The 57,671-nt window shown below is 52.6% G+C and carries 39 protein-coding genes (1 of these 39 running past the window's edge); 14 read left to right on the top strand and 25 right to left on the bottom strand.

Annotation, left to right across the window (positions count from 1 at the left end; all coding sequences use genetic code 11):
* From R3I13_RS17215 to R3I13_RS17190, 6 genes are all read right to left on the bottom strand, one after another.
* On the bottom strand, positions 1-27 hold the beginning of the coding sequence (locus R3I13_RS17215) for a RagB/SusD family nutrient uptake outer membrane protein (RefSeq protein ID WP_346319193.1). 1,653 nt of this gene lie to the left of the window's left edge; only the first 27 of its 1,680 coding nucleotides appear in the window; it begins with the start codon at positions 25-27; its stop codon lies off the left edge, out of view.
* Positions 28-49: 22 nt separating this feature from the next.
* On the bottom strand, positions 50-3,433 hold the full coding sequence (locus R3I13_RS17210; protein ID WP_346319192.1) for a SusC/RagA family TonB-linked outer membrane protein: 3,384 nt from the start codon (positions 3,431-3,433) through the stop codon (positions 50-52).
* Between the two features lie 294 nt (positions 3,434-3,727).
* Positions 3,728-4,774: a FecR domain-containing protein gene (locus tag R3I13_RS17205; protein WP_346319191.1), complete on the bottom strand. Its 1,047-nt coding sequence runs from the start codon at positions 4,772-4,774 to the stop codon at positions 3,728-3,730.
* Positions 4,775-4,870: 96 nt separating this feature from the next.
* Positions 4,871-5,434 carry an RNA polymerase sigma-70 factor gene (locus R3I13_RS17200; protein ID WP_346319190.1) on the bottom strand — a complete coding sequence of 188 codons (564 nt, stop codon included), beginning with the start codon at positions 5,432-5,434 and terminating at the stop codon, positions 4,871-4,873.
* Between the two features lie 157 nt (positions 5,435-5,591).
* A complete protein-coding gene (locus R3I13_RS17195) occupies positions 5,592-6,344 on the bottom strand; it encodes a LytTR family DNA-binding domain-containing protein (RefSeq protein WP_346319189.1) in 753 nt (250 codons plus the stop codon).
* A 1-nt stretch (position 6,345) separates the two neighbouring features.
* Positions 6,346-7,266 carry a histidine kinase gene (locus tag R3I13_RS17190; RefSeq protein ID WP_346319188.1) on the bottom strand — a complete coding sequence of 307 codons (921 nt, stop codon included), beginning with the start codon at positions 7,264-7,266 and terminating at the stop codon, positions 6,346-6,348.
* Between the two features lie 281 nt (positions 7,267-7,547).
* On the opposite strand from R3I13_RS17190, the gene R3I13_RS17185 reads away from it, so the two are divergent.
* Positions 7,548-8,450 (top strand): DUF6268 family outer membrane beta-barrel protein, encoded by a 903-nt coding sequence (locus R3I13_RS17185; protein ID WP_346319187.1) that lies wholly within the window; start codon positions 7,548-7,550, stop codon positions 8,448-8,450.
* A gap of 59 nt (positions 8,451-8,509) precedes the next feature.
* On the opposite strand, the gene R3I13_RS17180 is transcribed toward R3I13_RS17185, so the two are convergent.
* From R3I13_RS17180 to R3I13_RS17120, 13 genes are all read right to left on the bottom strand, one after another.
* Positions 8,510-8,893 carry a VOC family protein gene (locus tag R3I13_RS17180; protein WP_346319186.1) on the bottom strand — a complete coding sequence of 128 codons (384 nt, stop codon included), beginning with the start codon at positions 8,891-8,893 and terminating at the stop codon, positions 8,510-8,512.
* Positions 8,894-9,005: 112 nt separating this feature from the next.
* Positions 9,006-10,724, bottom strand: a complete 1,719-nt coding sequence (locus tag R3I13_RS17175) for a GMC family oxidoreductase (RefSeq protein WP_346319185.1) — start codon at positions 10,722-10,724, stop codon at positions 9,006-9,008.
* A gap of 18 nt (positions 10,725-10,742) precedes the next feature.
* On the bottom strand, positions 10,743-11,582 hold the full coding sequence (locus R3I13_RS17170; protein WP_346319184.1) for an ROK family protein: 840 nt from the start codon (positions 11,580-11,582) through the stop codon (positions 10,743-10,745).
* Between the two features lies 1 nt (position 11,583).
* A complete protein-coding gene (locus R3I13_RS17165; protein ID WP_346319183.1) occupies positions 11,584-12,318 on the bottom strand; it encodes a glucosamine-6-phosphate deaminase in 735 nt (244 codons plus the stop codon).
* Between the two features lie 21 nt (positions 12,319-12,339).
* Entirely contained in the window at positions 12,340-13,422 is a 1,083-nt protein-coding gene (locus R3I13_RS17160) for a Gfo/Idh/MocA family oxidoreductase (RefSeq protein ID WP_346319182.1), read from the bottom strand.
* A gap of 36 nt (positions 13,423-13,458) precedes the next feature.
* Complete coding sequence (locus R3I13_RS17155) at positions 13,459-14,277, bottom strand: glycoside hydrolase family 16 protein (RefSeq protein ID WP_346319181.1); 819 nt, start codon at positions 14,275-14,277, stop codon at positions 13,459-13,461.
* Positions 14,278-14,925: 648 nt separating this feature from the next.
* On the bottom strand, positions 14,926-16,032 hold the full coding sequence (locus tag R3I13_RS17150) for a DUF4998 domain-containing protein (protein WP_346319180.1): 1,107 nt from the start codon (positions 16,030-16,032) through the stop codon (positions 14,926-14,928).
* A 24-nt stretch (positions 16,033-16,056) separates the two neighbouring features.
* Positions 16,057-17,229, bottom strand: coding sequence for a DUF4959 domain-containing protein (locus tag R3I13_RS17145; protein WP_346319179.1), 1,173 nt, complete (start codon positions 17,227-17,229; stop codon positions 16,057-16,059).
* A 17-nt stretch (positions 17,230-17,246) separates the two neighbouring features.
* Positions 17,247-19,178 (bottom strand): RagB/SusD family nutrient uptake outer membrane protein, encoded by a 1,932-nt coding sequence (locus R3I13_RS17140; protein ID WP_346319178.1) that lies wholly within the window; start codon positions 19,176-19,178, stop codon positions 17,247-17,249.
* Positions 19,179-19,188: 10 nt separating this feature from the next.
* Entirely contained in the window at positions 19,189-22,575 is a 3,387-nt protein-coding gene (locus tag R3I13_RS17135; RefSeq protein WP_346319177.1) for a SusC/RagA family TonB-linked outer membrane protein, read from the bottom strand.
* Positions 22,576-22,770: 195 nt separating this feature from the next.
* Positions 22,771-23,850, bottom strand: coding sequence for a FecR domain-containing protein (locus R3I13_RS17130; RefSeq protein ID WP_346319176.1), 1,080 nt, complete (start codon positions 23,848-23,850; stop codon positions 22,771-22,773).
* Between the two features lie 126 nt (positions 23,851-23,976).
* Complete coding sequence (locus R3I13_RS17125) at positions 23,977-24,552, bottom strand: RNA polymerase sigma-70 factor (RefSeq protein WP_346319175.1); 576 nt, start codon at positions 24,550-24,552, stop codon at positions 23,977-23,979.
* Positions 24,553-24,711: 159 nt separating this feature from the next.
* Positions 24,712-26,175: a family 43 glycosylhydrolase gene (locus R3I13_RS17120; RefSeq protein WP_346319174.1), complete on the bottom strand. Its 1,464-nt coding sequence runs from the start codon at positions 26,173-26,175 to the stop codon at positions 24,712-24,714.
* Between the two features lie 306 nt (positions 26,176-26,481).
* On the opposite strand from R3I13_RS17120, the gene R3I13_RS17115 reads away from it, so the two are divergent.
* From R3I13_RS17115 to R3I13_RS17105, 3 genes are all read left to right on the top strand, one after another.
* Positions 26,482-28,968: a DUF4965 domain-containing protein gene (locus tag R3I13_RS17115; protein WP_346319173.1), complete on the top strand. Its 2,487-nt coding sequence runs from the start codon at positions 26,482-26,484 to the stop codon at positions 28,966-28,968.
* Between the two features lie 77 nt (positions 28,969-29,045).
* Positions 29,046-31,313, top strand: coding sequence for a GH92 family glycosyl hydrolase (locus tag R3I13_RS17110; RefSeq protein WP_346319172.1), 2,268 nt, complete (start codon positions 29,046-29,048; stop codon positions 31,311-31,313).
* A gap of 63 nt (positions 31,314-31,376) precedes the next feature.
* Entirely contained in the window at positions 31,377-32,177 is an 801-nt protein-coding gene (locus tag R3I13_RS17105; protein WP_346319171.1) for a response regulator, read from the top strand.
* Here the strand turns inward: R3I13_RS17105 and R3I13_RS17100 are convergent.
* Positions 32,174-35,344 carry a two-component regulator propeller domain-containing protein gene (locus tag R3I13_RS17100; protein ID WP_346319170.1) on the bottom strand — a complete coding sequence of 1,057 codons (3,171 nt, stop codon included), beginning with the start codon at positions 35,342-35,344 and terminating at the stop codon, positions 32,174-32,176. The genes R3I13_RS17105 and R3I13_RS17100 overlap by 4 nt on opposite strands.
* 109 nt (positions 35,345-35,453) lie before the next feature.
* The gene (locus R3I13_RS17095; protein WP_346319169.1) at positions 35,454-35,747 is read right to left on the bottom strand and encodes a GIY-YIG nuclease family protein; all 294 of its coding nucleotides are present in this window, start codon (positions 35,745-35,747) and stop codon (positions 35,454-35,456) included.
* Positions 35,748-36,197: 450 nt separating this feature from the next.
* Here R3I13_RS17095 and R3I13_RS17090 point away from each other — a divergent pair, with 450 nt between their 5' ends.
* From R3I13_RS17090 to R3I13_RS17075, 4 genes are read left to right on the top strand one after another with little or no spacing between them, the layout of a single operon-like run.
* Positions 36,198-37,499, top strand: a complete 1,302-nt coding sequence (locus R3I13_RS17090) for an IPT/TIG domain-containing protein (protein ID WP_346319168.1) — start codon at positions 36,198-36,200, stop codon at positions 37,497-37,499.
* Positions 37,500-37,515: 16 nt separating this feature from the next.
* Complete coding sequence (locus R3I13_RS17085; protein ID WP_346319167.1) at positions 37,516-40,584, top strand: TonB-dependent receptor; 3,069 nt, start codon at positions 37,516-37,518, stop codon at positions 40,582-40,584.
* A 29-nt stretch (positions 40,585-40,613) separates the two neighbouring features.
* The gene (locus R3I13_RS17080; RefSeq protein WP_346319166.1) at positions 40,614-42,599 is read left to right on the top strand and encodes a RagB/SusD family nutrient uptake outer membrane protein; all 1,986 of its coding nucleotides are present in this window, start codon (positions 40,614-40,616) and stop codon (positions 42,597-42,599) included.
* A 12-nt stretch (positions 42,600-42,611) separates the two neighbouring features.
* Complete coding sequence (locus tag R3I13_RS17075; RefSeq protein WP_346319165.1) at positions 42,612-43,580, top strand: DUF4973 domain-containing protein; 969 nt, start codon at positions 42,612-42,614, stop codon at positions 43,578-43,580.
* A 263-nt stretch (positions 43,581-43,843) separates the two neighbouring features.
* Here the strand turns inward: R3I13_RS17075 and R3I13_RS17070 are convergent, their stop codons facing one another.
* On the bottom strand, positions 43,844-44,374 hold the full coding sequence (locus R3I13_RS17070; RefSeq protein ID WP_346319164.1) for a DinB family protein: 531 nt from the start codon (positions 44,372-44,374) through the stop codon (positions 43,844-43,846).
* A 123-nt stretch (positions 44,375-44,497) separates the two neighbouring features.
* On the bottom strand, positions 44,498-45,304 hold the full coding sequence (locus R3I13_RS17065; RefSeq protein WP_346319163.1) for a hypothetical protein: 807 nt from the start codon (positions 45,302-45,304) through the stop codon (positions 44,498-44,500).
* Positions 45,305-45,519: 215 nt separating this feature from the next.
* Here R3I13_RS17065 and R3I13_RS17060 point away from each other — a divergent pair, with 215 nt between their 5' ends.
* The 6 genes from R3I13_RS17060 (at position 45,520) to R3I13_RS17035 (ending at position 54,364) form a co-directional block, all read left to right on the top strand.
* The gene (locus tag R3I13_RS17060; protein WP_346319162.1) at positions 45,520-46,116 is read left to right on the top strand and encodes an RNA polymerase sigma-70 factor; all 597 of its coding nucleotides are present in this window, start codon (positions 45,520-45,522) and stop codon (positions 46,114-46,116) included.
* Positions 46,117-46,194: 78 nt separating this feature from the next.
* A complete protein-coding gene (locus R3I13_RS17055; RefSeq protein ID WP_346319161.1) occupies positions 46,195-47,331 on the top strand; it encodes a FecR family protein in 1,137 nt (378 codons plus the stop codon).
* 181 nt (positions 47,332-47,512) lie between these two features.
* Positions 47,513-50,803 (top strand): SusC/RagA family TonB-linked outer membrane protein, encoded by a 3,291-nt coding sequence (locus R3I13_RS17050; RefSeq protein WP_346319160.1) that lies wholly within the window; start codon positions 47,513-47,515, stop codon positions 50,801-50,803.
* 22 nt (positions 50,804-50,825) lie between these two features.
* Positions 50,826-52,190: a RagB/SusD family nutrient uptake outer membrane protein gene (locus R3I13_RS17045; RefSeq protein ID WP_346319159.1), complete on the top strand. Its 1,365-nt coding sequence runs from the start codon at positions 50,826-50,828 to the stop codon at positions 52,188-52,190.
* 11 nt (positions 52,191-52,201) lie between these two features.
* A complete protein-coding gene (locus R3I13_RS17040; protein WP_346319158.1) occupies positions 52,202-53,317 on the top strand; it encodes a TlpA disulfide reductase family protein in 1,116 nt (371 codons plus the stop codon).
* 105 nt (positions 53,318-53,422) lie between these two features.
* Positions 53,423-54,364 (top strand): DUF5996 family protein, encoded by a 942-nt coding sequence (locus R3I13_RS17035; RefSeq protein WP_346319157.1) that lies wholly within the window; start codon positions 53,423-53,425, stop codon positions 54,362-54,364.
* Here R3I13_RS17035 and R3I13_RS17030 read toward each other — a convergent pair.
* Together R3I13_RS17030 and R3I13_RS17025 are read right to left on the bottom strand one after the other, a co-directional pair.
* Complete coding sequence (locus R3I13_RS17030; protein ID WP_346319156.1) at positions 54,361-55,614, bottom strand: thioredoxin family protein; 1,254 nt, start codon at positions 55,612-55,614, stop codon at positions 54,361-54,363. The genes R3I13_RS17035 and R3I13_RS17030 overlap by 4 nt on opposite strands.
* A gap of 61 nt (positions 55,615-55,675) precedes the next feature.
* Complete coding sequence (locus tag R3I13_RS17025) at positions 55,676-57,325, bottom strand: acyl-CoA dehydrogenase family protein (RefSeq protein ID WP_346319155.1); 1,650 nt, start codon at positions 57,323-57,325, stop codon at positions 55,676-55,678.
* Between the last annotated feature and the right edge of the window lie 346 nt (positions 57,326-57,671).

Below are 57,671 nucleotides of genomic sequence, written 5' to 3'. Positions count from 1 at the left end.
TATATATAAAGTGTGTTTCCTTGTCATGTTTTCAATTTTTAATTCAGCATTACAAACCAACCTGCAGACCAAATGACCAGCTGCGGCTCAGCGGGTACGTCTGAACACCCAGCAGCTCCGGATCGAAGGCCTTATGCAGGTCGGTGACCTCGAACAGGTTCTGGCCGGTGATATATACTCTGACGCGGCTGATCTTCGCCCTGGAAAGGAGCGACTGCGGAAGGGAATACCCGATGGTCGCCTGTTTGAGGCGCGCATAAGCGGCGTTCTGCAGGTATTTGGTCTGGGTTTGCTGGTTATACGATGCAGCGATCTTGTTCACGGGATAATAGGCATCCCTGTTCTCGGGCGTCCAGGTGTCCAGGTGATATTTCAGGGGCACGTCCCACTCGCTGGTAAAACCCCAGAAATAAGTGCCGCCGAGCATATAATCGCGTTTGCCTGTACCCTGTATGAACACCGTGGCGTCGAATCCTTTATATTCCGCGCCCAGGTTCAGCCCGAAAAGGTAACGCGGCGTGCTGTTGCCGATCACGCGCTGGTCTCCGGGATTGTAGATACTGTTGTCGCCCACGGAAATAATACCGTCGCCGTTCAGATCGGTGTAGCGGATGTCTCCGGGCAGCCATGCGCCGCCGTAAAGGTTTTTCTGGGACGGGGATTTGGCCACTTCTTCCGCAGACTGGAAAAATCCGGCGGTGGTGTACCCCCAGATATCGCCAAGGGTTAATCCTTCGTAATAAGTATTGATCAGCCCTTTGGGATTCAGATCGTAGCGGGTCACTTCAGTGGTAGCGTCTGCAAGGTTGAAAGCTACGTTGTAGCTGAAATCCTTGTTCAGCCGCTCGCTCCAGGTCAGGTTCAGCTCCCATCCTTTGGTGCGGATGTCGGCAGAGTTCGCCGTGGGCGGCGTTGCGCCCAGGATGCCGGGCCGCGCGGCGCCGGACTGGATGATGTCTTTTACGGTCCTCACGTAGTAATCAAACACGAGGCCGAGCCTGTTCTTCAGGAAGGATGCGTCCAGACCGCCGTCGATGGTACTTACTTTTTCCCAGGTAAAATCGGGAGATACGAGCCCGGCTGCGCCAACGTAAGGGCTGGTCAGGTTATCGTCAAACACATACCCCGTCTGCCCGATCGGCATCGTGGCGATGTAGGGGTAAGGCTGCTGCGTGGCCTGGTTGCCCAGCGTTCCGTAAGAAGCCCTGATCTTCAGGTCGTTTACGATATCGGAAATGCCGGCGAAGAACCTTTCCTGCGAAACGCGCCAGCCTGCTGAAACAGAGGGCGCGAACAGGTAACGGTTGCCCCGCTGGAACCGGGAAGTGCCGTCGTAGCGGCCATTCACTTCCAGCAGGTATTTATCCGCATAGATGTAGTTGAGGCGGAAGAAGGAACCGCTTACCGCCCATTCATTCTGCGCGGCGCCGAGGATCGGGCTCTTGTCGTTGTTCGGCACCAGGCTCGGCAGGGTCGGGTCTACCAGGTTACGGGCGGTTACGTTGAAGTTCCTGTTCTGCTTCAGCTCTTCGTTGTAGCCGATCATGGCTTTCAGGTAATGTTTCCCGCCGAAGGTGTTTTCGTACTGCAGGTATGAGTTCAACGCGTAATAATAGTCGCTTGCGCTGGCCTGGGTCAGGCGGCTGGGAGTGGTCCAGGGATAGGTACCCAGCAGCGCGCCGTCCACGCCGTATTCGCTGAATGCTTTATAGTGCTGGCTGGTATTTTTGAAATACCCGTTCCAGGTATAATCCGTTACCCAGCGCACGTTCTTCAGGGGCTTCAGTACAAAGCCGCCGGTGAGCCATACGTCATTGATATCGTATTTATACCGGCCGTTCTGTTTCATCACGGCGATCATATTGGTGTAGTTGCCCTGGCCGGAGAAGTTGCCGTCAGGGTGATACACGGGCATCAGCGGGGTGAGGTCGGTGGGGATGAAAGACCAGTTGGAGATATTGTCGTTCACGAACTGCGTGCCGTTGGGCGTGTTCAGCGTGGTGCGGTTCAGGCTTGCCTTGAAGTTGAGCTCCAGCCAATCCGTGGTCTTATTGGTAAGGCGGAGGCTGGCGTTGTAACGTTTGTATTGCTGGTCTGCTTCCTTCAGCAGGCCTTCCTGGTTGAGATACCCCATGCTGGCGGCATAGGTGGTCTTACCTTCGCCGCCGGAAAGGGAGATGTTGTGCTGCTGCTGCGGTTGCCACCCGGGATACAGCACGTCTATCCAGTCGGTATTGCCTACGTAGCGGTAGCGGTTGGGTCTGTCAGGGTCTACGTACACATCCGGGTTGTTGGCGGGATCGGCGGCGTATTTCGCGGCCAGGATGGAATCCTGGTCGGTGTAATTGTAACTGTTGCCGCCGGCCCTGCGGGCGGCGTCGCGGAACATATTGATGTATTGGGAGCCGTTCATGTATTCGGGCAGGCGGGTGGGCCGGGAAAGGGTGTAATTGCCGGAATAGCTGATATTGATCTTCCCGGACTTCCCGCTTTTGGTGGTGATGAGCAGTACGCCGTAAGCCGCGCGGCCGCCGTAAATGGCAGCGGAAGCCGCGTCTTTCAGCATGGTCACGCTTTCCACGTCGTCGGGGTTGATGAGGTTCGGGTCCATCACCACGCCGTCTACCAGCACGAGCGGGGCGGCGCTGCCGGTGGTGCCCAGCGGGTTGTCTCCCCTGATGTTGAAGGAAGCGCCCTGCCCGGGAGCGCCGGTGCTCAGGTTCACTCGCAGGCCGGGCATGGTGCCCTGCAGGCCCTGCGCCAGGTTCACCAGCGGGCGGCTTTCGAGGGTCTTGGCGTTTACGGTGGCCACGGCGCCGGTGAGGTTCGCGGCTTTCTGGGTACCGTAACCCACCACCACCACTTCGTTCAGCGCGGTATTGCCTTCTTCCAGCACGATGTTCATAGCGGCGGAAGTAACGCGCCTTTCTATGGATACATAGCCTATGAACTTAAACATCAGCGTGGCCGTGTCGCTTTTTACAGTGAGGGAAAACGAACCGTCTTCCTTGGTGATGGTGCCGTTGGTGGTGCCTTTTTCCCAGATGGTCACGCCGATGAGGGGCTGCTGCTGACTGTCGGTCACTTTGCCGTGGGCCACGACGGCCTGCACGGCATTGGGCTTGCTTCCCGCAGGAGCTATCACCACGAGGTTGCCGGCGATGGTCCTATAATCCAGTTTGGTGTCTTTCAGTACCAGCCGCAGCGTTTCCGTCCAGGTTTTGTCTTTCACCTCAACGTCTACCGGCGCAAGGCCCTGCAGCATTTCGTCGTTGTACACGAAATGCACCGGGATCTGCTTCTCGATGGCTTTTAACACTTTCCGGAGGGAAGTCTGTTTCATGTTCAGCGTCACCCTTTCCTGCGCGTAGCCTGATAGCGCAAAGGATTGTATGGAGCACATACAAATGATAATGGCGGTCAATTTCATCATGAACAATAGCTTGATAATTGGCACGAGAGGACGACCGGGGCTCGTACCCGGACCCAATCTGATTTTTTTCATACTTTTGATGTTAGGTTTTGAAAAATAGGCTTCCCTTTCCCTGATTTAACGGGGAAGCCTTGCATTTCCTAAGAATGGAGAATGTCGCAAGCATTCTCCTTCTTTTTTGATTTCAGTTGATTGTGATTGCTTTTTATTCCATATTGAATACGTTAACGTGAAAGTTTGTTACGCGAAATTTTTGTGTTCATTGTTAGCGGAATTGTTTAGCGAAACTTAGTATCAGCGAACATACACCGTATCATTGTCCTGGCTGTATGTCAATTTTTCTGTAGCCTGCAGTGCGTTCAATACATCTGCCAGTGATTTTTTTTCAAAAACGCCGGTAAAACTGGCGTTGTACAGGGCGTCGTTTTCCACCACCACGGTGACGTTGTACCATTTTTCCAGTTTGGAAGCCACTTTCCCGAAGTTGTCCCCGTCAAAGACCAGTTTGCCTTCTTTCCATCCCGCATCCAGCAGGGTGCCGTCCAGCGGGTCCATGCGCATTTTGCTGAGCGTCAGGATCGGTACCTGCTGCGCCTCCAGGCTGTCCGGGTTGTGCGGCGCCCGGTATACTTTGCTGATGCGGTTGCGCACGGCCAGCTTTTCACCGGGCTTCAGCTGGATCGTGTTGCCCGGCTGGTCCGTAAGTGTAATCGCCACGGAACCGCTTACCAGCGTGGTTTCTGTGTTCTGCTCATCCGGGTAGGACCTGATATTGAATACAGTGCCGAGCACTTTCACTTTCAGCCCGCCCGCCTCGATGATAAAAGGCATGTCCTCATCCTTCGCCACTTTAAAATAAGCCTCGCCGGTGAGCCGCACCGTCCGGGAAGAATGGTTGAAGTCCTCGCCATAGGTGATCTTGCTGTTGGAGTTCATCCATACTTCCGTGCCGTCTGCCAGGGTGAAATAAGACTGTGATCCTTTCGGCGTTTTCACTTCCTGGGCCGTGGCTTCGTGCTTTTGGGCGCGTAGGGCAGCCCAATACCACCAGCCTCCCGCACAGGCCAGCACGAGCAGGAAAGCCGCCACAGCCATCGCTTTACGAAACCTCCGGGGCGCAGTGGCGGGCGTTCCCGCCTCTTCCATCAGCCCGGCAATCTGCATTTTAGCGAAGTGGGTGGCGTAGGCCTGCAGGGCATCGGATTGTTCTTCTTCCTCTTGTTCCGCCGTTCCGGGTACCATCTGCCAATACAAAAGGCGCAGCCCCTCGTCCTCCGCGATCAGCTGCCGCAGCTCGGCTGCTTCAGGTTCGCTGGCGCTGCCGGATAAGATCCGGCCCATTAAGTGATAAAATCGGTCCTCCTGCATTTAACAATGGGTAATTGCTAATAAGACAAGATCCAGGGGCAAACTCCCCAATCCTTTTTACAATTTTTTTCAGGATTTTTCAGCGGAACTGCTGCGGTAGGTTTTAAACACATCCGCCAGGCGGCGCATGGCAATATTCAGGTGGCGGTCTACCGTGTTTTCGGATATCTCCATAACGGCGGCCACTTCTTTATAGCTGAATTTCTCCTCCCTTACCAGCTTGTAGGCCATCTGGCATTTGGGAGGCAACTGGGAAATGGCTTTGGCAAAGTCGTTCTTCAGCTCCCGGCTGATGCAGATATCTTCCGGGGTAAGATAGGAAACAAATGAAGCGGGGGCTATATTGTCGATGTCGCAGGTGATGTAATTCCTGCTTTTCACCAGGTAATTGATCGCGGCATTTTTGACGGCTTTGAAAAGATAAACTTTCAGGTTGTGGATGTTCAGCAGGTCCTCTTTCATGGTCCATACCTTCAGGATAGCGTCGGACACCAGTTCTTCAGCCACTTCGCCCTGCCGTACATACGTATCGGCAAAGCGCACGAGACCTTTGTAGAAGTGAAGGAACAACTGTTTGTATGCTTCTTCATTCCGGTAAACGGCAACCTGTTGCTGTAGTAATGCGATATCCATGTAAACCCGTAGTGCCTGTAATGTCAAATCTAGGCATTAGTCCGGTTAAAAAAGACACCCGGACTGGGCTTATTTTCACCAAGAGATACGCAAAATTCACATTTCCCGCGTTTCTTTACAATTTCCGGCGGCTCCAGGTACATACAAGAAATTAGTTTTATTTACTGATCAGGTTCTTATACACCACGGCATTCAGCAGGTCCTGCCGTTTGGGCTTTGCGATAGGCAGGCTGGCGCCATTGACGATCACCTGCCCTCCCGAAATTTTATGGATATGCGCTATATTGATGAGATACGACCGGTGTATCCGAAAAAAATGATTCCCGGGCAACATTTCCTCCAGTGAAGCCATGGTTTGATGAATGGTCAGCACCTTATCCGAAAAATACAGCTTCACGTAATTCTGCATTCCTTCCGCATAAAGGATATCTTCCCACTCTATCCGGAGGAAAGCGTCTCCCTGCCTGACATACATATCAGGTATGGCGCCCTCCTGGCCATCTTTCAGTACCAGTTGTGAACGGAACAAGGCCTGCGCCTTGGATGCCGCCTGGAAGAAACGCTGGAAAGCGATCGGTTTCAGCAAATAATCCACAACATGAAGCCTGAACCCTTCGATCGCGTATTCGGAATAGGCGGTTGTTATAATAGTTAAAGGAGGTTTTTTGAGCGATTCTAAGAACTCCAATCCTGTAAGGTAAGGCATATTGATATCCAGGAACATCAGGTCTATCTCGTTCTTCCTTAGTATCTCCGCAGCTTCCAGTGCGGAAGAACAGCAGGCCGTGGCCTCAAGGAAATCCAGTTTTTCAATATAATTGACGATCCCCTTTATGGCAATGGACTCATCGTCCACTACCAGGCACCTGATCCTGGATGGTGTGCGCTGTTTTGATACCAGTTCTGCCATTTTATAGCTGTATGATAAGTTTTGTCTTATAAACACGGTCAGTTTCGTCCACGGAGAGATCATATTTCCCGAAGTATAATATTTCCAGCCGCTCTTTTATATTCCTGAGACCGACGCCCCCTTTATTGCTTCTTTTTACAGGTAATGCAGATCTTGAATTTTCCACATGAAAGCAAATTGCATCATCCGTTTGTTCAAAATTGATATGGATATATCCTTTTTCAAGCTCGGATTTCGAAACGTGTTTAAATGCGTTTTCGATGAAAGAAATAAAAAGCAGCGCGGGTATCTCCTTCTTGGGATCCTTCATTTTCCAGGAAGAGGAAACCGTTATTTTGCCTTCCCAGCGTACTTCTTCCACCGCGATAAAATCTTTCAGGAATTGAATATCCTGGCCCAATGTTACATGCTGCCTGTCTCCGTTATAAAGCTGGTAGCGCAAAATGTCGGAATACTTTATGAGCAGGTCGGAGGCTAATCCCACATCGGTTTGCATTAAAACATGGATATGATTCAACACGTTGAACATAAAATGCGGGGTAACCTGGTGTTGCAGCGTACGCAACTGGTATTCGACCAGCGTCCTCTTCAGCTTTATATTCTCCTCGAAGAACCGGACTCCGCAGACGCACAGGTTTATCGCAACGCCTGATGGGATCAATATAAACAAATAATAAGCCGGCGTATTGATGTTAAAATATACCGAAGGTGGGAAAACGCCTTCCTGCTCTAAAAAGGCAAAAAGATGCAAATAACAATAACGCACCATCGCAACCAGGATGGAACAAGCCAGGAACTGGAGGATAAAGATCATAACCGTCTTTTTCCTGATGGCTTTTTGCAGCAAAGTTTCGCTGAGATAGGTGGTAATGGGAAACGCGGTAAGGAGCGACAGAACAGGATATAAGGTTGCTTCGGCCAAAGACCCCGTATCCGGTATAACCTGCAGCCACAGGGCAAAAAACAACACTGTCCAGCATGCAAGGATAGTATAATTCTCTTTTATCCGGTTATTTATTTTTATCAGCATATCCCGTCATCATTTCATAATGTTCCGTATTGTTAAAGTTAAAGGTTAAACATGACAAATGAACGGCCATTCGTCAAAGGCAACGCTATGATTCGTCAAAAAGATTTCCGCAGGATACCTCAAAAAGAAACCTTTGGCAATAAAATCTCAAATTTTCAATTAAAAATGCCAGGATGAAGAAGTTAGTATTTTTTGCAATGATGGTCTTTGGATATTCAAATATAAACGCGCAGGTGATGTTTAAAACTGAATATTTCGGGAGATCGGGCTATCGTAAAACGGAAGGCGACAGGAGCGAAAGGGTGGGAAACAGCGAGGGTTCTGCAATGGTCTACCAGGGCGGCGTTAACATTCCGTTATCAGTAAAAATGAATGAGAACAACCGCCCTACCCTGTGGGCCGTCAATGTAGGCTTCGCATATGCCAAACTCGACAATAAGAATTTTACCGAGCCCTTGGTGATTGACGAGATCATGAATATGGGTATAAGCCTTAGCCATCTGAGGCCTTTGAACGACAGGTGGTCGCTGATGGCCACTATCGGTGGCGGCATCTATATGCCAGGCACCAGGCTTTCCCAGGTAAGCTTCAAAAATGCGCTGGGAGGCGTTGGAGCTGTTTTCATTTATCACCTGAAACCCAACCTGGAACTGGGCGGCGGCCTTGCCGTCAATAATTCCTTTGGTTACCCTATGTTGTTCCCGGCCCTATACCTGAACTGGAAAACAAACGGCAAATATGCCGTGAAGGTGGAAGCAATGAAAGGCCTGGAAGTGGCGGTGGAATATAATGCGCATAAGAACCTGCGCCTGAGCCTGGTAGCCGAAATGAATGGGCAAATGGCGCTGCTGGAGCAGGACGGGAAAGATAAAATATTCTCGCATCAATACCTGGTAACAGGTTTTCGCCCGGAGATAAAGATCGGCAAAAGGGTATCGATACCCATTACAGTTGGCCTCAGCGCGACACGCCCGGCAAAAATGATGGACAGGAAACTGAAAAGCATATTCCAGGACGGAGGATACAATTTCCGGGCAGCGCCTTATGCATCGGTAGGTTTACAGGTTAATTTTTAAAAGAAGCCTGCGCCGCCTTAGGTGGTGCAGGTTATCTTTTTGCAGAAATATTTATAATGCTACATCTGGAATACATTGAACTTATGGCCGTCAGGATCGGCAAATACGAAACCGTAATAACCCTTCCCAAACTCTTCCGGCATGGAAACGACCGTTCCCCCGGCCTTCCGCACTTCTTTTTCCCAGTTATCCACCTCTTCCCTGGTCTCGGCTGAAAGCGTGAAAATAATTTCGTTCCCTGCTTTTTCATCAGTGATTGGCCCCTTCATGGCGGGTTCAAGTATATCTTTTAAAAAGAAATGGATAATAAAGTCTTCCTCTCCAAAGAAAAAGCTGGTCAGCTGGTCTGATGCACCGTTCGGTTTAAACCCGAGTTGTTTATAGAATTTAGTGGTGCGGTCTAAATCCTGCACACTGAAATTGGCCCAGATCTTTGTTTTCATAAACTACGGTTTTGTGGTGATATCTTTTTTCAAAGATAGCCCGCAGGCTTATCAAACAAGGTGGCTATTTGTGAAATCTTCGGGGGTTGTTTCCGCCATCCCCGGGTAACAGCTACAGTTGCCCTGCTTTCACCTGCGACACCGCGTAATTCACCGCCCTGGCTGTGAGCGCCATGTAGAGGATAGACGGGCTTTGGTTGCCGGTGCTGGTCATACACGCGCCGTCGGTCACAAATACATTTTTACAGAGATGCAGCTGGTTCCATTCGTTCAATAGTGAAGTGGAAGGATCTTTTCCCATGCGCACCCCGCCCATTTCATGAATATCCAGCCCGGGCGGCTGATGGTTGTCTGTAACGGAGATATTTTTGGCGCCCGCGGCGGTCAGCATCGCTTGGCCCTGTTCTATAAAATCCTTCACCATGCGGTCGTCGTTGTCGTCGTAATCAACGGAGGTGATCAATAAAGGAATGCCCCACTGGTCTTTTTGATCTTTGCTCAACCGTACGTGGTTGCTTTCCTTGGGGATCGTTTCGCCCTGCATGTACATGTAAGCACCCCATTTTCCCGGCCTGCTCATGGCTTCCTTAAATTCAGCGCCGATCGCCTGTGGCAGGCTTTCTTCGCTCACGCGGCTCCTGTACCCGCCGCTGAATATAACATAACCGCCTACAAAATCCGTATCACGTTTGTATACATTCCTGAAATTCGGCATAATGCATTCCGACGGCTTCGACACCTTGTAATAACTGTCGTCAAAACCATCAAATTCCCCGCTCATCCCGGCACGGTAATTATGAAAGCAAATATATTTTCCCAGCAAGCCGTTGTCGTTCCCCAATCCGTTTGGAAAGCGGGCGGAGGTGGAGTTCAGCAGGATCAGGTTGGTATTTAACGCGGAAGCATTCAGGAAAATGATCTTTGCCCGGAACACGGTCTCTTTCTTTGATTCAGCATCTATCACTTTCACACCTGATGCTTTGCCTGTGGCCTCGTCGTAGATCACCGAATGCACCACGGAGTGCGGGCGGATGGTCAGGTTGCCTGTTTGTTTGGCCCAGGGCAATGTGGCGGCGTTTGAGCTGAAATACCCTCCTACCGGGCATCCCCGCATGCAAAGGTTGCGGCTGAGGCACTGGCGGTGCAGTTGCTTCTGCACTTCCGCGGGCTGCGTTACCTGCGCCCATCTGCCGGATACATAATGGCGGTTGAATTTTTCAGCTATCACATCTTTCAGATGCTGCTCTATGCAATTCAGTTCAAACGCCGGCTGAAACTCACCATCAGGCATGGTATCTATGCCATCCCTGGTTCCGCAAACGCCGATAAACTTTTCGACATGACTGTACCAGGGTGCCACATCATCGTAACCAATGGGCCATTCAATGCCGTAGCCATAGCGGTGAGGCGCGGTGAAATCCATCTCGCTCCACCTGGCGCAGGCCCTTCCCCAGGTCAGCGATTTTCCGCCCACCTGGTAGCCGCGTATCCATGCGAATGGTTTTTCCTGCACATAAGGATGATCCGCATCTTTAATGAAAAAATGAGCGGTGGTATCATTATAACCCGCGGCCCTGCTGATGACCGGGTTTGCGTCCAAAACTTCTTTCGGCACTGCCCCGTGGTATTTAAAATCCCATATGGGCGTATTGGCGGTGGTATAATCTTTAATATGCTCCACGTTCCGCCCGCGCTCCAGCACCAGCGTCTTCAACCCTTTTTCGCACAGCTCCTTGGCCGCCCAGCCGCCGCTGATACCGCTGCCTACCACGATCGCGTCGAAGGTGGTTGTTTCTTCCTGGTCAACAGAATTGTCAATGCTCCTGTTCATAAAAAGATGGCTTACTGGTTAAAAATGTAATGCTGCCGCTCCCAATATATTCCCGTTGTCCAGCACGGAGGGCGTTATCTCCAGGTTGGCCAGGGCCCTGGCGTATTCAAAGCTATTCACTGTTTCCCACATGCTTTTTTCGTATAGGGGAAAAGCGGCTCTAAGAGAACCGCCGATTACGATGCACGATATATCCAGCGCGTACAGGATCATTTTGATGGCTTCTCCCAAATGCCGGCCGAATGTTTCATACATCCCGACCGCTTTCACATTCCCGGCGATGGCTTCGGCGTATGCAGTTTCCCCAGCCACCCCGAACACATGTTCAAAAAAACGCCCGCTCACATAGTACTCGATATTCCTGTCCAGGTACTTCATCATACCAAACTCCCCTGCACCGCCATGCCTGCCGCTGTACAGCTTTCCATCCAGGACGATGCCCGCTCCCAAACCGGTGCCGATGGCCAGCCCGATCAGCGATCCGGCATGCTGCCGGTTCCCGGAGTGAAACTCTCCCAGTGCAAAACAATTCGCGTCATTTTCCGCTTTCACCGGCACGCCGTAACGCCGTTCCAGTATGGATTGCAGATGCAGGCCGTTCAGCGCGGGAACGTTTACAACGTCGTACACCGTCTTTGAAACGGGGTCCACCAGCCCGGGCACGCCTATCCCGATCGCAGCTACGTCCTTATCAAAAAAACGGTTGATCGAATCGAAGATCTGCGCCAGTACTTCTTCTTTGTCCTGCTGCGCCGCCAGCGGCCGTGATCCGATCTTCCCGGCAGCGCCTTCCTGCACGATCGCGGCGCGCAGGTTCGTGCCGCCCAGGTCCACCCCGATGATCCTTGCTTTTTTCATATCAGGTATTTTTCGATAATTGGCTGGCCGCACCGGCGTCTAAAAATATCTTAACAGATGGATGCCGCAGCAGCAGGCTGCCCGGCAGTTCATTGGTAACAGGTCCTTCCAGCAGCCTCTTCACGATGCCGGCCTTGTGTTCCCCGCTTACCATCAGGATAATATGTTTGCTCTCCATCAGGGTGCCCATCCCCAGCGTAATTCCCTCGTTCAGTTCGCGGGGCTGGCTGAAATACTTCTGCCCTACTTCTTTCGTGACAGGGTGCAGCGGTACTACCTGCGCCCTGCCCTGAGGTTCGCACCAGGGCTCATTCATGGCAATGTGGCCGTTCATGCCCAGGCCCAGTATGGCAACGTCTATCCCGTTATGCGTTTTGATAAACGCTTCCGCCATCCGGCATTCATTTTCCAGGTCCTGCGCTTTCCCGTCGAAGAAAAAAATGTGGTTGGGCTGAACATCCAGCGGGTGGAAAAGCTCCGCATTGATGGAATACCGGCAGCTGCCTTCGTCTTCGCCGTTCAGTCCCACCCATTCGTCCAGCCCCACGAAGCGCCAGCCGCTTACGTCCACCTGGCGTTCGCCTGATTGTTTTACCAGCTCGCGGTACAGGCCGGCCGGCGTATCGCCGGAAGCGGGACAGATCAATGGCTTAGGAGACGCTGATGCCAGCCGGGCCACTTCCGCGGCCACCATTTCCGACAGTGCGTCGTATGAATCGCAAAATATTATTTCCATAAAAAATCTCGTGTTGGCGCATTATGGTTTCAGCCAGAGATCGATCGGCTTGTTAACCCGTTGATGAAATGGGAGATCGATCTTCCGGCCCTGCCCTGCGGAAGCGTAAGCGGCGTAAATGATCTCCAGCACCGCGCGGCCGTCTTTACCGGTCACCAGCGGCTCTTTATCGTGCAGCACGCAATCAATGAAGTGCTTCAGTTCCTGTGGATAGCCCTGGTTAAACGCTTCCTCGAACACACAAAAGCTCCAGCCCACGGTGGTGTCTGTTTTTTCCATGGCGTAGCCATACCCGTTCCTGCTGTAGGCCAGCACGGAGTTGCCCCTGAACAGGTCTGCATACGCCACCCCGTCTATCCCGTATATTTCGCTGACGTCATCCATTCCCCCTTGTTTTGCCCAGGAGTTCTCCACCAGCCCGATCACGCCGTTCTCAAACTCAACCGTAACGATGGAGACGTCCTCTCCTTTCGTCCGGCCCTTGTGCAGCACGGTTTTCATGGAGGCGCTCACATTTACCGCCTTTGCGTTTTTCAGCATCCACCGGAACCAGGCTATGCCGTGGCAGCCCATGTCCATCAGTACGCCGCCGCCGGAAAGGTTCACGTCGTAAAACCAATCGGAATGCGGGCCTGAATGTTTTTCGGATTGTTTCAACATGTATACTTCTCCCACGCCGCCTTCCTCCACCAGTTTCCGGGCACGCTCGTACTTAGGGGCAAAACAAAGCTCTTCCGCATACATCAGTTTCACACCGGCTTTTTCACAGGCGGCTATCATTTCATCCGCTTCTTCCAAAGTAACGGCCAGCGGCTTTTCTATAATGATATGTTTGCCCGCGGCTGCCGCTTTCAACGTTGCGTCCTTATGGAGGAAATTGGGAAGACAAATATCCACCACATCAAACTCGGCGCTGCTGAACAGATCATCAAGGGAGGAATAATGATGCGGGATATGATGCTTTTCAGCAAAAGCTTTCGCTTTTTCCGCGTCTCTCGTGTATACGGCTACCACCTCGGCTTCCGGCACATAACGCGTGTAACTTTCAAGGTGTATATCGGCGATAAACCCTGCTCCTAAAATGGCGACTTTTGCTCGTTTCATATGTTTATTATCGTGAAATTTTAAATATGCAAACTATTATTCAGCGTAAGCGTACATCCGTACGTAATCTACCCGCATGGCTGCAGGGAACACCGATTCGTCGATCCCTTCCTTTCCGCCCCAGTTGCCGCCGATGGCAACGTTCAGCAGCAAAAAGAACCGTCGGTCGAACGGCCATTCGGCTGAGGTGCGGTGCTCGTTTTCCACGGCGTAGTACACCTTGCCGTCCAGCAGGAAAGTGATGCTTTCGGGAGTCCATTCAACTGTGTATACATGGAACTTATCGTATGGCTGCCGGATAAAAACGCCTTTTGTTTTTTGGGTGCCGATGATGTGGTTATAGGATTTGCTGTGCAGGCTCCCGAAAATGGTGTCTTTATTATAACCCACATGTTCCATCACGTCTATCTCCCCGCTGTCCGGCCATCCGCCGTATTCATTATCGGTCGGCAACATCCAGATGGCCGGCCAGAGCCCTCTTCCCTTGGGAAGCATCGCCCTTACCTCCAGTTTCCCGTACCGCCAGTCGCCTTTGTTTTTGGTGACCAGTCGTGCAGATGAATATTTCTCCTGCCCGCTCCCGTCATTCCTCGCCGTAATATACAGCGACCCGTTTTCCACCTTCGCATTGCGCGTGTCTGCAGCCGTATACATTTGCAGCTCATTGTTGCCCCAGCCCGAACGGCCGGTTTCATAGCCCCATTTCGTGCTGTCCGGCAAACCTTGATAGTTAAATTCGTCGCTCCACGCCAGCTTCCATTTCGTGTGCCTTTTCACGGACTGCGCGGAAGCGCTGTTTACGAACAGGCTTACTGCCAGGCATAGCCCAACGCTGCATATTTTGTTGATGCTCATCTTTTTTCAATTTGGGTGAAATATGTAGAAAAAGGACGGAAAATCCCTCTTTTGTTGACGTATCCTCAGCCCGCAGGGCCACCGCTGGTCCCGCATACCTGTTTCCAGGCGCACGCCGCCGTTTCACAATTTAAGAAAATCGGCGGAACTCAATTTATCAAGTAAGGGAATTTCACCGCTGCGGAATATTCCGGCCCTCCCCGCAAAACACACTAAATCTATGGGTTAGTTGATTTCTAACCAACGGGAAAATACAATCGGTTAGATTAAAAATAAAACCCGGGATCATGGCCGTTATTCGACGGTTTCAAAATATACCCGTTATCGTTACACCTGTTACTTATTCTCCGCATCATGATGTAATTTGCACCACCATCAAACAGATACTGTGGGGTGATGAAACTGGCAGACATGCCCTCTTGTCCCGGGGGTGGAGATAACAGGATAAACTGCAGCATGATCAACCGACCATTCAATTTATTATGCTGTCAGCTAACCGCTCCGTGCAGGTTCGACTCCTGCCCCTACAGCAAAAGACCGGCAATTGCAGCCGGTCTTTTTTAGTATCATCACCGCATTGGTGGTCCCAAACAATAAAGGCAGCCCGTAAAAGAGCTGCCTTCATGGATTGCCGGTTATCCGTTTATCTTACTTTCCATACGCGTATATTTCTGCTATGCTGGTGAATGGCGGCCGGTTGCTGTCGGGCAGGTAAATTTTCAGGTACCTCCCGGTAACATTGGCCGTATTATCGACATTCAGCATATCGCCGGATCCGAACACGCCTTCACCGGCCAGGCTCCAGGCGCCGTTAGGGTCGCTGCTGTTGCCCAGGAAGAACTGCACGGTTTTCGCGTCCGTATTGCCGGGGCGCCTGTAAATGCTGAAGTAGGAGATGTTTTTCACCGTAGCCATGTCGATGATAGCCCAGTGCGGGGAAGGAGTGTTTGGATCCCATTTGGAATGCCAGTAGCTACCCAGGTCTCCATCCACCAATGTGTTTTTGCCGCCGCCATCGCTGGCCGTTTCATCAGATACCTCCAGCACTTTCCAGTCCCCGCGGCCGATCGAATAAAAATCAGGCAGCTTGTCCGTACCCCAGGCGGTGTAAAAGGTGTCGATCGATTCTGATTGCGGGATGTACAGCGAACGGTACTGGAACTCCGTGCTGCCGGGAGCGTCGATCCCAACGCTGAACGAAGCCCCGGAAAAACGCACGGTGGTGTCGGTCCCGCGCCGGTTCACAAATTTCACTTCATTGAGGATCATGCCTTCCGCCGGTGCAAACCATTCGATCAACCCTGCGGTTTCCGACAGCGAGATAGCCTTGATCCGGCGGTTCTGGAGGGAAGCGGCGTAAGTGGCGCCGTAAGTGGCCCCGAACTGGGTGTAGGTAAGCGAACGGTGCCCGAAATTATCCATCGCGTATATGTTGAAGGAGTAGGCTTTTTCCTCGAGCCCGTTGAGCAGTACCTCGATGCTGTCCCTGCCGGGCTTTAATGTCATTGGCAGGATCATCGAGTCCTGCCCGCCGTTCCAGGATACGATCACCTCTTTGATGTTCTGTGCGTTTTCCATCCACAGCCGCATCATCAGCCTTTCCCGCCCGGCGATGAAAACCACCGAATCCGGCTTCACGGCGTAAATGATCTCGCCGCCTTGTATGTATTCCTTGTGTACGTCGGTGAACTTATCGCACGAGGCAAGCGCCACCAGGAGGCACAGGTACAAGAAAACATGCTGTATATATTTCATATGCTTGTCAGTTTAGGTTGATGTTTATTTCCGTTCGCCATACACGTCGATTTCCGCCGGATGGGTAAACGTGGTGCTCCCCCAGGTGGAGCGGACTACAATGCGGATATAACGTACCGGTTCCAGCGAAAGATCGAAGGTGAACTCGTGCCCGTTTTCGCCTGCCCGAAGATCGTCGTCCGTTACTGTACTGCCGGTGCCGGAAGGTTTGATGATCTCTGTTTCCATGACCTTCTTCCATTCGCCCCAGTCGCCGCTTTGCGAAGGCGTGGTTGTTTTCACGTAAACGTCGAACTGCCTGGGATTGCCCCAGTTATAATAGCTATCGCTGAACCGGCGCTGGAAAAGTACGATGCGGCTCACTTTCGCGGTTACGCCAAGGTCCAGCGTGAAGGGCGCGGGCAGCGAGGAAGACGGGGAGTGGCCGAAGGAGGTCAGGTCGTCGTCGATCATCTTTTGGTCGGAGCCTTCCCAGTTGGTGAAGTTCTGGTCGTTGGCCAGCTTCATGATCTGCATGGCGTTCTTCGGAAGGCGTTCCTCGAACAGCGGCGTGAGCTGCCTGCCCGGCGGGAAGATGGTATCCGAGCGATTGCCGAAGTTGTCTTTCACCACGAGGCCGAACACTCGCGACACCGGCGGATAGCCGCGCAGCGCCTGGATGCCTTCCGGCACCTGCGAGCTAATGATGCGCACAAGTTCCATACGTCCCAGGGAATCCGGCGTGTACATTTCGAAAGCCAGCGGCGATTTAAGCTCATTCGTCCAGCTGAAACGCGCGCCGCCGAAGTCGCTCTGGACCTGTACAGTGGCGGCGGCCAGCTTAAGCGGCGACGTCATCGGCTTGATGGTACATTTCACAGGGTCTGACAGTTCCTGGGCGCGGTTGATGGTATACAACAGCACTTCGTGTTCATTTTCATCGTTGAAGCCGAGCACGGTGAGCTTATTGCTGTACATAGACGAAACGGCTTCGTACTGCTTGCCGGTAGACAGTGTGTACACGGCCTTTACGCTGATCACTTCCGCCTGGTTGGGGATGCGGTAAGTGATCATAGCGCCGCCGGGCACATTCGTTACCGATACTTCCGTCACCTGGCCGGGTTTGCCGGTGGCGGGCGAGATCGGTTCATTTACCTTTTTGGTACAGGCCTGCATCGCACCTGTAAAAACGATGATCAGCAAAAACAATTTTTTCATAACGAGATATTTTGGCCTTACCATCCGGGGTTTTGGATGAGCAGGGGATTCTTAATCAATTCTGTCTGCGGGATCGGCGCGAAATAGTCCCTGTAGGTGAAGCGCTGGAAATACACCGTGGTAACGGAATAATATTCCTCTGCTTCCCGGCCGTTGATGTTCCATCCCTGGATGGGGCGGTTGCGTTCTCTCATGGCCGTTTTCCAGCGATTGCTATCCCACATGTAAACGCCTTCGGCCGCCAGCTCGATCTTCCTTTCCTGCTGGATGATCTGCCGCATGCCTTCCTTCGAGAGCGGCTTACTGGGCTGGTTGGAATACTGGCTCCAGCTTTCGAGCACACCTTTCAGCCCAGCACGGGCACGCACGGAATCGATGTACTGGTACACTTCCACGTCAGGCGCACCCTTCGTTTCGTTGAGCGCCTCGGCGCAGAGGAGCAGCAGGTCCGCAAACCGCATTTCGGGATAAGGATAACTTTCTTCGGTAACGCTGTTCGCATCGCGCCAGGTGGTGTTCATGGAAACGAGTTTCTTCGGCCAGTACCCGGTAGCATTGTATTCGCCGGGGTTGAACACGGAGGAATATTCCCCGAAACGGTTTTTGGGGAAAGGGATGTCATCCGTTTTCTCTACCGGGCGAAAGGAGTTGCCATACCAGCGGCCGCGGTCGAAGCCAAACGTGGAATAAAAACGCATTTCACGATCGAAATTGAGCGAAGCCGTTTTTTCGCCGGAGGCGATGAACAGGTTGTGCGCAGCGTCTCCCACCCGGATATTATACCGGTTGGCGTAAGGATACGACACGTCCTCGTTGATGGGCACGCCGTTGTTTGAATAGAACAGCTCCACGGTAGACAAAGGCACGCTCAATATCCCCGTATTGCCGGAAGGCGTGGACGTACCGGCTTCCATCCTTGCGAGGGCCGTGATCTGGTAGTCCCAGTTGGCCGGGTAGGAAGAGTTGGCCCAGATGATCTCGGGGTTCCAGCGCTGGGTAACGGCGCTGCGCAGGGTATTGATCAGCAAAGTGGTATCGGAGATGGGCTTGCTGTTCACCGCCCTGAAGTCTGCAGGCACATACATACGGTGCCCTGCTGCCCGGCACACATCGATCGCTGCTTTGCAGGCGCTGGCAGCACTGTCCCACCGCGAGGCGTCGTATTGCTGGTTGAAGAAGGGAACGCCTTCATGATTCTTAAACCCGCTGTAATCGCTGTTGCCGTTGAACAGGGGGCTGGCCCAGTACGTCAGCACCTTGGCTTTGAGAAAATAGGCCACAGGGCGGGAGAACCGGCCCAGTTCAGTGCTCTTACCTTCAATGTTCAGCGGCAGCGCCTGGGACCCGATCACTTCGTCGATAAGTTCCAGCACGTATTTAAAACATTCGTCGATCGTTTCGCGGTATACGCGGATGCCGGAGGTGGACTCCGTCAGCGGGGTATTTTTCCTGAGCGGCGTGATGGGGCCGTAATACTGGATCAGGTAAAAATTCAGGTAGGCCTTGATGAGCTTGACCTCCGCCTTCATCCGCGCTTTTTCGTACTGGTTGATGTCTTTCACACCGTCTATATTTTCCAGGAAGGTGTTGCAGTCGCGCATGCCGGCGTAGAGGGAGCGCACCATGGTGCCGCCGGAGCTCCAGTAATTGGTGATGGCCAGCACCGCACTGTTTTCCCCGAGAGCGAACTGCATGCCGCCCTGGGTGCGGTGGTTGCGGTTGAAGATCAGTTCCATGGCGCCCAGCATCGCGGGGTTTTCATTCCAGCCGGCCGATTTGGGAATGCCCCAATAACAGGTCGCCAGGAATTTCATGGCGTTGTACCGGTCCGAAAAGGCATTTTCGATCGTCGGGATGTTATCGGGCACCACGTCGAGGAACTTGTTGCAGGAAACCGCTCCTGTCAAAATGCTGCAACAAACAGCTATCTTAAAAAATACTTTCTTCATAAATGATCTTTTACAGGCCAATGTTTATACCTACGTTATACACTTTCTGCAGGGGATAGTCGAACCCGGAGCCCGCCATCTCTGCATCCCAGAGCTTGAACGCGCTCCACAGCGCCAGGTTGGTGCCGCTGGCATAGATCCGCAGGTTGCTTACCTTATATCTTTTCAGCCAATCCCTGGGGAAAGTGTAACCGATGTCTACAGACTTCAGCCGCAGGAAGGCACCGTTCTGCATGAACCAGGTGCTGTGCTGCCGGTTATTGTCGATCCGGTAGTTGGCCAGCCTGGGCCAGAAAGCGTAAGGATCCCTGTCCGATTCGGACCAGTAATCATCCGCAATGACCTGCATCACGGCATTCTGCCCTACCCTTCCATCATCATTGTCGCCATCGATAAATGGCGTCACGTTGTCCTGGTTGAGCCAGAAGGATTCACGGGCCAGTCCCTGGAAGAAAAAGTTTACGTCGAATTGTTTCCAGGCTACAGATAAACCGAAACCATAGATGATCTCCGGGGTGGTGGGATGGCCGATGGGCACGAAGTCCAGGTTATCGACCTTGCCGTCGCCGTTGATGTCGCGGTATTTGATATCGCCCCCGATATAATTGCCGAATTCCTGTTTAGGAGAGTTCTTCACTTCCGCTTCGTCCACGAAAAGCCTTTCAGCGACCAGCCCCCAGGTTTGCCCGAGATGGGTGCCCACGCGCGACAGCCAGCGGTTGTTGCCATAGTCCGGCTCTTCCCATTTGATAACCCTGCTGGTGCTGTAGGTGAAGGTACCGCGGCCCGTCAGCTGCAGGTTCTTACCGATGCTTTTATCATAGTTCAGTTCAATATCGATGCCTTTCCCTTCGGCTTCGCCGAGATTGGCTTTCACTGCCGGCAGGATGCCGGCGGTAGCGGGAATGATCCTGTCCTGCAGGATATTCTTCCTTTTTTCCTTATATACTTCTATAATGGATGAAAGACCGTTGACAAGATTGAACTCCAGCACCAGGTTGGATTTATAGGAGCGTTCCCATCCTACCTGGTCGTTGGCGTACCGGCTTACGTTGATGCCGCCGGGGTTTTCGTTCATATTGATGCCCCAGTTCACATTATAAGGCGCATTGAGGTCTACTTCTGAAAGATAGAAGAAACGTTCCGATGCGCTGCCGATCGCCTCATTGCCCGCAATACCGTAGGAACCGCGGATCTTCAGCTGGCGGAAGACAGAAGTAAGCGACTGGAAGAAAGGCTCGTTGGAAATGACCCAACCGGCGCCGAAAGAGGGGAAAAAGCCCCAGCGGTTATCTTTGGAAAACCGTTCCGAAGCATTGTATCCGAATGCAAACTCTGCGAGATACCGGGAATCGTAGTTATAGGAAAAACGGCCGGACAGGCTGACGTTGCGCGTAGGCAGCGAAAGCTGGATGGTATTGGGCGCTCCCTGCTTGAACTGGCGCGCGGTGAACACCAGCAGGCCGCTCACGCTGTTCTTGCCGAAGTTATTGTTATACTGGCCCGCGCCTTCGAAGTAAAAACTGTTGGAGATGGTGCGGCTGGTATTGTTGGCGTCATAATCCAGCGTCTCGCGGCCGGTCCTGGGATTGAGCCGCACGAGCCGGTAAGAGTCATCCTTCAGGTCGAACCTGGAAATATTGTAATAAAAAGGCACATACGCGCGTGATATCTGGTACTCCGACCGCCGGTCGAAGTTCACCAGGGCCCGCATCATCAGGCCTTTGACGAACTGGTCCAGGTTTTGTTTGAGCTCCACCGTAGTGAGCATGTTGCTCCTGCTGTAATCGCGGTAGCCGCGCAGCGCTTCAGCGTAGGGATTCAGGTAGTTTCCCGTCTCGAAATTCCCGAACAGGATGTGCTTCGCGTAGGAGAACGCTGAATCGGGCGCGTAATAAGGCTTGAAGCGCACGGGGTTTGCCTGCATCACCTTCCGGTACATGGCTGAGCCACCGTCTATAGGCCCGGTGTAGTCGTCGAAATTCGCCACGAAACGGGTGGACATTTCGGTGGTCTTCGTCAGGTTGATGTTGACGTTGGAGCGGATGGAATATTTGTAGAGGTCGATGTTCGAGTTAAAATCATTCTTCTTGTCTACGCGCATGTTCCCCTTGTCGCGGGTAACTGAACCTGCCACGTAATACCTGGCCACGCTGCCGCCGCCGGTGAAGCTGAGGTTGATGCGGTTGTTGACTGCGACGTCTTTGAACATGGCTTCCTGCCAGTCTGTGGCGGGATAGATGTCGCGGTGCAGCCCCATTTCGGTGAAGGTGATCTGCTCATCGGTGTACAGCGTCTGACCAACAGGGTCGCGGGTCTTCACCGATTCGTTGTGCATTCTCATGAAAGTAACGGGGTCGGCTGTCCTGATCCTTTCGGTGGGCATGGAGAAGGAATTTTCGATGCGCACGTCCACGTTCATTTTTCCTTCCTTCCCTTCCTTGGTGGTAACGAGGATAACGCCATTGGCGCCCCTCGCGCCGTAGAGCGCGGTGGCAAGCGCGTCTTTCATGATGCTAAAGCTGGCGATATCGTCCGGGTTCAGCCGGGCCAGGTCGCTGGTGTTCAGCTCGATGCCATCGATGAGGATGAGCGGGTCTTTTTTAGCGGAAGCGCCGAAAGAGGTGATGCCGCGTATAAAGAAGGATGCATTGTCCTGCCCGGGCTCCCCGCTTCGCTGGTAGGCCACCACACCCGCCAGGCGCCCGGCCAGGGCATTGGTGAGGTTGCTGCTGGGTATCCGCAGCTCGCCCGGTTTAATGGTGGTCACGGAGGCCACCATGCTGGACTTCTTCTGGCGGGAATACCCTACTACCGCCACTTCGTTCAGGCTGCCTTCCTGCGCATCCATCACGATGATCAGCGTGCGGCTGTCGCTGATGAAGACCGTCTGCGGCTTGTAGCCCACGAACGAAAAAACGAGGCTGTCGTACTGGTTAGCCTCGATCTTAAACTCGCCTTTTTCGTTGGTCATCGTGCCGGTCTGCGTTCCTTTGATGTAAACGGACACATGCGGCATCAGGCCGCCTGCCCTGTCTTTCACCACCCCCCTGACGGTAACCGGCGGCTGCGTGGAGACGCGGGTTTCGGGCGCCTGCCGGTTCAGGATGACGATCACATTGTTGTCCATCTTCCTGTAATACAGCGGTGTATTCCGGAGCACCCGGCTCATCACGGAATCGATGGAAGCGTTTTTAGTGTTGATGTCGATCACAATGCCCGGCGGGATCACCTCGGACTGGTACACGAAGGAATACCTGCTCTGCGACTGGATCGTCCGGAGAACGTTCTCAATAGGCGCACGGCTGAAATTCAGGGTGATCTTGTCCTGACCGGAAAGGTCGTTCGCCAGCAGGGAAGACCCGGTAAAGAGTGCAATAAAAAATATGATCTTCATTGCAACCAATTGCTTAAACATATAGCCTCGGCTATAGCAGTAAGTAGTAGTCATAACTTAAAAATTCGATTGAGAATCAACCGGCATTGCACGGCCGAAGTTTGTTGATTGTTTACTGCAGGGCACGTGGAAGCCCCCGCAGATTTCAGCATAAATCCGCGATCGTCAACTTATCATATGTTACGTGATTTTGGTTTAAGGCGCTATCAAAATTGTATCGTTTTTCATTTTGTAGTTGAAACCGCCGGCTACCTGCAGTGATTCCATAACGCTTTGGATATTTTGGTTTTCAAAAATGCCCGTGTAACGCCGGGCTTTCATCTCTGTACCTCCTTGCACGACAACACTTACGCCATACCAACTCGATAAAATACTAGCTACTTCGTGGAGCGGTTGGTTGACGAAGACCAGCTTGTTATTGATCCATTGCGCTTCGGGAGGAATGGAGTCTGTTTTTACTATTTTGATTTTGGTTATATCTTTCGGGAGTTGAACCTCTTCCGGGCGTCCCCCCCCTGTTTCTTCGGGCAGGCCGGAATCGTTGCTCACAATAAGTTTTTCATCCGGCGACAGCATATAGCTCAATTGCTTTTTATGGTTCACCGAAACCTGGACCTTCCCCTGCACCAGCGTGGTGGCGGTGTTTTTTTCGTCCGGGTAGGCGCGTACATTAAAGGCGGTCCCCAGCACTTTGATGGTGACGGCGGCAGTCCTGATAACCATCGGGTGATTGGGATCTCCTGCCACATCGAAATATGCTTCCCCTGTGAGGGTCAGTTCCCGGCTGTTTTTGCCGAAACTGGCGCCATAGGAGATGCGGCTGTCGCCGTTTAGCCAAACTTTCGAGCCATCAGGCAAGGTCAGCCTGGAGCGCGACCCTTTTTCGGTACCGACGATATTCTGGCGCGTTCCGGCATCTTTCACGGCGGAATGCCAATACCAGGCCCCTGCCATGCATAACACAACAACGGCGGCGGCCAGCGGGATGATGCGACGCCACCTGAAGCCCACGGGCCGTTTCGGCGCAGGCGGCTCGCCGCCGCTTTCCGAATGCATGGACTTCTGGATGCGGTCCCAGCTTTTTTCCCTGTTCTTCCGGTCTTCATCCGTCCGCTCCGGCCTGTATTCCATGCCGAATAATTCGTCGATCTGGCCAGCCAGTTCCCTGTCTTCGTCATTTCCCTGAAGCCATTTAGACAACTCAAATTGTTCTTTGAGCGAAATGCCCCCCGATTTCTTTTTTGCGAGCAATTCAATTAAACGGCTTCTTTGCATGGACTTGACGATAAGTGCTTCTTTTGTATGACAACGGAACAGGTCAACTTACGTAGTCATACACAAAAAAAAATCCCGGGAACCGGGAATCTGGCAGTTTGGAGGAACGGAATACGGGCCGGCGGCTTACCGGCTGCTGCGCCGTGGCAGTATCACCTGGCTTTCCTCCAGGATGGCGGCGATCTTTTTCAGGGAATGATAGAGCTGGGTTTCCACCGTGCGGACGGAAGAGCTCAGTATCTTGGCAACTTCCCGGCAGTTCATCCCTTTTTCCTTAACGAGGTAAAACACGAGCTTCAGCCTGGGGGGCAGCTGGTTGATGGCCTTCTCGATAGTAAGTATCTCTTCTTTCCCGATCATGGACGATTCAGGGGTCGTAAAGGAAAAAAGGTTCCCGTCGTCCAGGTCTTCGATAGACACTTCGCTGACGTTTTTCCGGGCTTTAAGGTGATTGATCGAGGCGTATTTAACAGCGGTGTAAAGATAAGCGGAGAGGTTGTTGATATTGCCGAGCGTCTTGCGGTTCTGCCAAAGCTTGATGAACACGTTTTCCACGATGTCTTCCGAAGCCTGCTCATCTGCAATGATCTGCCGGGAAAAGGCAATCAGGTCGAAATAGAACAGATCGAAGATCTCCCTGAATGCTTTTTCATCGTCGTTCTCGATCCGTTTGGATATTTCAGACAACCGTGTATTTTCCAATGGCAGAGGTTTATATGAAAGACGGCAATATCAATACGATGCAGGGATCAAGTTATTGGATTTTTTTGATTTTTTTATTTTTTTTCAGAATTCCGGAAGGAGGTGCTAAAAAGAGGCCGCCATTAGCTCCCGCATAGACGGCCCATACCGCTTTAAACATCAGGGCGCTTCAAATTTCCACAGCTGCGCATCCGTGCCATTCCAGTTCCACGACCGGATATCCGCCCCCGGCGTATTACTTCCGTCCGCAATATCCATCACGTTGTTGCTTGATTTGGACATAATGCGGTACCAGCCTCCGCCCGCGGGTTCTATACGCCACTGCTGGCAATCGTTTGCAAAAACATCCCATACCTGGATATTCGCGCCGCGGTCTATCCCGCATGCATCCAGGTCTAATGCCTTATGGTTGGGCAACTCCGATATAATCTTATAAAAACCGTTGCCCTGGTAAGTGAGGTTCCACTTCTGACCATTACAGTTCGTGCGCGTCCAGGTTCTTACATCGGCATTCCCGGTGGCGCATCCGGCAATATCGACATACAGGCCCGCGCCCGCAGTGGTATTCATTTTCGAGCGGATAACGTACTGCCCGTTTGCAATCGGGTTAGGAGTATAACAGGGCGTGCCGCCGGCGGATTCTACAACGCCTGAGTTGGTAATGCTTACCGGCACAATATTGCCCGCCGCGTCGAAAAACATCCTGTCTATAGCCACCTGGCGCTCGTGGATATTGGTGCTGGTGCGCCGGTGATACACAAAAAAATACTCGTCGCCGCAGCCGGGTTTCCTGATCACCGCGTTATGCCCCGGCCCTTTGATCGCTCCCCTCGGCGAGGTGATGCGTCCTTTGTACGTCCAGGGGCCCATCGGGTTCGACGAAGTGGCGTATTCAACATGATAGTCATCGTTGCCAAAATGGTTGATGGAATACATCAGGTAATAAACGCCGTTCCGTTTGATCACGTAGGCGGCCTCGAAAAAGTTGGACGGCTTGTTGTGCCCGCGCGTGCCTGTCAGCGATATCATATCGCTGTTCAGCCGTTGGATGTTGAAAGTGGTGTTGCCCCAATACATATAAGCCTGGCCGTCGTCGTCCACGAATACCATGGGATCTATCGGGTCCGTACCATCGCCGGTGGCCAGCGCGCTGCCTTTGTCTACGAAGGGGCCGGTAGGACTGGCGCTTACCGCCACGCCTATTTTTTTCTCCGCGGTAAAATAAAAATAGTAGTTCCCGTTGCGCGCCACCACGCAGGGCGCCCATCCGTCCGCATGCGCCCAGCTCACATTCGCCAGGTCCAGCACAATGCCCTCGTCCGTCCAGTTCAGCAGGTCGGCAGACGACCAGGCGTGGAACTGGCTGGTATTGGGCCCGGTAGCGGTCGGGTAAATGTAATATTTGCCGTTGGCGTAAATAATATCCGGATCGGCAGTCGCAACCGGCAGGATGGGGTTGCCGCTCATCAGGCCGATGGCGCTCAGCAGGGCAACATTGCCTTTTAAGTCGGGCCTGATCGTTTCTGTTGACGCGGTTTCTTTTTCCTGGCATCCAGCAAAACCGAGTGTGAGGATAACTGCCGCAATAAGACGTGGAAAGGTTCTTTTACATTGTTTTTCCATTGGGTTTGGGTTTAGGATTATCAATTTTTATCGTGGAATTGAGAATTTCTAATTTAGTTAGAAGGGTTATCTGCGTCCGTCATTGCGAGGAGCAGCGGGGGCTTTTAGGTAATGACGGGCTTATGAATTAAATTAACGAAAAATGACAGCCTGGAAATGGCAGTAGCATAAAATGATTCAATTTGACCAGATATTGAAACATTTTGACTACCTGACTAAGCCATTTTCTTTTGAAATTCGCCCTCGTCTTGTAAAAGACAGCATTTTTGATAGTATCGTAACCGTTTAAAACTGAACAAAAAATTTATGATGACAGTGTTGGCTCAGCATTTCAGGATGACTGTTATCCTTGCATGTGGTTTCCTTCAATCCGTAACCTGCGTTGCGCAAAAACAAGAAGCGCCCAGCTACCCGCTTATCACGCATACTCCCTACTTCAGCATCTGGAGCAGTACGGACCGGCTGAACGGGTCTGTTACAAAACACTGGACAGGCGCGGAGCATTCCCTGATCGGGATCATTAAAGTAGACGATGCCTACTACCGCTTCCTCGGCAAAGAAACCGACCAGTTCACAACGGTGCTGCCCACGGCAGACGAAACGCCCTACCAGGTAGCCTATACCCTGAGCAACCCCGGTTCAGGCTGGCAGGAGGCCACCTTCAACGACGCAGGCTGGAAAACAGGCGGGGCGCCGTTTTCAGACGACCGGCAAAAGGCAAAGACCTTCTGGGATACCAACGACCTCTGGGTAAGAAGAACGTTCACACTGAACGATGGCACGAACTTCGACAACCTGTTCCTGCGGATCAATCACGATGATAATATCGACATCTTCCTGAACGGCAAACCCATTTATCATAAACAGGGATGGGTGAATAATTACGTTTTCCTGGACCTGGGAGAACAGTTAAAAGCCAACCTGAAAGCAGGTAAGAACGTACTGGCCTTTCACGTGTGCAATACAGCCGGCGGCCGTTTCCTGGACGCGGGCATCGTGAGAAAGGTAGAAACGGAAGACAGCAAAATGATCCTGGAAGCGGAACAGCAGGATGTGGCCGTTAAAGCCATGGAAACAAACTACCGCTTCAAATGCGGGAAGGTGGACCTGTCGCTGACTTTCACGTCGCCCCTGCTGCTGAAAGACCTGGCATTGTTATCCACGCCCGTGTCCTACATCAGCTACCAGGTACGGTCCAACGATGGCAACAAACACCAGGTGTCTGTGCTCCTGAGCGCCAGCACCGACATTGCGGCCAATCTCCCCACGCAGGAGATGACAGCGAAAGCGGCTGCCACAGGCGGTATAAAACTGCTGCAGGCAGGCACCGTTGAGCAGCCTGTGTTAAAGAAAAGAGGCGACGACCTGCGCATTGACTGGGGATACTTTTATGTAGGCGCCTCCAAAGACAACTCCCGGCAATATATCGCGGCAGACGAACCCTCCGGTATCCGCCAGTTCCTGCAAAACCGGTACGAAGGCCCGGTTGAAAAGAAAGGAAAACGTTTAAGCCTCAATACGGTCGTATCCTTCGGCCAGGTAGGCGATGCGCCGGCAGACAAATTTATGCTGCTGGGATACGATGAAGTGTACGCGATCCAGTATTTCGGTAAAAACCTGCGCCCCTGGTGGAATAAGAACGGCAACCGCAGTTTTAATACTTTAATGAATACAGCTGCGGCCAATTACAGCGCCGAGATGAAAAAAGTAAAAAATTTCCAGGACACGATCTATACAGATGCGCTCAACGCGGGCGGAGCGGCTTATGCGCAGCTGTGCGAGCTGGCGTACCGCCAGAGCATTGCAGCCCACGGCCTGGTGGAAAGCCCGCAGAAAGAGCTGCTGTTCTTATCCAAGGAGAATTTCAGCAATGGCTGCATTGCCACCGTAGACCTCACCTACCCTTCCGCCCCCCTGTTCCTCGCCTATAACCCGGAGCTGGAAAAGGGCATGATGAACGGCATCTTCTATTACAGCGAAAGCGGTAAATGGACCAAACCTTTCGCCGCGCACGATCTCGGCACTTATCCTCTCGCAAACGGGCAGGTATACGGCGAAGATATGCCCGTGGAAGAAGCCGGCAACATGGTGATCCTCGCGGCGGCCATCGCCAAAGTGGAAGGCAATGCGGGTTACGCAAAGAAACACTGGCGCACGCTTACCACCTGGGCTCAGTACCTGGACAAGGAAGGTTTTGACCCGGCCAACCAGCTTTGTACGGACGATTTCGCCGGCCACCTGGCACGGAACGTGAATCTTTCCGCCAAAGCCATCATGGCATTGCGGAGCTATGCCTATCTCGCGGACATGCTGGGCCACAAAACAGATGCGCAGTATTACCAGGACCGCAGCCGCGCCATGATGCAGAACTGGATAAAGCTGGCGGACGACGGCGATCATTTCACCCTGGCTTTCGAAAAGAAAGACACCTGGAGCCAGAAATATAACCTGGTATGGGACAAAGTGCTGGATTTCCATCTCTTCCCACAAAGTGTATTTGAAAAAGAGATCAGCTACTACCTGACCAAACAACAACCCTACGGTCTTCCCCTGGATTCCCGTAAAACCTATACCAAATCCGACTGGATCATGTGGACGGCTGTAATGACAAAAGATAATACGGAGTTCGAACGCTTCATCCTCCCCCTGCAGAAATATGCCCTGGAAACTCGCAGCAGGGTACCTTTGAGCGATTGGCACGAAACCGTGAACGGCGAGCAGACCGGGTTCCAGGCGAGAAGCGTGGTGGCCGGTTATTTTATGAAAGTATTGAACGATAAACTGAACAAATAAAGGCGGCTCGGCAGCTGCCTGTAAAATTGATGGTGAAGGGTTGACAAAATAAATTATCGCCCTTATATTAGTTGGCTATGCAAAAAATACTGACAGTCCTGATCATCCAGCTTGCAGCTGCCGGAAACGCCCTATGCCAGCAAACTGCGCTTGCAGATTATGTAAACACGCTCCAGGGCACCAATTCCGCCCATGAGCTGACCAGGGGGAACACCTATCCTACCACCGCCCTCCCCTTCGGCATGCATACCTGGACGCCGCAAACGGGCCATAACGGCGACGGATGGAAATACCAATATCACAGGAAAAGCATCAGGGGCTTTCAACAGGCACACCAGTGCAGCTCCTGGTCCAACGACTACGCTGTTTTTTCGCTGATGCCGGTGATGGACAGTCTTATAGTAAACCAGGATCAAAGGGCCACGGGCTTTGAGCATGAAAACGAAACAGCCCGGCCCTACTATTACAGCGTAACGCTCAATAACAAAGTGCGCACTGAAATGGCGCCTACAGAACGGGGCGCGCACCTCCGGTTCTCGTTTCCCAAAGGGCACAAGGGAAATATTGTGCTGGACGGCTATACCGGCCTGAGCGGCGTGAAAATATACCCGGGCAAAAAAATGATCACCGGCTTTGTCAACAACGGCCGGGGATTCCAGAAAGGATGGAAAAGCTTTTTCGTCCTCGAATTCGACACGCCCTTTACTGCTTACGGCACCTGGGACAATACATCCGGCGCCATCCAGCCGGGCAACCTGCAGGCTGAAGGAAAAGGAGCGGGTGCTTACCTGCAATTTAAGGAAGGCGCTACCGTTCAGGTGAAGACCGCTTCTTCCTACATCAGCGAAGAGCAGGCACAGCTCAATCTGTCCCGCGAATTGGGAAAACACCAAACGCTGGAGCAAACTAAGGCCGCTGCAAAGAAGGTCTGGAACGAGCACCTGTCAAGGATCATGGTGGAAGGCGGAACCGAAACGGACAAGGAAACTTTTTACTCCTGCTTTTTCCGGGCCAGCCTGTTTTCAAGGAAATTCTACGAGCTGGATAAAAACGGGAAGCCTTATTATTTCAGTCCATACGATGGTAAAGTGCATGATGGTTATATGTTTACCGATACCGGTTTCTGGGACACGTTCAGGGCGCAGTTCCCGCTGAATGCATTGCTGTACCCGCAAATGCACGGGCGGTATATGCAGGCCCTGCTGAAAGCATACGAACAATGCGGCTGGCTGCCTTCCTGGTCGTTCCCCAATGAGCAGGGCAGCATGATCGGCAACCACGCTATATCGCTGCTGGCAGACGCCTGGGCAAAGGGCATCCGCACCTTCGACCCCTCCGCTGCCCTGGAAGCGTACTATCATGAAGCCAACAACAAGGGCCCCTGGGGCCCGGCCAACGGAAGGGATGGCTACATGGAATATAACCAGCTGGGGTATGTGCCGTATCCAAAATACCGCGAAGCAACCGCCAAAACGCTGGAATACGCATACGACGATTTCTGCGGTTATGCCCTGGCTGCCGCTTCGAAGAATGAAAAATACCGGCAGGGATTTGAGGAAAAGATGTTCAACTACCGGCATGTTTTCGACAGCACCACCGGTTTTATGCGCGGCAGGGACGAAAAAGGGAACTGGCTCAAAGATTTCGACCCGGTAGAATGGGGTGGCCCCTATACGGAAGGAAATGCCTGGCATTGGTTATGGTCCGTCTTCCACGACATCAATGGCCTCAAAAAAATGCTCGGTGGCGACGAAGCCTTCTGCGCCAAACTGGACGCGGTATTTACCGAACCGAACAAGGTAAAGACCGGCACCTATGGCGGCATGATCCATGAAATGACAGAAATGGTGATGGCCAACATGGGGCAATACGCGCATGGCAACCAGCCGATCCAGCACATGGTATACCTCTATAATTACGGCCGGCAGCCCTGGAAAACGCAGTTTCACGTGAGGGAAGTGATGAAAAAACTCTACAATGCAACGGAAAACGGCTACCCCGGCGATGAAGACCAGGGGCAAACGTCTTCCTGGTATGTATTAAGCGCCCTGGGCTTTTACAGCGTATGCCCGGGTACGGACCAGTATGTACTGGGCAGCCCCGTGTTTACCAAAACAACGATCAGGCTGGAGAACGGGAAGAAGTTTGTAATAGAAGCGAAAGGCAATTCAGCTGAAAACGTATATACGCATCATGCCATGCTGAATGGAAGGCCTTATTCCAAAACATTTATCACTTACCAGGATATCGCGGCGGGCGGCACGCTTTCTTTCGAAATGAAAAATACCGCCGGTAAGGAAAGGAAGCTGCAACCGGAAGACCTTCCCTATTCAGTATCAAAGTGATAGCCTGCCGGTTGGCCGGGTGTGTTTTATTCCTTAAATTGTCTCCAATAGCTATACCTGACTATGGAAGAGATCGGCCAAATGTTGAAACATGCCAAACCAGGCATCCTGATCGTTGATGACAACGATGATATCCTCGACTACCTGTCGCATGACATGGAAAAGAGCTATAAGGTATTTACTGCCAAAGACGGCGAAAAAGCCTTTTCGGTTTTACAGAATGAATTCATACAGCTGGTGGTCAGCGATGTGATGATGCCCAGGCTGGACGGCTTCGAGCTGTGCGAGAAGATCAAGCTGACCTTAGAGCTCAGCCACATTCCCGTTATATTGCTGACTGCAAAGAACACCCTGCAGGCCAGGATAGAGGGACTCAAAGCAGGCGCGGACGCTTATATAGAAAAACCTTTCTCGCTGGATCATTTATACGCGCAGGTGGAGAACCTGCTGGCCAACCGCCTGAAGCTGAAACAATGTTATGCCCAGTCGCCGCTGGTACATATCAACAGCATCGCCCACACACAAACGGACGCAGCCTTCCTGGAGCGGCTGGTGAATACGATCCTCGCGCACCTGGACGAAACACAGCTGGATGTGGAAAGGCTGAGCGTGCTGATGAACATGAGCAAACCCACGCTTTACCGCAAAATAAAATCCATCTCCGACCTCTCCCCGCACGACATCATCAACCTCACCCGCTTAAAGAAAGCCGCGGACCTCATCAGTTCCGGCAACCACCGGGTAAATGAACTGGCGGAAGAAGCTGGGTATAACTCCGCAGGCCAGTTCAGGCGGAACTTCTACAAATATTTCAAGATGTCGCCATCCGAATATATTGAAAAGGCCTACGCGCGCACTTATTAAAAGCCGCCGTTGTGAGCGTCCCGCTCTTGTTGTTCCACATTGGTAACACTTAGGCGTGGCAGGGTGAGCGTAAAAGTGTTAAGCCCGTCTTTTACGCTGTATTCCAGGCGGCCGTTGTGCAGCAATGCAATAGACTTAGCCAGCGACAGGCCTATGCCGGTTCCCGCCGTCATCGTATTGCCAGACCGGTAAAAAGGTTCAAAAATGCTCCCCCTTTCTTCTTCCGGGATGATATCCCCGTCGTTCGTTATGCAAACGACCGCGTTTTCGCCCGGGGTATCTGCTTCAAGCGTTAATATTATTCGGGAACGGCAATATTTGATCGCGTTGTCTATCAGGTTGCTCACGATCTTGATCACTCCATCCTCATCCGCGTTACAAACCAGCACCGCATCTTTAACCACCAGTTCGCAGGCCGTTCCTTTCTTGCTGATGGCGGGCTGAAAGCTGCTGTATACTTCTTCTATGATCGGCACAATGTTCCCTGCGTTGAGGTGCAGCACATAATTCCCCGATTCCACCATCCTGAAATCCAGCAGCTGGTTGGTGAGGGTCAGCAACCTGTCCGTGTTTTTATTCATCACCATCACTTCATGCTCCATACCCGGGATAGCCGCCACATTTTTCAATATCTTGCTCATGGGCATTTTTATCAGCGTAAGCGGCGTTTTGATCTCATGCGCTACTTTCGTGAAGAAGTCGATCTTGGCCTGGTATAATTCTTTCTCCTTGTTCAAAGTAAAGATCTCCATCAGGCGGAGCTGCTTTTCCTTGTAGCGGTTGCTGTAATACTTCGCGATAAAATAGACCAGGATAATAATGATCAAAACATACACAGCATAAGCCCAGCCTGTTTTCCAGAACGGCGGCGTGATCCTGATCTTAAAGGAGGTTTCGTTGGAAACCCATATGCCGCTGCTGTTGGTGGATTTTATCTTAATGGTATAATTCCCCGGCGAAAGGTTATTAAAATGAATGACCTTATTCTTATCGGTAAAGTTCCAGCTTTCATCGATCCCGTCCAGCCGGTAAGCATACCGGATGTTGTCAGGAGCCGTAAAGCTCAGCGCCACGAAATCGAGGCTGAATGTGGAATTATTATAAGGCAGCTGGATGTTGTTCTTATGCAGGAAGGAGTAGTCGTAAAACAGGTGCCTTGAGTTGACGGCGGCGTCTTTGTTAAACACTTCCAGCTGCGCGAGATAGATAGGCGGTACGTAGTCAACCGTGGTAAGGTTTTGCGGGTTAAATCTCACCAGGCCTTTCAGGCAGCCGAAATACATATTCCCCGCGTTGTCCTTAAAGGCCGAGCGGTGGTTGAACTGGTCGCTCAGCAGGCCGTCGCTTTGCCTGAAGGTCTTTACCTTCCCGGTTTTCAGGTCTATGTAAGCCAGCCCCATGGAGGTGGAGGCCCAGATATTGCGCTGTTCGTCCTGCAGCGTACTGTAAACGATATTGCCGGGCATGCCTGATTGCGTGTTGTATACTTTCACGGCATGATTGGAAAGGTCCATCCTGAAAAGGCCGGACTCGGTACAGATCCAGAGGTGATGGTCGGCGTCTTCCAGGAAGTTGAGGATCTTGTTATTGTCGAACGGGTAATCGCCATTCACCTGCACCGTCAGTTTGCGGGCCTGGCGGCCGGAGTCGAGGTAATAGATGCCGTTGGCGTGCGTACCCAGCCAGATGCGGCCCTTGCTGTCCTGCGTAATGGCGGAATAGAATTCGTCGCGCACAAGGTCCTGCAGGTAATGGAACTGCCCGGTCGTTTTATCGAAGCTGTACACGCCGCTGGAGGTGCATACAATGATGGCGCCGGCGGCGGTCTTATACAGGATGTTGACGTAGTTGCTGTTCAGCCCGTTATTCGTGTAAGCTGCGTAATGCTGTACGATCTTTTTCTTTTCCAGGTCGAACACATACATCCCGTCTTTGAAAGTGCCGATATACAGGCGGCTGCCATCCGCCAGCAGCCCGTGGATGTTACCGGGCAAACCCGGGGCCTTTTTGTTTTCGTTGTTGTAGTTCACAAAAGTGCGCTTCCCGGGATCAAATTCCGCAATGCCTTTATCTTCGGAGCCCACCCATATTTTCCCATACTGATCCTGCACCATTTCGCGTATCACGTTCCCTTCGATGGAAGTAGAAGCGGAGGTCGGGAAGAATTTTTCAAAAGCGATGGGGTGATGCGCGTAATAGTTGACGCCGCCGAAAAAGGTGCCCACCCAGATGCCCCCTTCCTTGTCTTTGCAGATCGAATAAATGGCGTTGTCAGTCAGGGAATACTGGTCGTGCGGCACTTTGCAGAGATGCTGTATTTCACCGGTGCGGCTGTTCAGGATGTACAGCCCCGATTCCGTGCCGACCCAGTAATCGGTGCTGTTCATTTTCAGCAGGCTTCTTACAAAGAGGCTGGCGCTTTTTGCAGGGGATAGCGGGATGGAGGACCATTGCTGGTCCAGCATATTGAACCTGAACAGCCCGGTCTGCGAAGTACCGATCAGCAGGGAGCCATTTTCTTTGTCTTCACAAATGGTTTCGATCGTATTGGCCGTCCGCACCACTTTTGCGGAAGCATAAAAAATGAAATCATTATTCCGCCTGTCGTACTTCGCCAGCACGCCGTTGGCGCAACCCAGCCACAGCGTGCCATCCGCGGACCGGTACAGGGTGGTGATATTCTGCAGCCGCGGCGCGGGATAGGCGTCGATGCGTTTTGTGTTGATTTTGTATTTGTACAACACGGTGCCTTCCACGAACCAGATATTGTTCCAGGCGTCGCCATGGATCACCCGCACCAGCTGCCCTTTGGACTGCGGCAGTTTCGTGAAAGAGGCGGTGGCCGTGTCAAAGTAGAACAGTCCTTTCAGCGTGGCCACCCACAAGGTGCCTTTAACATCTTCGTACAGGTGGAAGATGGGGTTGTTGTGCAGGCTGTTGGGTTTATGATCCCCTATCCTGAACACCTTGAAATCATACCCATTGAACCGGTTCAATCCATCCGGCGTGCCAAACCACATAAAGCCGTCCTTATCCTGCAAAGCGGTGATCACGGAATTGTTGGACAGGCCGTTGCCTACCTCGTAATGCCTGAAATAGATCGGCTGCGCGCTGCCGGTGTGCAGCAGGAAAAATACGGCGACTATACAAATGAAACGTTTTGCCATAACGGGAAGACCGTGTATCATTTTATCAGTTGGAGGAAGCCCGTCATTGCGAGGAGCAGCCGAGCCAATGTGCGCGGGGCGACGAAGCAATCTCCTGCCTCGGGAACAGCTACTCCAATTCTTCAGAGAGGTCTATCCATGAAGGATTCATGCTGTTTATCAATGCAATCTTTTTAGTCCTGCTGCCACCTTTGATTCTTTTTTCTTCCATAATTGCTTCCTCAATAGACGCAAAATTGCAATAGTAAACAAGCTTATTGACATTATATTTTGCGGCAAAGCTTTGAGGATAATATTTTTCACGATGCTCAATTACACGATTTACAATATTTGAAGTTACACCGGTGCAAAACACTGTATGAAGTGTATTAGTCATTATATAGACAGTACCTCCTCTTTCCATAAAATGAATATACGGAAAATCGGAACTCGTCAATTCAATGCAGGAGATTGCTTCGTCGCCCTCCCCGCTTTAGCTCGGCTGCTCCTCGCAATGACGGGCTTTCCTGGTCACTGACGACTCCAATGTAAGAAATTGCTTCGTCACCCCGCGCACTCTGCCCCGCTGCTCCACGCAATGAGACACTATTTGCCCCAGAATGATACAATATAAATCTTTTTTGATTCGAAATGACGGCATGCAGCGGGGGGCAACCTGTAAATTTACGCTCAAATACCGGTATGGCTGAATACCTGTGAAGATGCGCTGTGCCAATGCAGACTTACTTTCCCCTTACCGGCCGCTTTCCTGATTCCACTTTTATCCACGTCTAAAATTTGGTTGTAGAATTTCAAAGATCAACAATGCTTTGAGCCATTAACATCACAACGCGTTATGATTAAAATCCTGAAAATGCTTCAGAGAAGCATCCCCCTTGCCATTTGCGGCTGTCTTTTATGGTCCGCCTGTTCCAAGAAAGAACGGCAGGAAGCCGTTGCCCAATTTGATCCGTCCAAACCGGTAACGCTGCAGCGGTTCACGCCAGACAGCGGCGGCGTAGGCACGCAGATGATCATCTATGGCGACAACTTCGGCAGCGATCCGGCCATCGTCAAAGTATTCGTGAATGACGTGCCAGCGCCTGTAGTGGGCGTAAAAGGCACCGTCATTTTCGCGCTGATCCCCTCCCAGGCCGGGGAAGGGCCCGTAAAGGTGAAGATCGGCAGCGCCGGGGAAACGAAAGAAGTGACGTCAACGACCGACTTCAATTATCTTTACAACCCCGTGGTAGGCACGCTGGCCGGCTTTACGGACAAAGACGGGAAAACCGCGATCGTAGACGGCGACATTAAAAAAGCGCAGTTCGAAGAACCGTACTGGCTTACCTTCGACCAGCACAAGAATCTTTACCTGATCGAAGAAAAAAGAGCCGTACGATTCATCGATTCCGCGCGGACCTACGTAAAGACCCTCTTCAGAACGGGCAACGGCCTGGACAGGCCCCGTACGCTGGCATTCAATCCCACCTTCGACACCCTCTACATCACCAACGACCAGTGGGACGAACGGGGGCTGAGCACGGCGATCCTCACACCCGAGTCCGGCTTCACCCGCTGGAACTCGCTTATCTTTTCCCAGACCACCAACGGCGGCGACGCCCATCCCGTAACGGGCGACTTCTTTTTCAACTCCTATGCAAAAGGCGAGATGTTCAAATGGGACCGTACCACCAAAGCCACCAGGTTTATGTATCGTGTAGACGACGTTAACTGGGAGTTCAACATCCAGTTCGCTCCCAGCGGCGATTTCGCCTACATCGTTGTAGTGAACCAGAGTTATGTGCTGAGGACCAAATACAACAAAGAGACCGGCACGCTGGACGCACCGGTGCATTTCGTAGGAGGCAGGGGCTCTCACGGCCACCAGGACGGCGTGGGCACCGACGCCCGGTTCGACCACCCGCAGCAGGGCGCCTTCGACAAGAACAATAATTTCTACCTCGCCGACGTCAGGAACCATTGCATCCGGAAAATAACCCCGGAAGGCGTGGTGAGCACCTTCGCCGGCAGGCCCCGCGAATACGGCTATGCAGACGGTCCGCTGAGGAAAGCGCAATTCGACCAGCCATGGGGCATCGCTTACGACGAAGCTGCCGCTACTTTTTACGTAGCCGACCAAAAGAACCGCAGGATCAGAACAATCTCCGTTGAATAAATTAACTGTCTTCATAATGAGAATTTTTTACTTATCCCTGATCTTCATCGTTATATCCATCAAGGCATTCTCACAACAGCAAACCATAGAGGTCACCGGCACCGTAAGCGATACGAACAACCTGCCGCTGGGGTTCGCCAACGTTGTGGTGAAAGACAGAGTGGGGCTGGGCACCATGACGGACGAGAAAGGAAGATTCAAGATCACCGTAGAGCCTTTTCACACGCTTATATTTTCCTACGTAGGGTATGCCACCACGGAAGTAGTGGTAAAAGAGAACCGCGTGGTGAACGTAATCATGCGGCCATCCAATACCAATGCGCTGGAACAGGTAGTGGTGACTGCCACCGGCCCGCAAAAGAAAGTGACCGTTACAGGGGCCATCACAACGGTCAACCCCAAAGACCTCCGTACGCCAACGGCCAATATCACCAATGCGCTGGCGGGGAACGTGGCCGGCATTATCGCCATGCAACGGTCCGGCGAGCCGGGCAGCAACCAGTCCGAATTCTGGATCAGGGGCATTTCCACGTTCGGGGCCAACAGCGCCGCCCTCGTGCTGGTAGATGGTTTTGAGCGGCCCTTTAACGAAATAAATATCGAGGACATCGAATCGTTCTCCGTATTAAAAGACGCTTCCGCCACCGCGATATACGGCTCAAGAGGCGCTAACGGCGTGGTGCTCATCACCACTAAAAAAGGGAAGACCGGTAAGATCAATATCGACGGGAAAGTGGAGCGCACCTACAATACGCGCACCCGCACACCGAAGTTCGTGGAAGGGAATGAATACGCCGCGCTGGTGAACGAAGCCAAAATAACCAGGAACCAGGAACCGATGTACACAGCCAATGAGCTGGAGATACTCCGCCTTGGCCTGGATCCGGACCTGTACCCCAACGTAAACTGGCAGGATGAAATGCTGAAAAAAGGCGCCAACACCACCAGGACGGCACTGAACATCAACGGCGGCGCTACCATCGCCAGGTTCTTTGTGTCTGGCAGCTATGTGGAAGAAGGCGGCATGTATAAATCAGACGAGTCGCTGAAAGAATATAAGACCAATGCCAACCTATCCCGCTGGAACTACAGGATCAACCTGGACCTGGATGTGACCAAAACCACTTTATTCCGCATTGGCGTGGCAGGTTTCCTGGAAAAGAAAAATTACCCGGGGCTGAAAGACGATATCTGGTATTCCCTTGTAGGTCAATCGCCCGTATCCATTCCCAAAATGTATTCCAACGGGCTGGTGCCTGCTTACGGCACCGGCAACAAGACCAATCCCTGGGTGCTGGCCACGCAGACCGGTTACCGGGAATACTGGCGCAACAAGGCGGAAACCAATTTCGTGATAGACCAGAAGCTGGACTTTATTACCCCCGGCCTGAAACTCACCGGCCGCCTGGCATTCGACGCCAATAACGAAAACAATATCAACCGGAAAAAATGGCCCGAGCAGTATAACGTGGAAAAAAGAAGGGACCGGAACGGCAATCTCATCATGCACCGCATTTCTCCTGAGTCGCTGATGTTCCAGGAAACCAGCGCGGCAGGCGAACGCGTTTCCGTGTATGAGCTGGAGCTGCGGTACAGCCGCGCATTTGCTGAAAGGCACCGGATAGAAGGGCTGGCCAAATACTTCCAGCGCGAGCAAAGGCAAACGCTGAACCTTGGAACGGATATCGTCAACGGCATTCCCCGCAGGAACCAGTCGTTGTCCGGCCGTTTGATGTATGGCTACGACAACCGTTACCTCGCTGAATTCAACTTCGGTTATACCGGTTCCGAGAATTTCAAGCCAGGCCACCAGTTCGGTTTCTTCCCCGCTGTGTCTGCCGCGTGGAATATATCCGAAGAAAAATTCATCAAGGATAATTTCGACTGGCTGGAGTTCCTCAAGATCCGCTATTCCTACGGGGAAGTGGGTAATGATAATTTCGGCAGCCGCTTTGCTTACCTCAGCACCATAGGCGCCGGAGATGGTTATGATTTCGGCGAAAGCATCAGCCCCAATGAATATCCCGGGCTGTATTACCAGCAGGTGGCCTCCGAGCAGCTTACCTGGGAAGTAGCCCGCAAGCAGGACCTGGGTATTGAAATGAACCTGCTGAAAGACCTGTTTTCCATCACCATCGACCTGTTCAAAGAAAAAAGGGAAAAGATCTATAAACAAAGATCGCACCTGCCGGCCATGGTGGGTATTGTCAGCCAACCATGGGCCAACGTGGGCGTTATGGAAAACCAGGGCTTCGATGCGCAATTTAACGTGAACAGGAAGGTCGGGGGCATCGACTTCACCATGCGCGGCAACATCACCTACTTTAAGAACCAGGTGATCGCTTTCGATGAAGAAGCCAACAACCTGCCCTACCGCATGACGCAGGGATTCCGGCTGGACCAGGCGCGTGGCCTGATCGCGCTGGGATTGTTCCAGAGCTATGATGAAATAAGGCACAGTCCGAAACAGACCTTCGGCTCCTACCAGCCGGGAGACATCAAATACAAAGATGTAAACGGCGACGGGCTCATCAACGACGACGACATCGTTCCCATCGGCGCATCACGCGTGCCCAGCCTGCTGTATGGCGTAGGCATGTCTGCAAGGTGGCGCGGCTTCGACTTCAACATTCACTTCCAGGGCGCGGGGAAATCGTCCTATTTCATTAACGGGCCCAGCGTATTCCCCTTCGTGGAAGGCAGCTGGGGCAACATCCTCACCGATGTGACCGTGCCGGGCAACCGGTGGATATCAAGGGATATCTCCGGCGATCCCGCTACCGAAAACCCGAACGCCAAATATCCCAGGCTCAGCTACGGGGGCAATAACAACAACTACCGGGCGTCTTCCTTCTGGCTGCGCAACGGCGCTTACCTCCGCCTGAAAAATATCGAGCTGGGTTACACGCTGCCCCAGCGCATCACCCGCTGGGCGCACATCAACAGCGCCAGGTTCTACCTCATGGGCTTCAACCTCATGGTCTGGGACCACCTGGGCCTCTGGGACCCGGAACTGGGCAGCGGCAACGGTATGAACTATCCGCCGGCTAAAACGATCACCGGCGGGCTTACAATCAATTTTTAATCAACCGGAAGTTTAATCCATTTAACGTTATGAACAATACCACAGTGAATAAATGGTTGTGCTGCGCAGTCACCGGGCTCCTGCTCCTGGGTTCCTCCTGCAAGAAGTACCTGGATATGGATCACTTTTTTAAAGACCGGCTGAACACAGACACGCTTTTTACAAGAAAGGATTATTCAGAGCAGTGGCTGGCCAGCACCTACATCCACCTGCGCAATGAAAACGCTGACGTGGCCAGTAAAGGCCATACCCCGTTCAATTTCATATCCGACGATATGTTCTTTGGCGACAGGGACGATAAATACCGCAAATACAAAAACGGGGAATATGATGAAGGATGGGATCAGTCGTCCTGGTCTTCCTGCTACCAGGGCATCCGCAAAGCGTCTATCTTCATCCATAATATCGATCAGAACCGGGAGATGTCTGCGGAAGAGATCGCAGACAACAAAGCGCAGGCGCGTTTCCTCAGGGCCTATTATTACTGGCTGCTGCTGCGGAAATATGGTCCCATTCCGATCGTTCCCGATGAAGGGATCGATTACACCACGGAGTATGAGAACCTCTCCCTGCCCCGGAACTCCTACGACGAGTGCGTGGATTTCATTACAAAAGAGCTGGCAACAGCCGCCAAAGACCTTCCCCTGCTGCGCAGCAACAGGGATGCCGCCCGGCCCACGAGAGGATCGGCACTCGGCGCGCGTGCAAAGGTATACCTGTTCGGCGCGAGCCCGCTCTTTAACGGGAATACGGAGATGGCAGACCTGGTAGACAACAACGGCCGCGCGCTCATTTCTCAAACATACGACGAATCAAAATGGGCGAAAGCCGCCGCAGCCGCCAAAGATGTGATCGATATGGGCGTTTACAAACTGTTCACCGCCCCCTTTAATGCACAAGATCAAAGCGCCACACAGCCCAGGACCATCGTTCCGCCCTACAACCCGCTCTATTCCGACAAGGCTTTCCCGCTGGGATGGAAGGACATCGATCCTTTCCAATCCTACAGCCAGCTGTTCAACGGCGCTTTAGCCTTCAACGCCAACCCGGAGATCATTTTCTCCCGCGTTACCGAGCAGGGCTCTGAAGGCGTGGACCAGATGGTGCTGCACCAGATGCCTTATTCATTAAAGGGCTGGAATACCCATGGCATCACGCAGAAACAAGCGGACGCCTATTACATGAACGACGGGGCCGATGTACCCGTCAACCCGCGCGTAACGGGCTTTACCACCAACAATGAAGACCACAGGCCGCTGCCCTCCAGGGTGTCTTTGCAGTATGCCGGCAGGGAGCCCCGCTTTTATGCTTCCGTGGCCTACAACGGCAGCATGTGGGAAAATACCAGCGCCAGGAAGCCTGAAGACAGGCATAAGCAGGTCTTTTACTACAGGGGCTATCCTGACGGCAAGCAACCCTCCTCCCCTGCGTTCCATATCAGGACGGGCATGGGCATCAAAAAATTCTACAATCCTTTCGACTCATTCATGGAAGGCGGCTTCGTAGTGCCTAAAATTGAACCGGCGATCAGGTATGCCGAAATGCTGCTGATCTATGCAGAAGCGTTGAACGAATTGAACGGCTCGCACAACATCCCCAATTACCAGGGCACCGGCAGCATCACCGTTGCCAGGAATGCAGCGGAGATCAGCAAATACCTCAGCCAGGTACGCATCAGGGCCGGGGTTCCCGACTTCGACGCCGGCGTATATGCTTCAAAAGAAAACCTTCGGAAAGCCCTGAAAAGAGAACGGCAGATCGAATTATTCGCCGAAGGCCACCGCTATTACGACCTGCGCCGCTGGAAAGACGCGCCGGTAGAGGAATCCACACCGGTGATGGGATGCAATATGAACATGACCGAAGACCAAAGGGACCTGTTTTACATCCCGGTGGCCGTGCCTTCCATGCCCACCATTTTTGTGAAAAAGATGTACCTGTGGCCTATTGCGCATGGCGAGCTGAGAAAGAACAGGAAACTCACGCAAAATCCCGGGTGGACAACATTCAACTAAAATAAAAATACCATGAAGCACATATATTATCTCATAGGGTTATGCCTGCTCGCCGCCATAGGCGCATGCAACAAGGAATGGGAAGAAGAACTGTTTACGAAGTATGTGGCGTTTGGGAAGAACGGCGTTGTGCAGGTGTATGTGAAATACAAGGAGGAAGGCGGGAATATCCCGCTGAAGATCCCCGTTGTATTAAGCGGCTCCACGGCCAATAACACTGATGTGGACGTTACGGTTGCCCTGGACAGGGATACGCTCACCAACCTGAACTTCGACAGGTTCCGGCTGCGGGAAGACCTTTATTTCAAAGAGCTTCCCGGGGAATTCTATAGTTTCAAATCACTCAAAACCACCATTCCCAAAGGAGAAAACACCGGTTACCTCACCATCGATCTGAAACTGGACGGGATAGACCTGGTGAACAAATATATCCTGCCGCTGCAGATAGTGTCCACATCTGTTTACGCTCCTTCCGCATTGAAGCATTACAAAAAATCGCTGATCAGCATCGTGCCGTTCAACGATTTTTCCGGGAAATATTCCGTGGCGGGCGCAGTGTGGGACAGGACGAGAAGCGAGAACAGCCAGACGGCGCTGACCGTTCCCTCCAGGAATACCTGGGTCGTAAATGAAAATTCTGTTTTCTTTTACGCAGGCGTAACGGAAGAAGAGGCCGTGGATCGGGCAGTTTATAAGATCAGCGCTACCTTCAACCAGGACAGCACCGTTACGCTCAGCGCTGCCAACCCGCTCATCAATTTTACGCAGCAGAAAGGCACTTACACCATCAGCAAACGGATGGACGAAGTGCAGCCCTACCTGGAGAAAACATACACAACAGTATACCTCGAATACCAGTATGACGACATCACAAACCCGGCCTTCCCGTTAAAATACCGGTTTGCGGGATCGATGGTGCTGGAAAGGGTGAAGAATATCCAGATCCCTGAAGAGGACCAGCAGGTGAGGATAGAAGAATAAAAAGAGCATTGCGGAAACCTCGTCATTGCTGAAAACACATTACTGCGGGGAGCCTGTCATTGCCCCGGAAGACGTCATTGCGAGGAGCAGCAAGGGATTTTTGTGCGGCAGCAAGCGCGACGAAGCAATCTCCTCCCTGGCCTGGAGTACACCAATTCAATGAAAGAGATTGCTTCGTCGCCCTCCCGCTATGGCTCTGCCGCTCCTCGCAATGACGGACTTTTTACGCAGTGACGGACTTTTTCCAATCTCCGTAATAACGATCAAAAAAGCTTCTCCTGCGGGGGCTTAACGCCGGAGAGGCGCAGGTAGACCGTTGCCTGCCCGCGGTGGTGCGTCTGGTGTTCAAAGGCTTTCGCCAGCGCGGCGCCCCTTGTCAGTTCAAACTTCCCGAACAGCTTGACATTCTCATTTAACTGGGCAGGCGTCATTTTGCCGATGGAGCTGATAGCAAAATCATAACCGGCAGACACCAGCTTGATGACATTCTCCTTGGATTTATCCGTGGTGGTCTTCTCCAGCCCTTCTGCTCCAACAGGGCTTTTAACCCCTTCCGCGGCTGCAACGAGCCCATAGTTGCCATCCGTCAGGTGCAGCATCTGCTCGGCAAAGGAACGCATTTCAGGTGTAGGCTTTGAGCTGTAGCCCGATTCAGGCATGGCATTCAGGTATTCCAGTGTGTAGGCTTTTGCCCGCTCCCATTCTTTCGCCATTTCCGCGGGAGTAGTTTGCGCCCGGGCAACATGAAGTCCCAGCGCAAGGAACAGCATCGTGGCAAGTACTTTTACTTTCATAACAGGTGTGATTTTATATGGTGACCAGATTTTGACCGCATTCGCGCGGGTAACCGTTTCCCCCAGGGTCCAACTCAGCTAAAGGTAAGTCAATCCAGCATAAAATGAACAAATGCACATATTCTACCGGCGTACGGCCCCTTCCCGGGATTGGCCGTCTGCCTGCCGGATAAAAGCAACCGCCATTTCGATCATTTCCCTTTGTTCTCCGACATGCTCTGTTTCTGCTTCTATATTGATGTAGCGTTTGTTTTTCTTTCCATAGAAAATGCTTAGCGAACCATCGTCTTCCGCTTTTTTGTGTTGCAGGATCACGTTGTAACCGGCAGACCGGGATTGCCGGAAAAAAGCCTGGTCGGTCGTTAGAAAGAAATGGTCGGGATCATGCGTGTCGCTCCTGTGAACGGCTGCGGCGGCGCTTTCGTGGCCGCCTCCTTTCATATAAGAAAGCGTGGAGAAGCCCGCATCGTCGTTGTTATGGAGTGCGATCAGCACAAAGGCGCGGGCAGGAATGCGGTTCAATACAAACCTGCTGAAACCATGCACCGTGCTGATGGCCGGTTTCGTGCTATGTTGGCCCTGTTCCTGCAGGGTGGCTTTGATCCCGGTTTTTGTGAAGATCCGGTTGGGGTCGAACCGGTATGTTTTTCCCCGCTGGGTGAAGGTGATGTTCCGCTGGTTGTTGTTCTCAATGCTGAGCAACACGCCGCCCGTCCTTTCCAGCACCATCCTGGCGGCTTTTACACCGGTGGTTTCATCGTCGTGGAGATTGATCATGACCACGTCCCTGCTGTTGCCGTAGGTGGTTACTTTCAGGGCAACGGACCTGTTGCCGAGGGAATAGGAAAAAGTGTTTTCCTTAGCGGCAAACCGCTCAGGCTCACCGGTATGAAGCCACAGCAGGGAGCATATCAGCCATATGTTTTGCATGCTTAACGCCATGATCTTGTATATACCGGCAAATGGCATTCCAGTTATGAAATTCCGGCTGTTAAAGTTACTTCATAAACTTCTTCGCCACCCTGTTCTTCCCCATCCGCAAAAAGCCATCAATGCGCTACATACCCACCCCATCAAAAAATTGATTACTTTGGCGCTCTCAACCAATCTGCCGCCTATCTGCAAGGGGGTGCTAATTTATCGGAATGGAGGATCAAACGGGAATTGATACGGCGTGGCTCACCGGGCTGTCCAGGGGAGAGGAATCCGCTTTCAGGAGACTGTTCTCCCAATACCATCCGTTTATTTATTCTTTCGCCCTGCGCATGACCGGCTCCGACGCCCTGGCCAAAGACGTGGTGCAGGAAATATTTATCAAGTTATGGCTACACCGCGGGGAATTGCCCGGCGTTCAAAACCTGGGCGGTTACATCAACCGGCTTACCCGCAATCACGTGCTCAACGGCATGAAACGCATGGCACATGAATCTTCCCTCCTGCAGGACCTTCAGCCCCAGCTTTCCGCCGGCCCGGCGCCCACCGAAGCCCGCGCGGAGCATCGCGACCTGGAAATGCTGCTGGACGAAGCTTTGCGGCGCCTTCCCGGCCAGCAGCAACGCGTGTACCGCATGAGCCGCATGGAAGGGCTGAAACACGAAGAGATCGCCACCGCCCTGGGCATTTCCCGGGAAACCGTCAAAAAACACATGATGGCGGCTTTACAAGCCATCCGCCTTTACCTCCGGCAGCACAGCGATATGCCTGTAGCCGCCCTGCTATGCCTCCTGCCATTATTTTCCTGATTTTTTTTCCTGCCGGCTACCCCTTTCCTCTTTTTTGTTTGTCAACAGTTTAACACTACCCATTAAAAAATCATTTGCATGCAGTCTGCCCGATTGGCGTACCTGGTTCGCCGTTACCACGACAAAATATGTACGCCTGCTGAAGAAGCCGAGCTGATGGCGCTGCTGCGCAGCGAGGCCACGGGGGAGGAAATGGATGCGCTGCTGGAAGAGCTCATGGAAGAACATTCCCCCGAAGCCGCCATGGACGCCGCAGAACAGGAAGCCGCCTTTAGCCGCTTCTGGAGCAAGACCCGCCCGCCAAAGCTGCGCCGCCTGCTTGGCTGGTCTGCCGCCGCAGCCGTGCTGGCCCTGGCCGTGATCGCCAGCTACCAGCTATTCCGCGCGCCTGAAGCCGTGAAACCACCGGTGGCAGACATTGCGCCGGGCACGCACAAAGCCCTGCTCACACTTTCAGACGGCAGCACCATTGCGCTGGACAGTGCGGGCAACCAACTGCTCCAACAGGGCGCAGCCACCATACAACAAAAGGGAGGATTGCTGGAATACACGGCCACCGCCGAAAACAGCGCCATTCAATACAACACGCTCCGCACGCCCCGCGGCGGGCAGTTCAGCATCCGCCTGCCGGACGGCACGAGGGTATGGCTCAATGCCGCTTCCAGCCTGCGTTACCCGGCTTCCTTCGCCGATACCCGGGAAGTGGAAATCACCGGCGAGGCTTATTTTGAAGTGGCCCGCAATGAACAGGCGCCCTTTATCGTAAAAATGCCGGGCGAAGCCGCCGTGGAAGTACTGGGCACGCATTTCAACATCAGCGCCTATGAAGATGGCGGGGACATGGCCGCCACGCTCACGGAAGGTTCCGTACGCGTAAAGCGCCCGCAGGCAAGCGTGGTGCTGAAAGTGAATGAACAGGCGCTCATCGGTAAGAACGAAACCTTCATCACTGTCAATAAAACGGCGGATATCGCGCAGGTGCTGGCCTGGAAGAACGGTGTATTCAATTTCGACAATCAATCTTTTGCGGAGGTGATGCGCCAGCTTTCCCGCTGGTACGATGTGGACGTGGTATACAAAGGTGCCGTGCCGGTTAAGAAATTCGGCGGGGAGTTGCAGCGCAGCCTTAGCCTTTCGCAGGTGCTGGAAGTGATGAAGGAGATGAAGATAGACGTGCGCCTTGAAGAGAACAGGAAACTGGTAGTAATGCCATAAAAAGCGCCCCGGAGGCAACCGGGGCGTATATGGCCTGGAATAACAAAAGTCTGACGGACTATTCATTAATCAACCAAACCATTACAAAAGTATGCAAATCAGTGCGCTTTGTAAAGGGCATTCTATGCCCGGCCCTGTACGGGCCTTAAGCTCTTTTTCAGGAATCAAAATGTGGCGAGTCATGAGATTAACCGCCTTGTTCATGTGCGTATTCAGCCTGCACTTATCAGCCAAAAGCAGCGCCCAGACCATCAGCCTCACGGCCAAAAATGTGCCTTTGCTCCAGATCTTCAGCGAGATCAAGAAGCAAACGGGCTATGTCGTTTTTTACCAGCAGGACGCGCTGAAAGATGCCGTACCTGTAACGGTATCCGTAAAACAGGAAGCGCTGGAATCTTTCCTGCGCGAGATATTAAAAGACCAGCAGCTTGATTTTTCCATCAAGAACCAGAATATCATCCTCCGCCGGAAGGATGCGGCGGTGTTCGTTATCCCGAAGCTGCCGCCGCCGGAGATTGCGGGGGTGGTTTTAACAGAAGAAGGCGAATCGCTTCCCGGGGCCAACATACAGGTCAAGGGCGGAACCCAGCGCACTTCCACAGATGCAGACGGGCATTTCAGGATACCCGCGGAAGCGGGAGATGTACTGGTGATCACTTTCATCGGTTTCCAGCAGCAGGAAGTAAGGGTAGGTAACAGAAAAATGCTGACCATCGCGCTAAAAGCGGCTATCAGCGCCCTGGATGCCGCGGTGGTGCAGGGTTATGGCGTTACTTCGAAAAGGAATAATGCCGGTAATATCTACACCGTGTCCGGTAAGGAATTGGAAATGTCCCCCGTGCCAAACCCGCTTGCTGCCCTGCAGGGCCGGGTGCCGGGCGTGATCATTACACAGACCAGCGGTGTGCCCGGTGCGGCATTTAAAGTGGAGATACGCGGCCGCACACAAGTGGATCGCTTTGCCGGTGGTACCGGCGGCGCAAACGATCAGCCGCTGTTTATTATAGACGGCGTGCCCATGGCCTCCAACAACGACAACATCAACCTGCTTCAATCCGCTATTTCCGCGTCCAGCACAAGCGGCCTCAGCCCTTTCAATGGTATTAATATTGCCGATATTGAAAGCATCAGCTTACTTAAAGATGCTGACGCAACCGCCATTTATGGCAGCCGCGGCGCTAACGGCGTAGTGCTCGTAACCACCCGCAGGGGCAAAGCCGGCAACCTCCGGTTCAACATCAACGCGTCTACCGGCGCCAGCCGGGCCCCGCTTCCGAAAATGCTCAGCACTAAGGAATACGTGGCCATGCGCAACGAAGCCTTCGCCAACGACGGCATTGCGAAGAACAATACCAATGCGTATGACCTGCTGCTGTGGGACACCACACGCGACAACAATCTCACCAAACAGCTCATTGGCGGCACATCAAGCTACACCAATATCCAGGCTTCCGCTTCCGGCGGCACCACTACCCTCCAATACCGTGTGGGCGGCGGCTACTACCGTGAAACGGACGTTTATCCCGGTACCTTTCCCAACACCCGCTCATCCGCCAATTTCAGCATCACCAGCCGTTCCAAAGATCAGAAGTTTACCATGGTCGTTAACGGCACTTATACATCCAGCAAGAATACTTCTACCGCTACAGACCTGGCTATGAAGCTCACACTTCCGCCCAACTACCTGCTGTATGATTCACTGGGAAACCTTGCATGGAACGAAAAAGGTATCATTTCTGACAACCCGCTGGCTTACCTGTTACAAAAGTATTCCGCCATTTCCAATAACCTGCTGGGCAACCTGTCGCTGGCCTATGCCATTCTCCCCAACCTTACCGCTCGCGCTAACATCGGTTACAACAGCATCGCCGTGGAAGAACTGCGTATCACGCCCAAAACTTCGCAGAACCCTACCAAAGCCAACTTAGTCGGCCAGGCGTATTTCGGCAACAATAACTTCAACAGCTGGATATTTGAGCCACAGTTAGATTACCATACATATATTGCCAAGGGGAAACTCACCGCCATGGCTGGCGCCACATACCAAAACCAGCAAAACACCGGTTACAACTTCATGGCAGACGGCTATACCAGCGATGAATTCCTCGGCTCGCTCACCGGTATCCCCGCCACCGGTCTCAAACAGCCCGGCAGCGTGCAAAGCCAGTATAAATACCAGGCGTTCTTCGGCAGGCTGAACTATATCTACAACGACCGCTATCTGGTGAATCTTTCCGGAAGAAGGGACGGCAGCAGCCGTTTTGGGCCTAACTACCGCTTCTCCAACTTCGGTGCGGCAGGCATTGGCTGGATATTCACCAGCGAAAATTTCATGAAACAATTTCCCCTCGTTAGTTACGGCAAGCTTCGCGCCAGCTATGGTGTTACCGGCAACGACAAGATCGGTGAGTATAAATACCTGGATGCTTATACCTCCAACGTTTTTACCCCCACCTACAACGACTCTACTGCTCTTGTGCCCAGCCAGCTTTTTAAACCTGACCTGCACTGGGAGAAAAATAAAAAAGCAGAGATCGGGCTGGAACTGGGGCTGAAAGACGACCGCTTGCTGCTTACCGTGGCCTGGTACCGCAATCTTTCGAGTGATCCATTGGTGAATTACCCACTGCCGTACACCACCGGCTTCACTACCATTACCGCCAACCTGGCCGGTGTATTGGTAGAGAACAAAGGATGGGAATTTTCTTTTACTTCTACCAATATCAAAAAGAAAAATTTCGAATGGAGCAGCAACTTCAACTTCACGCTGCCCAGCAACAAACTGTTGCGTTTCCCTGACCTGGAGCAAAGCGCCTATGCTAATGCTCTTCAAATCGGCCGGTCGCTGAATATTGTACGGGCGGCAAGATCGCTGGGCGTAGACCCGCAAACGGGCCTGTTTACAGTGGAAGATTTCGATAAGAATGGCACTTTTTCCACCAACGATTTCCAGTTCCTCTTCGATACCGATCCGCAATTCTACGGCGGCCTGAGCAACACCATCCGCTACCGGCAATTCCAGCTGGACTTCCTGTTGCAGTTTAACCGGCAGAAAAACCAGAACTGGCTGAACGCAACGCTCGGCGGCTTTACACCTACGCCGGTTGGCGGTCTTATGAACGTACCTTACCTCGCCAAAGATCCCTGGCGCCAGCCCGGAGACGTGAAGGAACTGCAGAAGTACACTACCCGCGGTTCCGCCTCCACATCATTGTCCGGCAACTATGCGGCGTATTTCTCTGATGCTAAATATTCCGATGCTTCGTTCCTGAGACTGAAAAATGTAAACCTCTCGTACACCCTCTCCTCCGCCATTGCGAGAAAAATAAAAATGTCGAGCGTGCAGGTATACATGCAGGCGCAAAACCTGCTGACTTTTTCTTCTTACGTCGGTGCTGACCCGGAAACCGTATTCCTGAGCAGGCTTCCGCCCCTGAGAACCGTAACCGCGGGTTTACAGCTTAATTTTTAATAACGAATCAACGAGTCAACACATGAAACCGATCATATATTGTGGAATAACGTTGCTCCTGCTGGCCGGATGCGACAAATTTGTGGACGTGCCGCTTCCCATCAGCCAGCTGAGCACCGAAGCGACATTTGCCGACAATGAAAAGGCCGGCTCTGCCATCCGCGGCATTTATGCTTCCACTCAAAACGGCTTCGGCCCCGGCCCTTTCAGCGGTACCCTGAGCGGCAATGCAGGCCTCAGTGCCGACGAGCTGATCAAAATCTCTTACAACGCAGACCAGGAGGCTTTCCAGCAAAATAACCTGACGCCGGCCACCAGCCCTGTTGGCGGAGCGTTGTGGGGCGCTTTTTATTACTATATCTACCAGGCCAACGCCGCGATCGAAAACCTGGAAAAATCCAAAGGCGTAACGGCCGATAAAAAAGTGCAGTTCATCGGCGAAGCGAAGTTCATCCGTGCATTAAGCTACTTCTATCTCGTAAACCTGTATGGCCCTGCTCCGCTGGCCACTACGTCCGACTACCGGGTAAACGCCCTGCTGCCCCGGGCAGATACCGGCAAACTCTGGCAGCTGATAGAAGAAGACCTGCGTTACGCAATAACCAATACGGGCACAGATTTCACCACCAAAGGCGCCCGTTCCCGCGCCAGCCGCTATTCTTCCGCCGCACTGCTGGCAAGGGTGCAGCTGTACCGGAAAAACTGGGCCGATGCTGAAGCACTTGCAACAGATGTGATAAGTTCCAACCTGTATACGCTGGACACGCTCGATGGCATGTTCCTTACTACTTCACCCGAACCGATCTTTTACTTTTCACCCGCAGGCACTAACAATTATACAACAGAAGGTTCGCAGGTACATAATATCACCAGCTTGCCTTACAGGCTCAGCCCATACTTACTGGCGGCATTCGAGCCCGGCGATCAGCGGCGTGTAAAATGGGTCAGGGAAAACGCTGACGGTAAGCCCAGCGCAAACAAATACAAAATATTCAGCGGCACAGGCAGCACCAGGAAAGAAGGCACTGCCGTACTACGCGCAGCCGAACAATACCTCATCAGGGCCGAAGCAAGAACACAGCGCGACAACCTCTCCGGCGCCATCGCCGACCTTGATGTAATACGCCACCGCGCAGGCCTGCCGCTGATTGCCAACACCAATCCCTCTATCAGCAAAACAGCATTGCTGGACACCATCCTGCACGAACGTTTTGTCGAATTTTTCGGGGAATTCGGCCACCGCTGGATGGATGTGATCCGCACCGGTAACACTACTAAAATATTCGGCGTAAACAAACCCGGCTGGGAAAAGGACGACGTGCTTTATCCTGTTCCCGCCGGCGAAAGAGAATTGAATCCTAACCTCAGCCAGAATGACGGCTATTAACCAACTATAACATGAGAAAATTATTATGGGCGGCCTGCCTGCTGCCGGCCACCACATTTGCACAGCAATACACGATAGAAGGAAAGATTGACGGATGGAAAGGAACAGACTCCATCATGCTGGTATATTCGGAAGGCGGGTCATTTGTACAGGAAAGAGGCGTGGCGGAAAACGGGCGATTTAAATTCACCGGCACCTTCCAGGAACCACGCTCAGTAGCGATAAGGCTCGACAGGAATGACAAACCCGGCGCATCGAGAGATAACATCAGTCTTTACCTGGAACCGCGCACCATATTCGTAATTTCCAAAGATTCACTGAAAAACGCCACCATCGAAGGCGGACAACTGAACGCCGAAGCCCTTGAACTGAAAAAGCAAACCGGCGAAACATTCACGGGCCTCGTAGCCTTGCGGATGAAAGCATTCAGCATGCCCGAAGCAGAACGCAAGTCTAAATCACCCGCCATGCAGGCGCTGAATGCGGAGTACGACAGCCTCACCAAAAAACTGGAAGCGGAACACATCGCATTCATCCGCCAGCATCCCAATTCTTACATTGCGCTGGAAACACTCCTGAAGATCGCAGGCGCAAAGGTCACTTACGAAAAATTCGCCCCGCTGTTCGAACAGCTGGGCCCTTCCCTCAAAAATCTCAAAGCCGGCAAAGAATTCGCCGCAAGGTTGGAAACCGCCAAGCTGACGGCTTCCGGCGTAAAGATGCAGAACTTCGTATCGTACGACACGGCGCGGAACGAATTACAGCTGAAAGACATGCTGCGCAACAGCAAACTGACGCTGGTAGACTTCTGGGCCAGCTGGTGCGGCCCCTGCCGCGCGGAAAACCCTAACGTGGTAAAAGCCTTCAACGCCTTTCACGACAAAGGCTTCAACATCATCAGCGTTTCCCTTGACGATAACGCCGACCGCTGGAAAGCCGCCATCATCAAAGACGGCATGCCCTGGTACCACGTTTCCGGGCTCAAAAAATGGGACGAGCCGGTAGCGAAACAATTCGGCGTAAACGCCGTGCCGGACAATTTCCTGCTGGATGCGGACGGCAAAGTGATCGGCCGAGGACTGAGAGGTGAAGCGCTGTATAAAGCGGTGGAGGAGAAATTGAAATAATTCAAATGCCAACCCTATGATAAAAAGGTTGCAGACCGTTTGGTTTGCAACCTTTTTCAACTTATAACGGCCTCATTTGTTAGTAATAGTACTCAAACCACCGCTATGCAACACAAATGGCCCGTACTGGATTATATGGCGTGGAAAGACACCCTCGCCACCGTTCACCTCTGGACGCAGATCGTGGGAAAGATCAGGCTGCGGACAATGCCCTGGCTGAACCACTCCTGGCATGTAACGCTGTACGTAAGCCCCCACGGCCTCAGCACCGGCAGCATGCCCTACCGTGACGGCATTTTCCAGATCGATTTTGATTTTGTGCAACACCGGCTGCTGATCTCCACCAGCGTGGGCTGGCAGGAGACGATGGAGCTACGGCCAATGTCAGTAGCAGATTTTCACCGTGAACTGTTTGAAAAAATCGCTGCGCTGGACATAGACGTGAGCATCTACGGCGTTCCCAGCGAACTGGAAAACGCGATCCCCTTTGCCGAGGACCACCAGCACAAAACATATGACGCCGTGCAAATGGAAACTTTCTGGCAGGCGCTGGTGCAGGTGCATAATGTGTTCACCCGCTTTCGTACCCGTTTTACCGGCAAGTGCAGTCCCGTGCATTTTTTCTGGGGCGCCTTCGACCTGGCCGTAACACGCTTCTCAGGCCGGGATGCGCCACCACACCAGGGTTCAGCACCGAATATGCCAGCTAAAGTGATGCAGGAAGCCTATTCGAAAGAAGTGAGCTCCTGCGGCTTTTGGCCCGGTAATGACCAATACCCGCATGCGGCTTTTTATTCCTACGCCTATCCTGCCGCGCCATCGTTCGGCACGCAGCAGGTTCGGCCCGAAGGGGCTTTTTACAGTAATGACATGGGAGAATTCCTGCTGCCGTATGATGTAGTGCAGCGATCAGCCAATCCTGAAGAAACTTTGCTGGACTTCCTGCAATCCACCTACGAAGCGGCGGCAAATACCAGCCAGTGGGACCGGCGGGCGCTGGAGTGCGACCTGTCTTCCCTCGAAACGGAATTCGGCTGTTACCGCTAATTTTTGGGAGGGGCGGTTATCCTCAGCTTATTCACCAGGCTGTCGATAGCCGGGGCCGGCGGCATGAGCAGCTTTACGCGCTCTGCCCATAGCAATGCGTCTGCCAGCGCAGTATCTCCTGCATCAAGGGAAACGGCAAATGCGGTGGCGGTTTCATACAGCACGGTGCTGAGCTTACGGGAATACTGGTTGATGATGAATTGTTTTTCCTCCTGGAAACCCGGCACCTTCGTACTGTCCTGCTTACCGGTCAGAAATGGCTGCATGATCTGCTGGTATAGCCTTTCATCTTCGCGGCGGATCGAATCCATCGGAATATCCATTGTACGGCCCACCATGCGGTAACCTGTTTCTTTCAGTTTCGCCAGGTCTTTCACCATCCCGTAATACAGCATCTTCGACTTATTGATGCCTGCATGCTGCGGAACGGAAAGCACAGGTTCCAGCATTTCCATGTAAGTGATGACCTGTTTCAGTTCCAGCGGCCGCCCTTCTTTCCAGGCCATGCCGGCGGCATTGTAAAGCGTTTTGGAATAGAGGCTTGCTGCTGTTTTCTTTTTCTGTTCAGCAGGCAGCGAATTGTAATGATCCATCAGAAATACTAACGCGTTTGAACGAATGCCGGAAATATTTTCGCCCAGGTATGCCAGCTCTTCCGGTGAAGCAAGTTTTGCTGCGGGCATTGCTTCCACGTAAGCGTTCAGTACGGTTGTATTGTCCAGCTCCAGTTCTGCCAGGCGTTTGAGATAACCTCGCAGGAAAACGGGATCGCGTTTCCCCTCCTTAAATTCCTTCTCCAGAGACGCGATGCTGCTCCCTCCTGCGCCGGCAGACATGGCGCTGGCCGCATGCGCCGTAAGTGAAGCCACCGGCTGAAAGCCAACCGCACGATGCAGCAGCGTGCCTTCCGCATTAAGGTAGAGATAGGTGGGATAAGCCTTTACGGAATACTTCCCCGCAATGGCCACGCCTTCGCCTTTTTCAGCATCCAGGCGGTAGTTGAGGAACATGCTGTTGTAAGTATCGCCTACTTCTTTTAAAGGGAATATCTCCTTGTCCATTTGTTTGCAGGGCGGGCACCAGTCAGTATATACATCCACGAAAATGAGCTTTCCCTGCTTTTTGGCGGCGTCCAGCAATTCCTGCCAGGAACCTTCAAAGAATTGCATGCCTTGTTTCGGTACGGCGTTCGCGGCAGCTGTTGTAGTGAGGCAGGTTAAGAAGAAGATAAATATAGTGATTGAGCGCATGGATCCGGGTCTGTGTTTGTACATCTAAAAATAACAAATGCACCGTAAAAACAAAAGCCGCTCATTTCTCCGCAGCCTGGTACGTGCGTGCGATCACTTCATCCAGCGCTGTGGTATTTTCCAATGCGCCCCAGGTGAGGTTCCTTGTGCCGGCAAGCCTTGCTTTGCAGAACAGCTGTGCAACTGCGGGCGGCGCTATGCGGATCAGTTCTATGGCTTGCATGGCCAGGGCCATTTTCTCCACGATGATCCTTGCTTTGAATTCGTAGTCGCTGGTATTGGATAATAACTGCTGCAGGCTGCCGAGGTGTGAGTCAAGACCAGCGTCGAGGCCGCGGGCGGAGCTGAAATAATTCATCAGCGCTTCCATGCTGCGCGGCTCTTTGTGCATGGCGCGCAGCACGTCCAGCGCCTGCACGTTGCCTGAGCCTTCCCATATGGAATTGACCGGCACATCGCGGTAGAGCCTGGGCATGATGAATTCTTCCACGTAACCGTTGCCGCCAATGCATTCCAGCGCTTCACCCACGGCAAGCACCGCGCGTTTGGTGTTCCAGAATTTTCCAACGGCGGTAGCAATGCGGGTAAAATGCATGGCTTCCTCATCATCCGGCGCATCGTCGAAACCTTTGGCCAGCCGCATCGCCAGCGTAGTGGCCGCTTCGCATTCAAGGCCCAGGTCCGCCAGCACATTCTTCATCAAAGGTTGGTCTATCAACCGTTTCCCAAACGCGCTGCGGTAATGGCAATGGTGGATCGCTTCAGCCACAGCCCGGTGCATGGTGGCCGCGGAACCGATCGCACAATCCAGCCTCGTATGCCGCACCATTTCCATGATATTGGGAATGCCCCTTCCCTCTTCCCCGATGATCTTTCCCCATGCTTCGTGGAACTCTACTTCGCCGGATGCATTGGAACGATTGCCCAGCTTATCTTTCAGCCGTTGGAAATAAAGCCTGTTCTTTTCTCCCTCCGGCGTGAATCGCGGAACAAGGAAACAGCCCAGCCCCTTTTCCGTTTGCGCCAGCACAAGGAACGCATCGCTCATGGGCGCGCTACAGAACCATTTCCGCCCGGTGATCTTATACACGCCGCTGCCGGCAGGTTTGGCGAAAGTAAGATTGGCCCGCACGTCGCTACCACCCTGCGGTTCGGTCATGGCCATGCCGAACGTAACGCCTTTTTTGTTGAAATAAGGTATATGCCTTTCATCGTATTCGTTGGAGAGCACCAACGGCAGCCATTCCCGCGCTATACCCGGCGCAATCTCCAGCGAAGGCACCACGGCGAAGGTCATGGTGAGCGGGCAACTGCTGCCCTCGTCTATTTGCTGCTTGAGGTAGGATAATACGCTGTGTGCGAGGTAACGCCCTTTTTGAGGGGAAGTCCAGGCGATGGAATGCACCTGCCCGCGTATGGCTGCTTCCATCATCCGGTGGTAAGCGGGATGATATTCCACCACGTCCAGCCGGTTGCCGAAGCGGTCGTGTGTTTTAAGCATGGGCGTATTCCGGTTGGCAAGATGGCCTGCTTCCTGCATCCCGTGGCTTCCCATCAGCGCCCCGAATGCAACAGCGCGTTCGTTCGTCCACCCCCCGCCATAGGCGTTCAACGCATGCTGCAGCATCGTATTCGTTGTAAATGCGTTGAAATTTTCCAGGACAGGAACCTGGTTGAGGGAATGCTGAAAATCAAAACCGGGAGAATGCATAAGCAGGGTTTTTGATACTCAAATTTACCTTAATGCTGCTTATAACGGGCCAATATGACTCAAAAACAAAAGCCGGAAAAAATTCCGGCTTCTAGCATATGCACATTTGCCAAAGTTGAGGTATACGTATTGTTCAGGTTCACCGGCCATGACTGGCAGGTACTTAGATTCCGGTTATGGTCAACATAACCTGTCCAATAGTAATGTCTTTTATGATCAGTCGGTATCTTACCATTTCACTTTCAGTTCCGAACGCCTGTTGGCCCTATATTCTTCTTCGCTGCAGGGTACACCGTCCTTGCACCTGTTCACCGGTTCCAGCTCGCCTTTGTTGGCGTAATACAGG

This window comes from Chitinophaga sp. YIM B06452, assembly GCF_039655965.1.
GTDB lineage: Bacteria > Bacteroidota > Bacteroidia > Chitinophagales > Chitinophagaceae > Chitinophaga.
Note: the sequence above shows the minus strand (reverse complement) of the source record. Positions and strands in the feature narration are given on the sequence as shown.

Excerpts from the sequence above, each read along its gene's own strand:
- R3I13_RS17070 (WP_346319164.1), bottom strand. The coding sequence starts at position 44,374 with ATGAAAGTAAAAGTACTTGCCACGATGCTGTTCCTTGCGCTGGGACTT.
- R3I13_RS17085 (WP_346319167.1), top strand. The coding sequence starts at position 37,516 with ATGAGAATTTTTTACTTATCCCTGATCTTCATCGTTATATCCATCAAG.
- R3I13_RS17050 (WP_346319160.1), top strand. The coding sequence starts at position 47,513 with ATGAGATTAACCGCCTTGTTCATGTGCGTATTCAGCCTGCACTTATCA.
- R3I13_RS17065 (WP_346319163.1), bottom strand. The coding sequence starts at position 45,304 with ATGCAAAACATATGGCTGATATGCTCCCTGCTGTGGCTTCATACCGGT.
- R3I13_RS17135 (WP_346319177.1), bottom strand. The coding sequence starts at position 22,575 with ATGAAGATCATATTTTTTATTGCACTCTTTACCGGGTCTTCCCTGCTG.
- R3I13_RS17170 (WP_346319184.1), bottom strand. The coding sequence starts at position 11,582 with ATGAAAAAAGCAAGGATCATCGGGGTGGACCTGGGCGGCACGAACCTG.
- R3I13_RS17165 (WP_346319183.1), bottom strand. The coding sequence starts at position 12,318 with ATGGAAATAATATTTTGCGATTCATACGACGCACTGTCGGAAATGGTG.
- R3I13_RS17040 (WP_346319158.1), top strand. The coding sequence starts at position 52,202 with ATGAGAAAATTATTATGGGCGGCCTGCCTGCTGCCGGCCACCACATTT.
- R3I13_RS17205 (WP_346319191.1), bottom strand. The coding sequence starts at position 4,774 with ATGGGCCGGATCTTATCCGGCAGCGCCAGCGAACCTGAAGCAGCCGAG.
- R3I13_RS17180 (WP_346319186.1), bottom strand. The coding sequence starts at position 8,893 with ATGAAAACAAAGATCTGGGCCAATTTCAGTGTGCAGGATTTAGACCGC.
- R3I13_RS17155 (WP_346319181.1), bottom strand. The coding sequence starts at position 14,277 with ATGAGCATCAACAAAATATGCAGCGTTGGGCTATGCCTGGCAGTAAGC.
- R3I13_RS17035 (WP_346319157.1), top strand. The coding sequence starts at position 53,423 with ATGCAACACAAATGGCCCGTACTGGATTATATGGCGTGGAAAGACACC.
- R3I13_RS17080 (WP_346319166.1), top strand. The coding sequence starts at position 40,614 with ATGAACAATACCACAGTGAATAAATGGTTGTGCTGCGCAGTCACCGGG.
- R3I13_RS17115 (WP_346319173.1), top strand. The coding sequence starts at position 26,482 with ATGATGACAGTGTTGGCTCAGCATTTCAGGATGACTGTTATCCTTGCA.
- R3I13_RS17150 (WP_346319180.1), bottom strand. The coding sequence starts at position 16,032 with ATGAAATATATACAGCATGTTTTCTTGTACCTGTGCCTCCTGGTGGCG.
- R3I13_RS17145 (WP_346319179.1), bottom strand. The coding sequence starts at position 17,229 with ATGAAAAAATTGTTTTTGCTGATCATCGTTTTTACAGGTGCGATGCAG.
- R3I13_RS17055 (WP_346319161.1), top strand. The coding sequence starts at position 46,195 with ATGCAGTCTGCCCGATTGGCGTACCTGGTTCGCCGTTACCACGACAAA.
- R3I13_RS17200 (WP_346319190.1), bottom strand. The coding sequence starts at position 5,434 with ATGGATATCGCATTACTACAGCAACAGGTTGCCGTTTACCGGAATGAA.
- R3I13_RS17095 (WP_346319169.1), bottom strand. The coding sequence starts at position 35,747 with ATGGAAAGAGGAGGTACTGTCTATATAATGACTAATACACTTCATACA.
- R3I13_RS17105 (WP_346319171.1), top strand. The coding sequence starts at position 31,377 with ATGGAAGAGATCGGCCAAATGTTGAAACATGCCAAACCAGGCATCCTG.
- R3I13_RS17060 (WP_346319162.1), top strand. The coding sequence starts at position 45,520 with ATGGAGGATCAAACGGGAATTGATACGGCGTGGCTCACCGGGCTGTCC.
- R3I13_RS17025 (WP_346319155.1), bottom strand. The coding sequence starts at position 57,325 with ATGCATTCTCCCGGTTTTGATTTTCAGCATTCCCTCAACCAGGTTCCT.
- R3I13_RS17075 (WP_346319165.1), top strand. The coding sequence starts at position 42,612 with ATGAAGCACATATATTATCTCATAGGGTTATGCCTGCTCGCCGCCATA.
- R3I13_RS17140 (WP_346319178.1), bottom strand. The coding sequence starts at position 19,178 with ATGAAGAAAGTATTTTTTAAGATAGCTGTTTGTTGCAGCATTTTGACA.
- R3I13_RS17130 (WP_346319176.1), bottom strand. The coding sequence starts at position 23,850 with ATGCAAAGAAGCCGTTTAATTGAATTGCTCGCAAAAAAGAAATCGGGG.
- R3I13_RS17045 (WP_346319159.1), top strand. The coding sequence starts at position 50,826 with ATGAAACCGATCATATATTGTGGAATAACGTTGCTCCTGCTGGCCGGA.
- R3I13_RS17185 (WP_346319187.1), top strand. The coding sequence starts at position 7,548 with ATGAAGAAGTTAGTATTTTTTGCAATGATGGTCTTTGGATATTCAAAT.
- R3I13_RS17120 (WP_346319174.1), bottom strand. The coding sequence starts at position 26,175 with ATGGAAAAACAATGTAAAAGAACCTTTCCACGTCTTATTGCGGCAGTT.
- R3I13_RS17195 (WP_346319189.1), bottom strand. The coding sequence starts at position 6,344 with ATGGCAGAACTGGTATCAAAACAGCGCACACCATCCAGGATCAGGTGC.
- R3I13_RS17100 (WP_346319170.1), bottom strand. The coding sequence starts at position 35,344 with ATGGCAAAACGTTTCATTTGTATAGTCGCCGTATTTTTCCTGCTGCAC.
- R3I13_RS17110 (WP_346319172.1), top strand. The coding sequence starts at position 29,046 with ATGCAAAAAATACTGACAGTCCTGATCATCCAGCTTGCAGCTGCCGGA.
- R3I13_RS17210 (WP_346319192.1), bottom strand. The coding sequence starts at position 3,433 with ATGATGAAATTGACCGCCATTATCATTTGTATGTGCTCCATACAATCC.
- R3I13_RS17090 (WP_346319168.1), top strand. The coding sequence starts at position 36,198 with ATGCTTCAGAGAAGCATCCCCCTTGCCATTTGCGGCTGTCTTTTATGG.
- R3I13_RS17030 (WP_346319156.1), bottom strand. The coding sequence starts at position 55,614 with ATGCGCTCAATCACTATATTTATCTTCTTCTTAACCTGCCTCACTACA.
- R3I13_RS17175 (WP_346319185.1), bottom strand. The coding sequence starts at position 10,724 with ATGAACAGGAGCATTGACAATTCTGTTGACCAGGAAGAAACAACCACC.
- R3I13_RS17160 (WP_346319182.1), bottom strand. The coding sequence starts at position 13,422 with ATGAAACGAGCAAAAGTCGCCATTTTAGGAGCAGGGTTTATCGCCGAT.